Raw genomic sequence first — 56,721 nt, forward strand, 5'->3', positions numbered from 1 at the left:
GCAATGCCGATGCCTTTGTGGCCTATACCGGCCTGGATCCCCGGCCAATGGATTCCGGCCAGAAATCCGGCCGCCGGCGCCTGTCCAAACGTGGCCCCGCAGAATTGCGCCGGCTGCTCTACAACGCCGCCATGTCCGCCGCAAAAACCAAAACCTGGAGGCCTTTCTACCAGCGCCAGCGCGCAAAAGGCCTCTCCACAACCGCCGCCCTGGTCATCCTGGCTCGCAAGATCGCCCGCATCGCCTGGTCCATCCACCGACACCACACTTCCTTCAATCCTCAGGTGCTCTTGGCAGTTTGACCAAAACCATAGAATCTCAGGATGACAGAACGGACATTACGCGCCGGTTGTCACGAGCGCGGCCGCATGCCGCGCCGCCCGCCGCCCCGAATAAATGCAATCCGCATACGACAATCCACTGACGTAGATATTGGAGCAGATACCCACCGCATTACGCCCTGCGGCATACAAACCGGGAATGGCCTTGCCGCCGGCATCCAGCACCATCCCGCCCCCCTCATCCACTTTCAATCCGCCGACGGTCATCGTCGCCATCGGCAACAAGCGGCTGTCGATGGACGCATCGATGGCGTAGTACGGGCCCTCGCCGATCTGCGCCATTTCATCGGGGCGCTTCTCCAGCGGATCGGGCTGCTCACCGCGGGCATAGGTGTTGTAGCTGTCGACCGTGCGGCGCAGGGTGTCACGGTCGAAGCCGATCTTGCCGGCCAGCGCATCCAGCGTCGGCGCCTTGCGGCAATTGAACATCAGGTTGAGCATGGCCACGTCGCGCTGGAACGGCACGATCTTCGGATCCTTGGCCTGTTCGAAGGCCTGCTTGCGCAGGCGCGCGTCGAGCACGATCCAGGCCTTGCCGTTCTGCTTTTCGACGATGGCGTCGCCGAGCGAGGCGCCGTAGAGGGTTTCGTTGACGAAGCGCTCACCGCGCTGGTTGAGCATCATGCCCTGGGCCCAGGCCTTGGGCGGGTTGATGAAGCGCCAGGCGCTGATGCGGTTCATCAGGTCGAGCTTGCCGCCGGCGGAGGCGCCGAGCACCAGGCCGCTGCCGTTGTCGCCGAGGGTGCCGTTGGGCAGGCCGCTGGAATACGGCTCGGCGTAGTGCCTGACCATGGCGGGATTCATGATGAAGCCGCCGGCGGACAGCACCACGCCGCGCGCGGCACGGAACCAGCGCGGCTGCCGATGCGCCGCCTCGATGGCCTGGGCGCGCCGCAGGTACCAGCTGCCGATGGCGTAGGTGAACCAGGCCAGGGGGAAGCTCGGCGGCAGGGCCGCGATCCATTTGGCCGCCTGGGCGATATAGCGGCCGAAGCGCTGCGCTTCCGGGCTGCCGGCGGGAATCTGCAAGGCCTTGACGCCGACCACGCGGCCGGAGGCATCCAGCGCCAGTTGCCGCACCTCGGCGTACTTGTGGAAGCTCAGGCCGCGCTTGAGTGCGGCGTCGCGCAATGGTTCATAGATGCCGAAACCCAGGCCCCAGGCCTTCTTGCCGTTGCTGACGAACACGCGGTGACCGCGCGCGGCCGGCTTGGCACGCCGCGCGTAGGGCGCGGCCAAGGAACTGTCCGGGTGGTAGAGGAAATAATCGAGCGGCGGGTAGGAGGTCTTCTCCTTCCACACCTTGGCGTTGAGCTTGACGCCATGGCCGAGCATCCAGTCCACCGTCGCCACGCTTTCCTCGCAGAAGTTGCGCAGGGTCTGGTCTGCGACCACGCCGCCGACCTCGATGTGCAGGTACTTGTACATCTCCTCCACCGAGTCCTGCTCGCCCGCCTCGCGCTGGATGGCGGTGCCGCCGCCGGCGTAGTAGATGCCGCCGTTGGCGGCGCTGGAACCGCCGCCGTCGTAACGGTCGAGGGCGATCACCTTGAGCCCCCTCTCCACGCCTTCCAGGGCCGCGGCCACGCCGGCGCCGCCCAGGCCGACCACCACGAGGTCGGCGCTCTCGTCCCAGGAGTGGCGATCCGGGTCGGCCAGGCGCAGCGGCGCTTCGATCTGCAGCCCCCATTCGGCGCCATGCGGGGCGTCGGTGCTCATCGTCTTCTTCCTCTGCATGCGGTGCGAAGCTTGCACCATCGCACCGTCAACGGAGAACGCGCGTCGTCCTGACGGACGACGCCGCTCCAGCCGTGTTGGCGGAAGGAGGCTGATCAGGGCTGGCGCCGCCGCGGGATTCCGACCCATTCCCCGGATTGCTTTTTTCAGGCAGTCGTTTTAATATTTCACTAATGGATTATTTTTATATGGGATATTGATAGCCGTATGAAATTTCGCCACGCCATCACCGCCGCACTGAGCTTCGCGCTGGCCGCGTGCGCCGATTTCTCGGGCATCGCACCGCAATCACGGCAGCTGGATCCGCAGGCACTCGATCCCGGCGCGGTGCTGAAGGCACGCGCCGATGCGGCGTGGCCGGCCGAGGCCTGGTGGCAGGCCTACGGCGATCCACAACTGAACCAGCTGGTCGCCCAGGCCATCGCCGGCAACCCCGGCCTGCGCAGCGCCCGCGCCCGCGTCGGGCAGGCCACCGGGCTCGCCGCAATCGCCCGCGCCGGCACCCTGCCGCGCGTCGATGGCGCGGTGGAGCTGGACCGCACTTACCAGACCCACGGCGCCTTCCCCGTCGACATCCCCGAGGCCTATACCTACTGGGAGAACAGCGCGCTGCTGAAGATCTCCTACGACCTCGATCTGTGGGGCAAGGACCGCGCTGCGATGGAAGGCGCGCTGGACAGCCTGCACGCCGCCGAAGTGGAGGCGCGCGCCGCGCAGCTCTCCCTGGCCAGCGCGGTGACGCAAGCTTATGTGCAGCTCGCCGCGCAATACATGCTGCGCGACGTGGCCACGGCCAACCTGCAGCGTCAGCAGAAGGTGCTGGACATCGCCAAACGCCGCTACAAGGCCGGCATCGGCACGCAGCTGGAGATCAGCCAGGCGACGACGGTGCTGCCGGAGTCGCAGGCGCAGATCGAGCGCATCGACGAGTCCACCGACCTGCTGCGCAACCAGCTGGCGGCGCTGCAGGGCAAGGGCCCCGGCGACGGCGAGCGTATCGCCCGTCCCGTGCTCAAGCTGGAGCACGGCGCCGGGCTGCCGGCAAACCTGCCGGCCGGCTTGCTGGGCCATCGCCCGGACATCGTGGCGCAGCGCTGGCGCGTGGAAGCGGCCGGCAAGGACATTGCGGTGGCAAAGGCACGCTTCTATCCGGACGTGAACCTCGTCGCCGCCGGCGGCGTGGCCAGCTTCGGCTTCACCCGCATGTTCACCGGCGAGAACGCCACCGGCGAGTTCGGCCCGGCGATCAGCCTGCCGATCTTCGAGGGCGGCCGGCTGCGCGGCAACCTGCGCGCGCAGAGCGCCGCCTATGACGTGGCCGTGGAGTCCTACAACAGCGCGGTGCTCAACGCCGTGCACGAGGTGGCGGACCAGGTGACCAGCCTGCGCTCGCTGGACCGGCAACTAGAACGGACCGACGCCGCCCTGGCCTCGGCCACGATCGCCGACCAGCAGGCGCAACAGGGCTTCCGCGCCGGCCTCACCGACTACCTCAGCGTGCTCAACACCCAGGCCGAACTTCTGGTGCAGCAGCGCAACCGCGCGCAGCTGGTGGCGCGCCAGCTGGAAACCTACGCGGCGCTGATGAAGGCACTGGGCGGCGGCTTCAAGGAAACGGTGCCGGCTCCAAATCAGACCGCGCAGACACAGCAGGTGAACCCATGAACGGCGACGACGATCCGGGCCGGCATTCCGGCGCCCGGGAAGACAGCTTCAGCGACGTCGAGCATCGCATCGAGATCACGCGGCAGCGCCTGCCCGGCTATCCGCTGGAACACGCCCGGCTGGCGCGCCTCATCACCCACATGCAGAAATTGCAGACCGATATCTGCAACGCGGTGCTGAAACCGTACGAACTCAACTACGTCACCTATACCGCATTGATGATGATGTATGGCTCGGAGGAACAGACGCTGACGCCGTCCGAACTGAGCAACGCCACCGGCGAGAAGCCGACCAACGTCACCCGCATCTGCGACGAGCTGTTGCGCATGGGCCTGATCGAGCGCTACCCCAGCGTCGAGGACCGGCGCCGCGTGGTGTTGCGCCTGACTCCGAAGGGCGAGCGATTGGTTGAGCAGTTCCAGCCGAAGATCTGGCAGGCGCTGGACAAGGTCTACGGCCAGCTGAGCCAGGCCGAGTTGCGGCAGGTCACCGGCCTGTTGCGGCGGCCGCTGTCCAGGCTGGACGAGTAGGACATGTCGGCCACTCCCTCCGTCGCGGGCTGGTCCGGCGCGGCCTGGCGCGATGCCTGGCGCGTCTGGGTCGGCAGCGAAGTGCCCGGCTGGATCTTCGTCGCCAAGACCACTTTCGCCGCGCTGCTGGCGCTGTGGATCGCCTTCCGCCTCGGCTTCGATTCACCGCGCAGCTCCATGTTGACGGTATTCATCGTGGCCCAGCCGCAGACCGGCCTGGTGCTGGCGAAGAGCTTCTACCGCGCGCTCGGCACCATCGCCGGCAGTCTCGCCACCCTGCTGCTGGTGGGCCTGTTCGCGCAGCAGCGCGAGCTGTTCCTCGCCGCGCTGTCCTTGTGGGTGGGCCTGTGCACCGCCGGCGCGGCGCTGTATCGCAACTTCCGCGCCTACGCCTTCGTCCTCGCCGGCTACACCGCCTGCCTGATCGGCTTCCCTTCCGCGCTGCACCCGGAGACGGTCTTCAACACCGCCGTGTTCCGCGTCTCCGAAGTGATGCTTGGCATCCTCTGCGCCGGTGTGGTCACCGACCTGGTGCTGCCGCAGGCGCTCGGCGCCGGACTGGTAACGATGATCCGCGGCAGCTACCGCGAATTCCTCGGTTTCGTCACCGGCGCGCTGCGCGGCCGGCTCGACCACGGCAGCATGGAGCGCTCGCACGACCATTTCGTCGCCAACGTCATCGCCCTGGAGGCGCAGCGCGATGCCGCCTATTTCGAAAGTCCGGACGCGCGGGTGCGCAGCGATCGCCTGCGCCTGCTCAATGCCGGCTATATGTCCAGCACCACCAGCATCCACATGCTGCACCAGACGATGCAGCGCCTGCGGCGGCGCGAGTGCCATCACGCACTGCAAAGATTGGCAGCGTTGTATGAAGCGCTGGCCATCGAGCTGATGCCGGAGGAAGGCGTGATGCCGGCGACCGCCGCCGAAGCGGCGCCGCTGGTGCAGCGCATCGCGGCCTTCCGCGACGATCTGCCGCGGCGGATCGCCGCAGCGCGCGCTGCGCTGGAACACACGGCCGATGCAACGGAGCTGCTCGACTTCGACAGTGCCGCCGAGCTGCTGCAGCGCTTCACCGAGGAAATGCACGAGTACACGGTGAGCTACGTCGCGCTGGCGCGCCCGGGCACGCGCGCGCACAAGCCGGCGCCGCCGTACGTGGCGCATGCCGACTGGATCACCGCCGCGCTCAGCGGCGCGCGCGCCGTGGTGGCGCTGCTGTCGCTGAGCGCCTTCTGGATCGCCACGGCCTGGCCCAGCGGCGCCGGCGCCGCCACCATCGCCTGCGTCTTCTGCTGCCTGTTCGCCTCCGCACCGGCGCCGGTGCTGGCGCTGCGCGGCCTCAGCATCGGCTTCGTCTGGGGCCTGCTCGCCGCCTTCATCTGCGGCCTGCTGGTGCTGCCGCAACTCGACGGCTTTCTGCTCCTGGCCGCCGGCATGACGCCTTTCATCATGGTCGGCATCAAGCTGGTCACCAATCCGAAAACCGCCGGCATCGGAGTCGGCTACAGCATCATGTTCGGCAACATCATCGGCGTGGAAAACGTGACGCGCTTCGACCCGTTGCCGATACTCAATGACGGCTTCGCCTCGCTGCTCGGCGCCAGCGTCGCCGCCCTGGTATTCGCCCTGCTGGTGCCGGTCGACAGCCGCCGCCTGCGCCGGCACCTGGTGCGCAGCCTGCGCCGGCAGGTGCTGATGGCATGTTTCGGCGGGCTGGGCGGCCTGCGCCACCGCTTCGAGAACAGCACGCGCGACCTGCTCGGCCAGTTGCTGGCCGGCGCCGACCGCGTCGGCGGCGAGGACCGGCAACTGCTCGGCCGCACCCTCTCGGTGCTGGAAACCGGCCACGCCATCATCGACCTGCGCGAGGCCGCGGCCATCGGCACGCTCTCGGTGGGCAGCCGTGCCGCGTTGAATGCCTGCATACGCGGCCTGGCGCGGCTGTTCGAAAAGCCGTCGGAGCAGCTGCGGCGACAGGCGCTGGAAGGCGTGACCCGCGCCACCGACCGGATTGAAACGGCAATGCAGGCCGAGGGCATCGACACGGCCGAGCGCACTGGCCTCAGGCGCGGGCGCGTCGGCCTGCACCTGCTTCGCACCCTGCTGCTCGACGACGAAACCTTCCGCGCGCTATCGGCGGTCGAGAACCCAGCCATTGCCGCACCCGGAGCTTCCCATGCCGCGTGAGATCGAACTGTTCGGCTTCTTCATGCCGACCCTGCTGCCGATGTTCCTGCTGGCCTTCGGCCTGCAATGGCTGCTCGACTCGGTGCTGGGGCGGCTCGGCTTCTATGCCCACGTGTGGCACCCGTCCCTGTTCCGCTTCAGCCTGTTCGTCTGCCTGTTCGGCGCGATGGGCCTGTTCCTCTATTAACCGCACTCCCAAGCTGTCATTCCGAGACTTCCGATGAACGCGAAATCCCTGCTGCGCTACGTACTGACCGCCGCCATCTTCACCATCGCCGCACTGGTGGCGATCGCGCTGTGGCGGCACTACATGTACTCGCCCTGGACGCGCGACGGCCGCATCCGCGCCGACGTGATCAGCGTGGCGCCGGACGTCTCCGGCATCGTGGTGGACGTGCCGGTGCTGGAGAACCAGCTGGTGCACAAGGGCGATGTGCTGTTCCACATCGACGCCGAGCGCTACCGCATCGCCCTGGTCCAGGCCAACGCCGCGGTGGACGCACGCAAGGCCGACTACGACCTGAAGCGCCGCGAAGCGGCGCGGCGCGCCACCCTCTCCGGCGTGGTGGTGTCGAGCGAAAGCCAGGAATCCTCCGCTTCCTCGGCCAGTGCCGCGGCGGCGCTGTACCAGGAAGCGCAGGCGGCGCGCGACACGGCGGCGCTGAACCTGCAGCGGACCGAGGTGCTGGCGCCGGTGGACGGCTACGTCACCAACCTCGACGTGCATCCCGGCGACTACGCCACCGCCGGCCGGGCGCTGCTGGCGGTGATCGACAGCCACTCGTTCCGCATCAACGGCTACTTCGAGGAGACCAAGCTGCCGCGCCTGCATGTGGGCGATGCGGTGAGCATCCACCTGATGAGCGGCGGCCCGATCCTGCGCGGCCACGTCGAGAGCCTGGCGCGCGGCATCACCGACCGCGACAACCCCAGCGGGCCGCGCCTGCTGGCCGACGTCAACCCGACCTTCAACTGGGTGCGGCTGGCGCAGCGCGTACCGGTACGTATCGCCTTCGACCAGATTCCCGACGGCGTGGTGCTGGCCTCGGGCATGACCTGCACGGTGATCGTCAAGCCGCACGACTGAGCGGAGACGGCCGGCGCTCAGGGCACCGGCCGGCCCGCATCGATCAGCCGCGCTCCCGCTGGATCAGGGTGGCGATGGCCTGGTCGATGCCGATGGCGCCCTTGCGGGCGTGCGCGCCGCGATCCTTGAAGTCGATCCAGCCGGCGCTGAAGCCGTCGATCATCTGCATGCGCGGCGCTGGGTTCCGCATGCCCTGGCCGCGGAAGATGGATTCCCACTGCTCGCGCGGCACGGCTTCCGCCCGCACCGGGTGGCCGAGCGCCTTGGCGAACGCCGCCGCGAGGAGGTTCGGCGAGACGCGCTGCGCGGCTTCCAGCTCGACTACGCGGCGGCCTTCCCAACGGTCCTGCAGCAGCGTGGCGGCGGTGCGGCCGACGTCATCCGTCGAGATCATCGGGATGGGACGGTCGAGTGGCTGCAGGTAGCTCTGGATCACGCCGCTCCTGGCCGAGGCGATATCCCAGGCGGCGTTTTCCATGAACCAGGCCGCGCGCAGGAAGGTGACCGGCTGCGGCAGATCGGAAAGCGCCCGCTCCAGCAGGCCCAGCGCATTGAGCAGGTTCGGTTGCGGCGCGTCGGCGCCGACGGTCGACAGGACCACGATCTTCCTGGGTTTGGCGCGGACCAGCGCCGCGTGCAGGGCCTCGATGAAACGCACCGCTTCGGGAAATCCCGGCGCCGGATCGAACACCGGCGGCAGCATGGCGAAGACGCCTTCCGCTCCCTCGAAGGCCGCGGTGAGGGCGTCCACATCGGTGAGATCGGCGACGGCGAGGTCGCAGCCGAGCTGCGCCCAGGCCGCGCCTTTGGCGCGGTCGCGCACCACGGCGCGGACCGGCTGGTGGGCTGAAAGCAGGCCGCGGGCGACCGCGGCCCCGACTTGTCCGGTGATTCCAGTGATTACGTACATGGGCATTGCTCTCTTGGTGTTCGTGGCGATCCGCCCGGCGGCGAAGTGGGTGGCAATATCCCATCCGGTCATTCATGCTTCAATAGCGCTTATGTATATGCAGTAATGATTTAAACTCAGTAATGGTCCGGAGGGGACATGGCTTTCGACGGCAAGCTGTTGTCCGGGGTGACGGTGCTGATGGCCGTGGTCGAGGCGGGCACCATCGCGCGGGCGGCCGAGGCGCTGGGGCTGTCGCCGTCCGGCGTGAGCCGCGCGCTGGCGCGCCTGGAGCAACGCGTGGGCGCCAGGCTGCTGGCGCGAACCACGCGCTCGCTGTCGCTGACCGACGAGGGGCGGCGTTTCTACGAGCAGGTGGGGCCGCATCTCGCCGGCATCGAGGAGGCGGCCATCGAGGCCTCCGGTTCCACCAGCACGGTGCGGGGACGGCTGCGGGTCAACATCGATCCGTTCTTCTCGCGCATCATCCTGTCGGGTCACCTCGCGGCGTTCCTGGCCCGCTACCCGGAGGTTTCGCTCGAGCTGATCATGCGCGACTCGGTGGGCGATCTGGTCGCCGACGGCTTCGACCTGGCCCTGCGTTTCGGCGAACCGCCGGTGGGCTCGTTCGTCGCCCGCAAACTGGTGGAGACGCGGGTGATCACGGTGGCTTCTCCCGGCTACATCAAGGCCCATGGACGGCCACGGCATCCCAGGGACATTGAAACACACGCATGCATCGACTTCTACGATGCGGCCCATGCAAGGCCGTATGACTGGGAAGTACAGCGCAAGAAAGAGGTGCTGCCGCTGCGGGTCAAGGGGCGCCTGCTGGTCTCGGATTCGGGCACGCTGCTCGGCGCCTGCGAAGCCGGTGCGGGCATCGCACAGATCCTGGAGCTGGGCTGCGAGCATCTGCTCGAAAGCGGTCGCCTGGTCGAGCTGTTTCCGGAATGGGCGGACGAGCGCTTTCCGCTGTATGCGATCTACCCCTCGCGGCTGCATCGCGCGGCGAAGGTGCGGACCTTCGTCGAGTTCTGCCTGGAAATCATGATGCGGGAGCGGCGTGGAATCTCCAGCTAGGGTGCGCTCACCCGCCGCATCGCAGGCAAAAAAACGCCCGCGCGGGGCGGGCGTTCAATCGCTGCGTTGAAGCGGCTCAGTTCAGGCGCGTGATGCGGTTCGGCGCGGCCGGGGTCAGCGGCGAGTTGGCCTTGATATAGGCGACGAAGGCATCGACGTCGACCGGACCGGTGTAGAGGTTCTTGCCCTGGGTCATGATGGTGAAGCCGTCGCCGCCGCCGGCGATGAAGTTGTTGGCTTCGACGCGGTAGGTCTTGGTCTTGTCGATGGCCACGCCGTTGAGCTTGACGCTGCCGTCCACCACCTTGTTGGTGCCGTCGGCCTTGCTGTTGTCCCAGGTGTAGGTGAAGCCCTTCGACACTTCCAGGATCTTCGGCGAGGTCTGGCCCACCCACTGCTGACCGAGCAGGGTGTAGATCTGGTCGCCGGTGAGGTCGAGGTCGGTGAGGATGTCGCCGAACGGCTGCACGTTGTAGGTCTCGCCGTAGGTGATCTGCCCGTTCTGGATGCCGGCGCTGGCGGGAATGCCGGCGCTGGCCGGGTTGAAGAACAGGCTGTTGCGGATGCCGCCCGGGTTCATGAAGGCGATCACCGCCGGGCTCGGATCGGCCTGCGAAGCCGCCAGCTGCGAGTCGGCGATGATGTCGCCCAGCGGCGATTCGCCGGCCTTGCCGGAGGAGACGCTTTCACCCGTGGTGGTGAAGTCGGCGGTGACGGTGCCGACCACCTTGTTCACCAGTGCGGCGGAGGCGGTGTCGTACTGGTTGACCAGCGCGGCGATGGCCGCGTCCGGCGTCAGCGTCGGATACGCCGTCGGCGCCGGGTTGGTGGCGCTGTCGTTGACCACCAGCTTGTTGTCGGCGGCGATGCCGGTGACCTTGCCGCTGGCGGTGTCGAGCGTCAGGTCCAGGGCGGTGATGTATGAGCCGTACTTGCCGGCGCTGGTGTAGAACACCTTGGAAGTGGCGGCGCCCTGTCCCAGCGGGCAGATGTAGGACCAGTGCGTGTGGCCGCTGATCACCAGCGGGATCGACGGGTCGAGCTTGTCGAGGATCGACAGCAGATCGCCATTGGCGCCGGCGCAGCTCTTGTCGTCGAAGCCGACGCTGGTGAACAGGCCCTGGTGGATCAGCACCACGATGGCGTTGACGCCCTGCTTCTGGATTTCCGGAATCAGGGCGTTGGCCGCCGCCGCTTCATCGGTGAAGGTGAGGTTGGCCACACCGGACGCGGTGACCAGGGCCGGCGTTTCCTTCAGCACCAGGCCGATGAAGGCGATGCCGACCTTCTTGCCGCCGCCGACGTCGAACTGCTTGATAGCATAGGGCGGAAACAGGGTCTTGCCGGTGGTGTTGTCGATGACGTTGGCGGCGAGGTACTTCCAGCTCGCGCCGGAGAAGGAGCCATTGATCAGACAGGTGTCGCCACCCACGGTGCCGCCCTTGTAGCAGCCGCCGTTCTGCTTGCGCAGCAACTCGGCCTGGCCCCGGTCGAACTCGTGGTTGCCGACCGAGGTGAATTCCAGGCCGATCTGGCTCAGCGCCTGGATCGTGGGCTCGTCGTGGAACAGGGCCGAATCGAGCGGGCTGGCACCGACCATGTCGCCGGCGCCGACCACGATGTTGAGCGGGTTCTGCGCCTTGAGCTGCTGCACCAGGGTGGCGAAGTAGGGAGCGCCGCCCAGGGGCTCCTTGATGGTCTTGGCGGAGTTGGTCGGATCGGTCACCGACACCAGGCCAGGCGAATCGATATAGCCGTGGAAGTCGTTGAAGGCGATGACGCGGACCGTGGCCGAAGCGGCGGCGCCGCTGGAGCTGCCGGAACTGCTACCGGAGCCCGAGCTGCTGGAACCGCCTGAGCTGGAACTGCTTGAACTGGAACCACTGGAGCTGCTGGAACTTGAGCTGCTCGAGCTCGAACCGCCGTTATCATCGTTGTTGCAGCCGGCGAGCAGGCCGCTGGCGGCACAGGCGCTGAAAAGTGTAATGACCAGGTGTTTAAATCGCATGGTTTCCCCTTCCCGATGGACTCATGGATATGAGCGGATTCCTTCCTGGGCCTCACCTTAGTTGCGACAGGTTGCGCCGGCGTTTCAGATTGTTGACAGCTCCGGGGCGGGTGATCCTGGCCACGCTGCTGCTGGGCGGCAGCGCCTGCTCCCGGCCACAGCCGGAGCAGCTGGCGGCGCTACGCGCCGGCCGCGATGCGGCGACGCCCTGCCAGGAACGCTTCCACGAGGAATCGCAAACGTATGCGGATTGCGTGCGCTATGTCGCCCAGTCCAAGGCATTCAACGCATCCGCCGGCATTGCGCAGCGCGACTGGTTTCGCCTGGGCGCGCTTTATACCGGCTGGGTACATGCCGACATGGTGGGGCAGCAGGGCGACGCGCCGGCCGACCTGGCCGCGCACACGCTTCTGGGAGAGGCGCTGCAGTTGCAACAGCAACTGCACGTCACGGACGCGCAACTTTGCGAACTGGTCGGCGTGCCCTGCGCGAACCTGGGCAACCGCAGGCATGAGCTGCTGGGCGCAGCGCCGGCCAAGCCCGGCTGAGTCATTCCCTGCGCGCCGACTCACCACCCGACGGCGACACCCAGATAAATAAAAAAGCCGCAGTCGCGTGGCGACTGCGGCCGCTACATTGCCGCCCGGGCGATCAGCGCCCGGCGGGCGTGGTGGATGTCGTGGTGGTGGCGGTGGTGCCGTTGTCGCTGGAAGAGCTGACCACCACGCCGATGATGGCGGCGATCGCAGCGGCGCTGCCCGCGGCGACCAGCACGCTGCCGCCGGCCGCAGCCGAAGCGGCGGTGGCGCCGCCCGCGGCCACGCCGGTTCCGCCCGCCGCGGCGCTGCTATTGAGGAAGGCCGGTATGCCATTGAGCAGGTACTGGGTGCCGTCGGCCAGGGTGATGGCGTACTGGCCGGGCCCCAGGGTGATCGAGTTGCCGGTGAAGGAGGTGACCACGATCTGGCCTTCGTTGACGCCGCTGACCACGGAGCCGGCCACGGTCTTGTTCGGCGGGATCGAGTTCAGCACCGTCGGATCGGTGAGGCAGGCGTCCTCGCACATGGCGATTTCGTAATCGGTTCCGCGGATGCCCATGGTCGCCACCGGCGTGCTCATCAGGTAGTGGCTGTAGTCCGCGTGGGCTACCAGGCCGCTGACCGCGCGGAGGCCGCCCTTGAGCAGGCGGAAGAAGCTGGAATCCGGCTGCGTGGCGGCCGTGGCGGCCTGCAACGGCGCCACCGGCGCGGGAGCGCCGGGCGCAGCCGCTGCGGTCGGGGCAGATGAAGTTGCCGCACCATATTGGTACTTCTCCACCTGGAACTTGCTGTTCGGCCGCAGCAACACCGAGCCCTGGTCGGTGAAACGGATCATGGTGTAGCTGCTGGCACGGGTCTCGACGATGTCGCCGCCGTAGACCGGATCACCCTTGGCCAGGGCATGCGCCGGCGTATTCAGCCCGGTGGCCTGGGCCTGGCCGTTGAGCAGTCCGACGGTGCCGGCAGGCACGGCGGCCTGCGCAAAAGCCGAAACCGGTGCGAGCGCCGCCAGGGCGAACGCCAAAGCAAACACTGGAAAACGCATGATAGCCCCCACCCCAATTGATATTTGTGCAACCCCTGACTCGAATCATCCCAGCATCACCCGGATCAGGCAACTTTGGCTGCGCACCGGGTCACAATAGCCGGCCCGGATTGCATCCTTTACATTGTCCGACTACCTGAAAAATCCGCCTCCATGAAAATCGCCACCTGGAATGTGAACTCGCTCAAGGTCCGTCTGCCGCAACTGCTCGACTGGCTGCGCGACAACCCGGTGGACGTCATCGGCATCCAGGAAACCAAGCTCACCAACGAAGCCTTCCCGGCCGCGGAAATCGAGGCGGCAGGCTGGTACTGCGCCCATAACGGCCAGAAGACCTACAACGGCGTGGCCCTGCTGGCCCGTGAGCCGCTGGCCGAGGTCAGCCGCGACCTGCCGGGCTTCGACGACGAACAGAAGCGCGTCATCGCCGCCACCGTGAACGGGGTGCGCGTGGTCAACCTCTACGTCCCCAACGGCCAGGCCGTGGGCTCCGACAAATATGCCTACAAGCTGCGCTGGCTCGAAGCCCTGCACGGTTATCTGCGCGCCGAGCTGGCGGCCCATCCGCGCCTGGCGGTGACCGGCGACTACAACATCGCCCCCGCCGACGAGGATGTGCATGATCCCGCCGCCTGGGCCGGCCAGGTGCTGTGCAGCGAACCGGAGCGCGCCGCCTTCCAGGGCTTGCTGGGGCTGGGGCTGAAGGACAGTTTCAGGCTGTTCCCGCAGGAACCGCAGAGCTTTTCCTGGTGGGACTACCGCCAGGCGGGTTTCCGTCGCAACCTGGGCCTGCGCATCGATCACGTGCTGGCCTCGACGGCTCTGGCGCAGGATTGCCGCAATTGTGTGATCGATGTCACCCCACGGCGTAATGACCGCCCATCGGACCATACGCCCGTTACGGCGGAGTTCACCCCTAAAACGTGATGTGGCTCACAGTAGCCGCCTTGCACCACCGGTGCGCAGCTCTAATATGTGGGGCATGCGTCACAGTACTTTCATCTCGCCAGGCATGCCTGTCCCCCATCGCCGTAATCACTACGATGTGACCGACCGCGTCTGTATTTCCCACCCGGCGGAGGTCTGCGCCGCGGTGGGCGCGATTTTGCAGGCGCGCTACCCGGGCATCGATCTCAAGCCGCTGGATCACGCCTTCACCACCTTCGGCGAGCTCTATGCCGGCTGGCTCCCGGGCTATTTCGGCTGCGACACCTGGTACCACGATGCGCAGCACAGCCTGGATTGCGCCCTGGCCATGGCGCGCCTGCTCGACGGCCATGACCGCAGCGTCGCGGCGGGCAGTCGGCTGGGCCCGCGCCGCGCGGTGCTGGGGGTGGTCATCGCCCTGTTCCATGACGCCGGCTACATCCGCCACGCCGGCGACGCGGCCAGCAACGGCGCCGAGTTCACCCTGACCCACGTCAAGCGCAGCGCCGAATTCCTCATGCACTACCTGCCGCAGATCGGCTATGCCGCGGAAGCCGACCTCGCCAGCCGGGTAGTGCACTTCACCGGCTACGAGATCGCGCTCGACCGCATCGATGTGCCGCATCCGCACGATCGCATGCTGGGCTTCCTGCTCGGGACCGCCGACGTGCTGGCCCAGACGGCGGATCGCTGTTACCTGGAGAAGTGCCGCGATTACCTGTACCGCGAATTCGAGTTCTGCGGACTGGCCGGAATACGCAAGGAAGGCGGCCCGACACCGATCTACAGCTCGGTCACCGAACTGCTGGAACGTACTCCGGACTACAACCACAAGCTTTGGCAAGAGCGCCTCGACGGGTACTTCGGCGGCGCTTACCGCTACCTGGAAGCACACTTCGGCGGCCGTAACCCGTACCGCGAAAACGTGCAGGCCAACCTGGCGCGCATCGGCGCCATGATCGAGAACGGTTCCTTCGAGGGCTTGCGGCTGCGGCCGCACGTAGTGGGGGCAGCGGAGTTGCGCGCCATTCTCGGCCGCGCGCAACAGGCGCGGCCGAGACAGCCCTCGTCGCGAGCCCGGGCGGCCTGAAACGGGGCTGGCGCGCCGCTCCTCCAGGCCATTACCTGGCGTTCTTCAGCACCACCCGCGCGGTGCCCACGCCGCGCGGATCCGCCGCGGCCTGCAAGGTGCCCTGCGCCGGCCGCCACAGCACTGCCTGCATGTTGCCGAAGCTGCTGCTCAGGGCATCCAGCTTGTAGCCCATCCCGGCCAGCGCGGCCTGCGCTTGCTCGTCGAAGGCGCCCTTCTCGAACTGCACCTGGTCCGGCAGATACTGCATGTGATAACGCGGATCGGAGACGATGGCCTGGGCATCGGCGCCGCGGAAGAAATCGAGCATGCCGAGCAGGACCATGGTCAGGATGCGGCTGCCGCCCGGGGTACCGACCACCAACACGCCCTTGGGACCTTCGACGAAGCTCGGCGTCATGGTCGACAGCGGCCGCTTGCCCGGGGCGACGGCATTGGCCGATGAGCCGATCAGGCCGAAGGCGTTGGAGTCGGTGGTGCTGGCGGCGAAATCATCCATCTCGTCGTTGATGAATACGCCGGTGCCCGGCGCCAGGAAAGCCGAGCCGAAGATCAGGTTGACGGTGACGGTGGCGGCGACGCGGTTGCCCTCGCCGTCGATGATCGAATAATGCGTGGTGTCGACGCCCTCCTTGGCGGCCCGCTTCGGCTGCCCCGGCGCCGGCAGGTCGACGCTCGGCGTGGCGTGATCGTGCTGGATCGATTTCGCCAGGGCGCGGCCGTACTCGGGGGAGACCAGGCGCTGCAGGGGCATCTCGATGTAGTCGGGATCGCCGAGGTAGGTGGCGCGATCTCGGTAGGCACGGCGCATCGCTTCGATCACCAGTTGCTGCGAATGCACGCCGTTGTTGCCGGTCCAGCCCAGCACCGACAACTGGTTGAACATCTCGGCGAGGCCGACGCCGCCCGCCGACGGCGGCGGGGCGGTGACGATGCGGTAATCCTTGAAGCGCACCACTACCGGCTTGCGCTCCGGCGCCGTGTAGCCCGCCAGGTCCTGCAGGGTCCAGATGCCGCCGCCGGCGCGGACGCCGTCCACCAGTTGCTGCGCGGTCGCGCCCTTATAGAAGCCGTCGCGGCCCTGGTCGGCCAGGCGTTGCAGCGTGTCCGCCAGATCCGGCTGGCGCAGCAGCGCGCCTTCCGCCAAGGCCTTGCCGTCCGGCAGCAGCAGGGCCCGCGCCGCGGGCGACAGGCGCTTTGATTCCATCACGATGAACTTGGCGAAGCGCGCATCCAGCGGAAAGCCCTCGCGGGCCAGCCGGATCGCCGGCGCCAGGTCGCGCGCCAGCCCGAGCTTGCCGTAGCGCGCGGCGATGTGATCCAGCGCCGCCGGCGTACCCGGAATGCCGCCGGCGATCGGCCCGTTGCGCGACAGGTCGGCGATGGCATGCCCCTGCGCGTCCTGGTACATCTCGCGGCTCGCCGCCTGCGGCGCCATCTCACGGCCGTCGACCATGGTCTCGAAACGGTCCCGCTCCCGGTGCAGCAGCCAGAAGCCGCCGCCGCCGATGCCGGAGCTGTACGGCTCCACCACGCCCAGCGCCGCGCTGACCGCCACCGCCGCGTCGAAGGCGTTCCCGCCCTGTTGCAGGATTTCGATGCCGGCGTCGGTCGCCAGGGGATGCGCGCTGGCCACCGCGAAGCCGGGCGGCTTGCCCGCTGCCTGCGCGGAAAACGCCAGGACCATGAAGAGGCCGGCGGCCAGCGTGCGGCCGTACGATGCGTTGCGGGATTCCAGCGGTGCATCCATGCGAATCGTTTTCCTTGGCAAGGCCGGCTCAGGAGCTGATAGCGCCAATTTGATCGCTGCGATCAAATTGGCGCTATCAGGCCCTTATTCAACGTGCCAGGCACGCGAAACGGCAATACGGGTTCAGCGCGTCAGCGTCGTCAGGCGGCGGTATTTCTGCAGCAACTGTTCCTGCGTCTCCGGATGCTCCGGATCGAGCGGGATGCAATCCACCGGGCAGACCGCGACACATTGCGGCTTGTCGAAGTGGCCGACGCATTCGGTACACAGGTTTGGATCGATCTGGTAAATCTCAATGCCCTGGAAGATGGCTTCGTTCGGGCATTCCGGCTCGCAGACGTCGCAGTTGATGCACTCGTGGGTGATCTTCAGAGCCATGGTCGTTATTTTGCCACCGATGGCTGGATTACGGGGCTCGCCTGGGTGCCGGGGTGGAGCTATGCGCCTGAATTTGGCGCTCTTTCGGCCTTTCGTTCCTCCGCAATGCGCTACGTTTTCGCTTTGAAACTGCGGCGTACGCGGAAGTTTCGGGGTTTGTTTGAATCCAGCGGAAATACGTAGTCCGCCAAAACTGGCTTCCCGCCTGCTCGGAAATGACGATGGGGGCGAAGCAGGGCGTGTTCGATCAGGCGAAAAGCACTCCTCACCCCGCCATGTTCATGGGGAAGGGGAACAGCGAAAAGCTCAGCGCAATTCGCGCCGCAGTATCTTGCCCACCGGCGACTTCGGCAAACCGTCCCGGAACTCGATCAGCTTCGGCACCTTGTACCCGGTGAGATTATGCTTGCAATGCTCCCGCAGGATCTCGACGGTGAGATTCGGATCCTTCTTGACCACGAACACCTTCACCGCCTCGCCGGTCTTGGCATCGGGCACGCCGATGCACGCCACTTCCATCACGCCGGGATGCAGCGCCACCACGTTCTCGATCTCGTTCGGATAGACGTTGAAGCCGGACACCAGGATCATGTCCTTCTTGCGGTCGACGATCTTGAAGTAGCCCTTCTCGTCCATCACGGCGATGTCGCCGGTGCGCAGGTAGCCGTCCGCGGTGAAGCTCTTGGCGTTCTCCTCCGGCTTGTTCCAGTAGCCGCGCATCACCTGCGGACCCTTCACGCAGAGTTCGCCGGGCTTGCCGATCTCCACCACCTTGTCGTCGTCATCGCGCAGCGAGACATACGTCGAAGGCAGCGGAATGCCGATGCTGCCGTTCCACTCGGGCTTGTCCAGCGGCGAGAAGCACACGCCGGGCGAGGTCTCGCTGAGGCCGTAGCCTTCGGTAAGGGCGACGCCGGTGACTTTCTGCCACTTCTCCGCCACCGCCTGCTGCACGGCGGCGCCGCCGCCGACGGTGAATTTGAGCGCCTTGAAGTCCACCTCGGCGAAGCCGGGTGTGTTGAGCAGGCCGTTGAACAGGGTGTTGACGCCGGTGAAGGCGGTGAGCTTCGACGCGGCCAGTTCCTTGACGAAGCCGGGCATGTCGCGCGGATTGGCGATGAGGATGTTCTTGCCGCCGACGCGCAGGAACAGCAGGCAATTCACCGTCAGCGCGAAGATGTGGTACAGCGGCAGGGCGGTGACGACGATGTCCTTGCCCTCGTTCAGCATCGGCCCGATCCAGGCGTGCATCTGCACCAGGTTGGAGACCATGTTGCCGTGGGTCAGGGTGGCGCCCTTGGACAGGCCGGTGGTGCCGCCGGTGTACTGCAGGAAGGCCACGTCCTCGTGCGTCAGGGTGACGCGGTGATAAGGCTGCGCCTTGCCGCGCGCCAGGGCGGTGCGGAACGGCACGGTACCCGGAATGTTCCAGGCCGGCACCATCTTCTTCACCCGCTTCACGGCGAAGTTGGTGATGAGGCCCTTGGGGAAGCCGAACAGATCCCCCACCTGGGTGGTGATGACGGCTTCCAGCGGCACCTTGTCGATCACTTCCTGCAGGGTGATGGCGACGTTTTCGATGATGACGATGGCGCGCGCCGCCGAGTCCTTCAGCTGGTGCTCCAGCTCGCGCGGGGTGTAGAGCGGATTGACGTTGACCACCACCATGCCGGCGCGCAGTACGCCGAACACCGCGACGGGGTATTGCAGCAGGTTGGGCATCATCAGGGCGACGCGGTCGCCCTTGTTCAGGCCCAGCACGTTCTGCAGGTAGGAAGCGAAGTCCTGCGACAGGCGGTCGATGTCGTCGTAGCTGAGGCACACGCCCATGTTTTCAAAGGCGGGCAGCTCGCGGAACTTGTCGCAGCTGGCTTCCAGCACCTGGGCCAGCGAAGCATAGGCGCTGGAATCGATGTCCGAGGGTACGCCCTTCATGTACCCGCCCAGCCAGATGCGCTCACCTTCGGCTTGATTCACCTTGCTCTCCCCACCATCGGCTGGATTTGTTGGATTCGGCATGCCCCGCGCAGCGCCGTTGGTGCGCGGTTGTGGCTGGTTTTTGAATGTCTCGGATTATAGGGAAAAAGCGCCGGGGCACTAGTCCCCATTCACGTCGACAACGAAGCAGCCCGGCAAGCACGCAGTGCCGGCCGGGCTCCTTTCCTGCTAGGAGCTTCCCTGGCCGCCGTCCCGCAACAGCCAGTCGCGCAGGCTGGGTGCCGGCACGCTGCCGGCCCGGTTCTCCAGCTCGCGGACATAGGCCAGCACCTGCCGGTCCTGCGGGCCGTGGGCGAGCGACTCCGGCGCATCGCCGCGCGACCACAGCCACAGCTGGGTCACGCTGTAGGACGCCAGGTCCCGGGCCGGCAGCAGCTTGCGGCCCGGCTGCACCTCGGCCAGCACGTCCCGCAGCAGCAGGCCCTTGACGGTGCGCTCCAGATGTTCGCCCGGCACCGCCAGCTGGCGCCGCAGCTCCTCGAAACCCAGCGGCGCCTCCCCCGCCAGGAAGCGCCGGCCGACCTGGGCCATCAGGCGCAGAGCCAGGAACTCCGACTCCCGGCTCGACGGCGGCGCCGGCTCGGCGGTGCCGGGCAGGAAGCTGGGATATTGCACATAGAAGGCCAGGCGACAGCCCATCAGGATGATCAGCCAGCCGACGTAGATCCACAACAGCAGCACGATGATGATGGCGAAGCCGGAATAGATCGCCTTGTAGTTGGCATTGGCGACGAAGGTGGCGAAGGCGACGCTGGCGCTCTGCCAGACCAGGCCGCCGAACAGGCCGCCGATGGCCGCCGCCCTCATCTGCACCCGGGTGTTGGGGATGTAGGCGTAGACGAAGCCGAGCACGCCAATGATCAGCAGATAGGGCACCATCTTGGTCAGGAACAGGATGACGGCGCCGAAGGGCTCGATCGCCATCACGTCCATCACCATGTGGTTGCTGCGCGCCGAGGCGGTCAGGCCGATGGCGGCAAACACCACCATGGGGCCGATCAGCAACACCACGAGGTATTCACTGAAGCGCTTGCTGAAGCCGCGGCTGCCGCCGATCTTCCAGATGAAATTGAAACTGCCCTCGACCTTGGTGATCATCGACACGGCGGTGTAGATCAGCATGACCACACCGAGGAAGCCCAGCACGCCGACCTGCATGTTGTCGACAAAGCCGATCAGGTGCTGCGAGATCACCGCCGCCTGGTCGCCCAACGGGCGCAGCAGCTGCTCCAGCACCGGCTCCATGCTGTCATGCACCCCCAGGGCTTTGAGCACGGAGAAAGCCAGGGCCAGCAGGGGGGCCAGAGACAGCAGGGTGGTATAGACCAGGCTCATCGCGCGCAGCGAGATCTCGCCCTCCGCCATGTCCCGCGCCAGGGCCATGGCGTAGCGCGACACGTGCAGGGCGTAGCGGCCGAGGCGCGAGCCCGGCTCGGTGGTCCACACCCACTGGTGCAGGCGCTGGTAATACGCGTTGGAAATCAAGGCGTCGCTCCTGGCGTGCCCCGATTGTCGCGGCGCGGGCCGGCGCTGTCCATGCGGCGGCCGCGGCGTGCCGAAACCCATGGCGGCGGTCGTCGGCGCAGCCGGGGGAAGAGTTGCTCTTGCGCGACCAAGCAGTAGTACCAAATGGTACGAAAAATGTACCGATTCGCCTGAAACACACCCGGTCCGTACTTCAGGGCGGGGATTACCGCCACTCAAACACCCTTATGCCATCTATTAATTGCATAAGTGATTAAATTTTCATTACTTTTCGACATTTACACCACGCACTGTCTTGGTGCCGTTCGTCGGCCGACCTTTCCCCTGCCTTGACATGAATCCCCCGGCAGCTATGATGCATTGCACCATTTGTTGCGTTGCAGCAAACGGTGTCGCCCGCCAAGTTCAACCGCCATTTGTGGAGTAGATAAAAATGAGTCTTCAGACTGTTGTCGATGATGTGAAGGGTCGCGTCGAGACGCTGACCACCCAGGGGCAGAAGGTCGCGCAGATCTCGCTGGACACCCTGAAGCAGAGCGGCGAAATCGTCGCCGACAAATTCCAGACCCTGGTCAAGACCGAATCCGCCGCCGCCAAGGAACTGTACACCGTCACCAAGCTGAGCTTCGACAAGGCCATCGCCGACGGCTTCAAGGCCTTCACCGCCGCGCCGATCAGCTACCTGCCGCCGAAGGACAAGTTCATCACCGTGTACACCGACACCGTGACTCTGGTCAGCGCCACCGGCGACGAGCTGTACAAGACCTTCAAGACCGGCTTCAGCAGCATCCAGGCCGAGCTGAAGGGCGAAGCCGCCCCGGTGAAGAAGGTCAAGGCCGCCGCCAAGAAGGCGACCGGCGCCGCGAAGAAGGCCGCCAAGGCCGTCTAACGACGCATTGCCGGCGCAAGCCGAAGATGACCGGGGGCTGCGGCGCAACAGCGTCGTGGCCCCTTTTACGTAGGGCCGGATTGCCGCTTGATCGAAGCACCCGGCCGAGGATCACAGGATCCGAAGACATGAAACTATCCGCCAAGCTGCCCCTCGGGAGAGTACACGTGGAACATCTGCTGGAGCGCGCCATCGACAGCGTCGGCCAGATCGCGATGCACGAGGCCGGCGCGCTGGACAATCACCTGCTCGCCCTGCGCGAGCGCTGGGCCGTGGCGCGCAAGGCGCGCGGCGTCGGCGAGCTGTTGCGCGACCAGATCGACCTGCTGCCGGCGACCCGCCTGCGCCTGGCCGAAGACCATGAGCTGCGCCTGAAGCTGTGGCGCGGCCTGGCGCGCCGCTTCAACAACGCGGCCTAGTCGTTCGTTTCATCCGCGGCCGGCAGCGCCGTCGGCTCCCCCACCTGCTGCTTCCTTCCCTTCGCCGCCGCGCGCGACCTCGACTTGGCCGCGGCGCCGCGCGCCCTGGCGCGCTTCTTCGGGGCGGCCGCCTCCGCTTCCTCCGGCTCCGGCGACATGCCGGGCGCGCGCGCCTTGGCCGCCGCCACGAACTTCTTCCAGGCGCCGCTGTTGCGGATGGTCTGCAGGTTGTCCTTGACGAAACTGGCCGGGTCGAAGCTTTCGCTTGCCGCACCCAGCTTCTCACGCAGGAACTGCAGTATGTCCTCCTGCAGTCCGGCCACATCCGGCAACCCGAGGAAGCGGCGCAGCTCTTCGGGCTTCACGTCGATTTCGATCTTGATCTGCATGGCAAGCTCCCGTTCCCGGTTGGGGAATTGATTCAAGCGGCGAGGAAGAACAGCCAGAAGGTGCACACCATGCCGCCGATCCAGGCCACGGAGCGCAGGTGCGCCGCGTCGGCCAGGTACAGGATCAGATAGACCACGCGGAAGCCGATGAAGCTCAGCGCCAGGGTATCGATCCGCCCCTGCGGCGCATGCGCCAGCTGGGCGATGATCACCGCCGCGGCAAAAATGGGGAATACTTCGAAGCCGTTGAGCTGGGCCCAGTGGGCACGCTTGGCCCAACCCTGCTGCTTCTCCAGCCATTCACGCGGAGCGTGGTTGGCCTTTGGCGGCATGCGCCCGCCCATCTTGGCCAGGCCGGTGGCGAGGTAGATCAGGGCGGCAGCCGCGGCCACGCACCAGAAGGCGATTGTCATTTTTTATTTCCTCCGAACCGACAATAGGGCCTGCTAGAGGCCATTTGATCGCTGCGACGGGCGTAATTTTTGTGCAGTGCTAGGAACGACGAGCGATGTGTACTTACCGTACATGAGCGAGGAGAGACGACGCAATGCATGAAAATTACGCCCCTCCCGAAGGGTTGCCCCCAAAATCGCGTCATGCCGCGTTTCGGCCTTGCCCATAGAGTCTATGGGCAAGCGGCCTTCGCCTTGCCTGACGCGATTTTGGGGGCAACGCAGCGACCAAATGGCCTCTAGCAGGCCCTGTCAGGTCTTGGGAGGATAGCAGCGGCTCGAAAACCGTGTAACTGGCCCGGAAGCCGGCGGATAGCGGCTCCGGGCGGCAGTATCAGTCGCCCGTGAGCAGCCGCTGCGCCTCGCGATACTTGTCCGCCGTGCGCAGCACCACCTCGTCCGGCAGCGTCGGCCCGGGGGCGGTCTTGTTCCAGTCCAGGGTTTCCAGGTAGTCGCGCACGTACTGCTTGTCGAAGCTCGGCGGGCTGATGCCGGGGCGGTAGCCGGCGGCGGGCCAGAAGCGCGAGGAGTCCGGCGTCAGCACCTCGTCGATCAGGTACAAGATGCCTTTCTCGTCGATGCCGAACTCGAACTTGGTGTCGGCGATGATGATGCCGCGGGTGGCGGCGTACTCCGAGGCTTCGCGGTACAGCGCCAGGGTGATGTCGCGCACCTGCGCCGCCAGCTGCGGCCCGATCAGGCGCTCGGTCTCGGCAAAGGAGATGTTGGCATCGTGCTCGCCCTTGGGCGCCTTGAAGGCGGGGGTGAAGATCGGCTGCGGCAGCTTGTCGGCCAGCTGCAGGCCCGGGGGCAGGGCCACGCCGCAGATTTCGCCGCTGGCCTGGTAGTCCTTCCAGCCCGAGCCGATCAGATAACCGCGGGCCACCGCTTCCACCGGCAGGGCGCGCAGCTTGCGCACCACCACGGCGCGGCCGAGGCACTGTTCTAGTTCGTCCGGCCGCAGGTGGCGGGCCAGGTCCACTTCCGAGGCAGCGAAGTGGTTGGGGATGCGGCTTTCGAAGCGACGCATCCAGAAGGCGGTGAGCTCGGTCAGCACCTTGCCCTTGCCCGGAATGGCCCGCGGCAGCACCACGTCGAACGCGGACAGGCGGTCGGTGGTGATGATCAGCAGGTGCTCCTGCCCCAGCGCGTAGAGGTCGCGCACCTTGCCGCGGTGGATCAGCGGCAGACTTTCGATATGCGACTCGAACAGACCTTCTTGCATGGCCGTAGCGTTCCCGAAAATTAAGCGGACTAGTTCAGCAGGTACCTGCCGGCGGTGGCGATCAGCACCACCGTGATGCCCAGGCTCAGGTTCACCGCCACCAGCTTGCGGATGGTGCCGACCTGGGCGGCCGCCAGCGCCGTGTCTCCGGCGGCGACGGCGCGCTGCAGGCGGCGGAACGGGGCGAAATAGACATGCAGGAACAGCAGCATCATGACGACGCCGATGCCCAGCATGATGTGCACCCGTACCGGCACCACCGGTAGCTCGTTCATCATCATCCACAGGCCGCTGGCCAGGATCACCGGCAGGGCGATCAACACCCAGCGGAAGAAATTGCCCAGTACGCGCGCCCACAGGGCGGTGCGGTCGCCTGGGGGCATTTCCGCCACGGCCGGGCGCAGGCACTGATAGGCGAAGAACATGCCGCCAACCCAGAACATGGCGAACAGGACATGGAGTCCCAGGGCGACACCCATCGAAGCGAGCATAGGAAAAAACACCGGAAAGAGGCCGCCACTTTATGCAAATGAGGGCCTCCGCGCAAAAATGGCGCCAGTGGCCGGTGACTAGTGATTAGTGGCTAGTAAGATCAAAAGCGGGGAATGCCTTTTACCGGCCACTGACCACTAATCACTAGCCACTATCTTCTGCGATAATCCGCAGCCATGAGCCGCCTGCCCGCCGTCATCGCCCCCAGCATCCTTTCCGCCGACTTCGCGCGGCTGGGCGCGGAAGTGGACCGCGTCCTCGCCGACGGCGCCGACTGGGTGCATTTCGACGTGATGGACAACCATTACGTGCCCAACCTGACCATCGGCCCGATGGTGTGCGAGGCGCTGCGCAAGCACGGCGTGAAGGCCCCGATCGACGTGCATCTGATGGTCACGCCGGTGGACGAACTGGCCCAGGCCTTCGCCAAGGCCGGCGCCACCAATATCAGCTTCCACCCGGAGGCGACACAGCACATCGACCGCAGCCTGCAGGCGATCCGCGACGCCGGCTGCACCGCCGGCCTGGTGTTCAACCCGGCGACGCCGCTGGACCACCTGCGCTACGTCATGGACAAGGTCGACATGGTGCTGCTGATGTCGGTCAACCCGGGTTTCGGCGGGCAGAGCTTCATCCCCGCCGCGCTGGACAAGCTGCGCGAGGCGCGGACGCTGATCGACGCCTACGTGGCCAAGCATCCGGGCCGCGAAATCCGCCTGGAAGTGGATGGCGGCGTAAAGACCGACAATATCGGCGCCATCGCCGCCGCCGGAGCCGACACCTTTGTCGCCGGCTCGGCCATTTTCGGCGCGAAGGATTATGCGGCTACAATCCGCGCCATGCGTGAAGCGATCGCCAAGGCCTGAGCCCGATGTCCTATGCACCGGAATGGCTTTGCGCGCGCCTCAACCTCGGTTGGCGATGGTGACGTCCAGGCCCCTGTAGCCCTGACCGAACGTCCCTGCCCGCCTTTGCGGGCGCTGCACCCGAGCAAAAGATGAAATCCCAGACCACTAGCGGGACCGCGAATTACACCCACGTCGCGCTGACGCGCGAACTGCCCGGCGACCTGGATACGCCGGTCGGCGCCTACCTCAAGCTGGCCAACCGCCCCTACAGCTTCCTGCTGGAGTCGGTGCAGGGCGGCGAGCGCTGGAGCCGCTACTCCTTCATCGGGCTACCCTGCCGCGAACTGCTCACGGTGCGCGACCGTGAGGTGCGGCTGCTGCGCGACGGCGCGGTGGTCGAGCAGGTCACCGCGGCCAACCCCATCGCCTGGCTAAGGGCCTATGCGGCGCGCACCCGTGTACGGCCGGAGCCCGGCCTGCCCCGCTTCTCCGGCGGCCTGGTGGGCTACTTCGGCTACGACTGCGTGCGCTACTTCGAGCCCAAGCTGGCCAGCGACAAGGCCGATCCGCTGGGCGTGCCCGACATCCTGCTGATGCGCGCCGAGGAACTGGCGATCTTCGACACCCTGCGCGCCACCCTGACCCTGGTGGTGCATGCGCGCATCGACGACGCCTCCGACCAAGCCCGCGCCCGCGCGCGGCTGGACGCGATCGAGGCCGAGCTGAACGAGCCATTGCCGCACACGCGCGCAGCCGCCGTGGCGCCCGCCGCGCCGCAGTTCAGCTCCGGCTTCAGCCAGCCCGGTTACTACGCCGCGGTGGAGCGGATCAAGCAGTACATCGCCGCCGGCGACGTGATGCAGGTGGTGCCATCGCAGCGCCTGTCGGCGCCGTTCCACGCCGAGCCGGTGGCGCTGTACCGCGCCATCCGCCGCCTCAATCCCTCGCCCTACCTGTATTGCATGCATCTGGGGGATCATCACGTGGTCGGCTCCTCGCCGGAAGTGCTGGTGCGGGTGGAGGACGGCGAAATGACGGTGCGGCCCATCGCCGGTACGCGCAAACGCGGCGCCACGCCGGAGGAAGACGAGGCACTGGCGCAGGAGCTGCTGGCCGATCCGAAGGAGATCGCCGAGCACCTGATGCTGATCGACCTGGGCCGCAACGACGTCGGCCGGGTGGCGCAGACCGGCCAGGTGCGGCTGACCGAGCGCATGGTGATCGAGCGCTACTCGCACGTCATGCACATCGTCTCCAACGTCACCGGCAAGCTCAAACCCGGCCTCGATGCGCTGCATGCGCTGGCCGCCGCCTTCCCCGCCGGCACCCTGTCCGGCGCTCCCAAGGTGCGGGCCATGCAGATCATCGACGAGGTGGAACCGGTGAAGCGCGGCATCTACGGCGGCGCCGTCGGCTACCTCGGCTGGGACGGCAACATGGATACCGCCATCGGTATCCGCACCGCGGTGATCAAGGACGGCGTATTGCATGTGCAGGCCGGCGGCGGCGTCGTCGCCGACTCGGTGCCGGAGCTGGAATGGGAAGAAACCATGAACAAGGCGCGCGCCATGATGAAGGCGGCGGCACTGGCCGCGGGCGCGCAATCATGATCGTGATGATCGATTTCGATCATTGCAGGCCAGCGCGTTCCGAGGCATTCCAATAAACACTTAAAATGTTGATGTCTTTGGCCGCGGCTACAGACTTCGGGCTGGCTCTACGATCCCACGCGCTGACGTCACCGTTCGGCCGCTTCATATAGCCATTGAAATGAATTTGCTGCCGGTCGAATGCTTTGGACGACAGGTTTCAAACGCCGGCCGTCCACAGCTGGCCCGCTGCAACGGAAACCGGATAGCCTGGTAAGCGGTCGGTGGCCCGCAATGACACTTCCTGGCGCAATTTGTCATTCGCAGCCGCCGGTCCGGTGCCGAAGCTGTCGCTGACGCCCCCATCCGAGAAATCCGCTCTACCGCACAGCCAGGCCGACAGGCAGTCGATGCAAGCCGTGGACAGCACTCAGGCCTTTTTTAGGAAGCTCTGTTTGAGCATGAAGCTGCCGCCGTCAATGCGGCAATCGACTGCATGGTCGCCGGAAGTAAGGCGGATGCTCTTGACTTTAGTGCCCTGCTTGAGTGTGATCGAAGAGCCCTTGACTTTCAGATCCTTGATCAGGATCACCGTATCGCCGTCCCGCAGTACGGTGCCATTGGCGTCCTTGATGACTTCCTCGGTCTCTTCCGCTTCAGCGATGGCAATTATCGGCCACTCGTGCGCGCAGTCAGCGCAGATGTAGTTGTCGCCGTCCTGATAGGTGTTTTCCATCTTGCACAGGGGGCATGGCGGGATCTCAGTGGTCACGGATTCTCAGCTTTAAGTAGTATCGAGATACGGCGTGCCTTCATTGTACCCGCCGAGGTGAATGTGTAGGGGAACGGACCTCCGTTCGTGACATCAGTCATTCTGGCGCCTTAGCTGAGCCGCGAACTGCCGCCAACCGTCTACGTCGAGATGTGCGGCTGACCTGCCGAGGCTCATGCTTATATCCATTGGCAGCAGTATCGGGTCCCGAAGCTGGACCCAGTATGGTGGCCGCAGTGCAGCGACCATCAGGATCGGAAAATCCGGGCCGCCGCGCGGCGCGCCAGCAGCCCGGCGTTTTACGAGAGCCGTAACATGGGAGTATCCAAGGGGCCGCCCGGTCGTGTAGTTGATCAGTTCGTTAAACCGCATCACCCCCTTGGCCTCAGTCGAAAGCGGCTCGTCTGTAGTACACACCAAAGCGTAGTGGGGGCGGAGAGGAGCGGTCGAATCGGCAGGCGCCCGGCTGGTAACGACCACGTGATCGGGCAGCGGCAGGACGTTGCCCTTGCGGTCCAAGCAGGCGCGCCACAGCAGTAACGCACCCGGTTCTCGGCCCTGATTTGACGGTGCTGTGCGCATTTGGCTAAACACTACCGCAGGATATCGGCCGTCGATCGCAAGCTCCGTCACAGCCGGGCCTACGGAATTACCTACCCCCCAGTAAAACGTGCCTTGACCCGCCAGCCGCTCCAGCTCCTTGCGGCAAATGATAGCCGCCAGGCCTTCGCCCGACTCGGCACCAACTTTCGCCCAGCAAAAGAACTCCGGTATCTCGATGGCCATGCCCGCGTCGTCAATTAGTTAATTACGGTTGGGTCGCATATTTGGTATTTCCGATTCTAGGCCGCACCGGATTCTGCCCGCATGGCTTTGCCAAACGCAGCAATCGACTCATCATTCTGGAAGAATCTCTTTGGCACGAACATCATCAAGTCATCAGGGAGGTACAACAGGAATATCCGCTGGTCTTCACGCCATTTCACGAAACTCGACCACGGAATGCTTTGCCTGCCATTTTCAGAATGAATAACGATCTCTTCCGTGTTCCAACTCATTTCGAAATATCTATCTGGAGATGCCTGCTTCTTGACAAAGTGGCTCAGATGCACGGGCAAAAACACAAAACGCATGAAGGCCCAGGCAAGCCAACCCAGGATGATCGCAATTGCCAAACTAATGCCGGCCAATTGATAAGACAATGAGACACCCTGAAATACTAACGATTCGATGGCCACAGGCAGGGCACCTGCACTAAGAGCAATGCAGGCAGTCCATTGGACCCACGTGAGCTTCATGGACAATCGCTGCGCGTTCATATAATCGATTTCTTCGAGCTGACCTTTGATCATGCTGGCATTGTCCTGCTTGGACGTAATTGCCATCGCTTGGCAATCGAACTTCAAGCGCCAACGATTAAGATGTATTGCCCGTACGCGGCCGCATGACCATAAAAGCGCTGAAGCACTGTGAAGTCTGAAAGCGCAGCGTCGACTGGGAGCGCATCAGTCACTCCACGTGAAGTGTCTTTTGCAAGATATTGCCCGCTATTCAGCGCGGCCCGCAGATCTTTGCTCAAAGTGTTTCGCAGGATCACAGAGATTTCTTGTACGGCTACTGGGGAAAGGACGCAGGCACTGCCGTATCCGAAGTCAATTGCAGCAACCAGCTCCGCGTCCGCGCCCCTGTCTCTAAGAGCATTAACCAGAGGGTCAATGCATTGCATCTCTGGGGGGTGTGGCTCTGGATGAAGTTGGTGACCAACCTGGCGCGCCCCGCTTTGATCTGCCACCGCAGCTCCCGCCGGGGGACGATCGGCCTCCAGCGTGCTTTGGACCGACGGGGTTCTACGATTCTGGACAGGATGATTTCCTGCGGACAGTATCAAGGTCAGCAAAGCGAGGCTTTGGCCGACGCTGATCAACTCCACTTGGCCAACCGCATGCATTCCCGGCAGCTGCCACAAATATTCAGGGCGCTGCCGTAGGGCTAGAATACCGGCGACATTCAGGCGCGCATGATAAAGCTTCATTGCAAAGCTCCCGTGCTTCCGCTAGCGGTCCAGACACGGGCGCAACGGCGTTGACGTCTGGGGTTCAAGAGCGATGGAGTACGTCGAGCCATTGTCGGAATCCAAGCTCATTCGGCGACGAAAGAACGCAGGTGATTGGCGCGGCTCGGATGTCGTAGCTTGCGCAATGCCTTGGCTTCAATCTGGCGAATGCGCTCGCGTGTCACATTGAATTGCTTGCCGACCTCTTCCAGCGTGTGATCGGTATTCATGTCGATGCCGAAGCGCATGCGCAGCACAGTGGCCTCGCGGGCGGACAGGCTTTGAAGAATCTGGTGGGTTGCCTCGGCCAAGCCCTGCGAGGTTGCGGACTCCAATGGCGAAACCGCACCAACATCGGGGATGAAGTCGCCGAGAAATGCATCGCCGTCAGTTCCGATTGGTGACTCCATCGAAATCGGTTCCCTGACGATGTTGAGCGCCTTCTGCACTTTGTCCTCAGTCATCTCCATTTTCACTGCCAGCTCTTCCAGAGTGGGCTCCCGGCCCATCTCCTGCAACATCTGGCGGCTGGTGCGGAGGACTTTGTTGCTGCTTTCGATCATGTGCACCGGGATGCGGATGGTTCGCGCATGATCGGCGATCGAGCGGCTGATGGCTTGGCGAATCCACCATGTCGCGTAGGTAGAAAACTTGAAGCCGCGACGATATTCGAATTTGTCCACCGCCTTCATCAGGCCGACATTGCCTTCCTGGATCAGATCCAGAAACTGCAAGCCGCGGTTGTTATATTTTTTGGCGATGGAGATGACCAAGCGCAGGTTGGCCTCGACCATCTCCTTCTTGGCGCGGCGCGCCTTGGCCTCGCCGACCGTCATGCGGCGGTTGATATCCTTGATCTGGTCGATGGTCAGCCGTTTGTTGTCCTCGATCTGCTGCAACTGAGCTATCAGTTGCTCCACATCTGCCTTTCTGGTGGCCAGTGTCGCGGAATATTTGCGTTTGGCGCGGATTGCCTTGTCGATCCAGGCGGCGCTGGTCAGACCATCCTCTCGAATCTTGACCCGAAAATCCTCGCGGCTCATCCCGGCCTCCGTCACCACTTGCAGGATCGCGCGTTCCAGCGAGCGGATTTTTTCGAGCTTGTTATGCAAATTCAGAGTGATTGCCGACACCAGCTTCGGGGAGAGCCGAAAGATCATGATGTGATCCGCTACGGCTTCACGGAGTTGCCGGGTCTTCTGATTGGAAGCCCCGAAGTCCGACAGCGCCAGTTGGGCCTCATCGTGGAGCTTGCGCAACTGGCCGAAGGCCGCAGCGGCTTGCTCAGGGTCCGGCCCGGTCGGGGCGACTTCCTCGTCTTCGCCGTCTTCCGCTTCTCCAAGGTCTACATCGGCGAGTTCGACATCGACCTCCAGCGGCACTACTTCGGCGCCAGGTAGTTCGGCATCGGGATCGAAGAAGCCGACCACCACCTCGGACAGGCTCTTATTGCCCTCCTTGATCCTATCGTATGCATCCAACAGGATGGCCGCGGATTCCGGGTAGATCGCAAGTGCGTAGAGGGCTTCGTTGAGGCCCTCCTCGATGCGTTTGGCGATGCGGATTTCGCCCTCTCGGTCGAGCAACTCGACGCTGCCCATCTCGCGCATGTACATGCGCACGGGGTCGGTGGTGCGGCCGAAGCCTAAATCGGAGGCGGCCAATGCGGCGGCAGCTTCCTCGGCGGCCTCTTCGTCGTCCTCAGCGGCGGCGGTGGGTTCGGCGAACAGCCGTGTCTCGTCATCCGGCATCTCGTCATGCACCGGAATGCCCATGCTTCGGATAGTGCTGATGACGTCATCGACCTGATCCGAATCGACGATCTCGGTCAGGTGGTCGGATACCTCGGCATGGGTAAGGAATCCCTTCTCCTTGCCCAGGGCAATGAGATTCCTGATCTGGGACTTCTGGTCGGATTTACGCATCTACGAAATCTCCTGCATCGAGACCACGGCGGAATAGCCGGCTCGAAGCTATACATGTTGTTCTAATGCCGGCACTGGCACTGGCACTGGCGGAGACAAACCTGACGCCAAAGCGCATTAGCCGCGCACGAAGCTGCCTTTACAGTTCCGAACCCAACGCCAACTCACGCTCCTGCAAGCAGCGTCCAGCCCACACCTGGCAGGGGCGTTCGAAAGTTTTACCTTGGCTTATCTTGATACGCCTCACCATTGACAATCCCAGTGTTGCTGCTGACTGCTCTCAGCCCGGTAAAAGCAGGTGCGAAAACAATGCGATATCGTCACGCTCAAACCATCCGAGTTTCTTCCAAAAGTACTGCGCTCGCAGATTGCGATAGACCACGTTGGCATGCACTTTCCAAATGCCTTGGCGGGTCATCTCTCGTTCGACGCTCGCAACCAGGGTTTTACCGATGCCCTGGCGCCGGCAGTCGGCGGCGACTGCCAGGTGATACACGTAACCACGCCGTCCGTCGTGTCCAGCCAATACTGCTCCGATGAGCCTGCCGGCCCGACGGGCACCAAAACTCATCCCTGGATTGCGAGAAAGGAACCTCACAAATACGTGCGGGTGACGTTCGTCGGATTGCAGTACGACACCTTCAGAAGACTCCCACAGCGCGTAGGCGTCGCCGAAGTCTTCTTGCGTAAGGGGCGAAACATCAAAGTCCATGTCATCGGCTCCATTCATTTAGAAAGGAGATATGTTCCTTGGTCGCTACGGTAGACTGTGCATCGGCTTCCAGCCTTGCGGAACGCGCAACTCCGGCATCTGAAGTTTGAGCTTGATACCCGCGTTAGGCGCAGGCCGCAGTGCCGCGCATAAATCCAGCGCAGGGACGTCGCGATGCGCATAAAGCCCGGCGGGCTCAAATGCGACGCCAGCCACAAACACCTGTGCCAACATCTGGTGGAATTGCCGTACACCAGAGTGCTCCCGGCTGTCGCTGGCGACTGCCGTGACGTCCTGACGATCCTGCAAAATGTCATTGACGAAGGACGTCAGCATGCTGGCCGGGCCGACTTCGATGAATACACGGTAGCCATCGGAGTACAGCCGGCCAATGGTTTCGGAGAACCGCACCGGGTATTCCCACTGCGCGGCGGCCACTTCGCCAATAGCCTCTTTCCTGTTCGGAAAAGGAGCAGCAGTGCAGGCGCTGTAAAGCTCCGTTTGCCCAGGTCCGAGTTCACAATCACCGAAATAACTGCGGAAGGCGTTCGCCAGTGGCGCGCATAGTGCCGTATGGTAGGTGCGCCCGGTCGAGAGATAGGTACAGATGGATCCTTCTCCCAGTAGCCATGACTTTAATGCGCGCGTGTCCTCCGGCGGCCCGAATAAAACAACCTGGTTGGCACAGTTATCCGCCACCAGCTTCAATGGGTTATTTTCGCCGTCGAGGCGCGACAAGAGTTCCTCACGGGTTTCCGGCCACATCGCATCGACCGTGAGGAGCGAGCCTTCTTCCGTGCCGGCGTCCACTTCGACCTTGTGCATCATGGCAGTCAACTCGCGCACCGACAGGATTTGCTCATCGCGGCTGCCAAATCGCCTTACGCCACTGGCAGCGATCGCAGAAAATTCACCCGCGCTATAGCCGAGCATCGCATCCGCTTTCAGATCAAGATCGTCGAGTAGCCGTTGAATTGCCATGCTCGCGATGAAGACGCTTTCTGTGCCGGCATCCGCGTCGTACAGCTTGGCTCCCGCAGTTCTGCGCTGGGGTTCGTCCAGTCCGGTCGGCACCGGAAACAAAAACGGTGCGCGCTCTGTTAATCCGCTGTCCAGAGCAGTGCGCTCCATCAGATCGAACCATTCGCGCACTTGCGGAAAATGCACGCAAAGGTCCGCGAGCATGTTTGTGTACTGCGTGCCTTCCCCGGGGAAGAGAAAGCAAACTTTGCCGGGCGCGGGGCCGATGCCGTAGTAAATACAGGAGCGGATGCTGAACGGCTCTGCATTTCCACCCCCCAAAATCTCGATGGCTTGAAATAGCTTCTTCGCCAGGTCCGCCGGCCCCTCTGCGAGGATGGCTAAGCGATGCTCGCCCTGGCTATAAGCACTGCCGGCTTTGGCGATTTCCGCCACGCTGGCAGATGCGGGGCTGCGCAATATGGCCAGTGCCGATTCGGCGAGCCGCGCCAGTGCTGTTGGGGACTCCGCTGCCAGGGTGATCAGTTCTGAAGGTTGCGGCGCGTGCAGCGTTGCTGGTCGCGCGCCGCTTGGCCCGGTGTATTCCTCCAGGATGACGTGGGCGTTTGCCCCGCCGAACCCGAAGGCATTGACGCCGGCGCGCCGGGGATGCACCTGGCCGTGAATCCAGGGGCGCGTCTGATTGTTGACGTAGAGCGGTTTGGCGGGATCGGCCGCCTCGGCGGTCGGCTCGTCGCACAGGGTGGGCGGCAATACCTTGTGATAAAGCGCCAGCGCTGTCTTGATCAGCGAGGCTGAGCCGGCGGCGGGCAGGCAGTGTCCAATCATCGATTTGACCGTGCCCACTGCGATCTGTGGTCCGGCACCGCGGGCGCCGAAGACAGCGTTCAGCAACTCGATCTCGGTGCGGTCCCCAACTTCGGTGCCGGTGCCGTGCGCTTCTATCAAGTCGACGGTCAGTGGGTCAACTCCGCTGCTATCGTAAGCGTGCCGCAGCGCCAGCATCTGACCCTCCAGTCGCGGCGCCAGCAATCCCTTCCCCTTTCCATCCGACGACAGGCCAATTCCCTTGATGACCGCATAAATTCGATTTCCCGCAGCTTCCGCATCGGCCAGGCGCTTCAGCACCAGCATGCCTACGCCCTCGCCGAGCAGGATGCCGTTGGCCCCTTTCTGGAATGGGCGGATTTTGTCGTGCGACAACGCCTGGATCTGGCTGAACTGGATATAGAGCTGCGGCGGCGTATGCGACTGCACGCCGCCGGCAAGCATCAGGTCGCAACGTCCCGTGACCAGCTCGCGCACCGCGGCGTCGAGTGCGAACAAGGTCGAGGCGCAGGCGGCGTCGACAATGTAATTAGGCCCCATCAGGTTGAGACGGTTGGCGATCAGGCCGGCAATGACGTTGGGCGTGGTCGGGCCGACCATGTCGGCGTTGTAAGGGGGCAGTTGGCCGCGGAAGTGCTGGCGCAGTTCGGCCAGATCCGCCGCCGACAGGTCCGGCCGCAACGACCGCGCTAGTTCCATTGCCTGGTCGAGAAACAGGCCGCGGCTCAATACGCAGGCCATCGCGCGGTTGCCGTAGGTGCCCCGGCCGATAACAACGCCGGCGCGCTCCGGGTCGAATGTCTGTTTGCCGACCAGATAGCCGGCGTCGATCAGCGCGTCGCGAGCGTACTTCAGCGCCATCAGGTGGTCCGGGTCGCCACCTTCGGCGATGCTGGGGAGGACGCCGAACTCCAACGGATTGACTTCGGCTAACCCGCGCAGGAAGCCGCCCTTGGTGGTGTAGGTACGGTCGTTGGCGGTGGTGTTGGGTTCGAAGTAGGGGCCGGCCCATTCCGGGCCCGCGTCGGCCACCGCATCAACCTTATTGAGCATGTTTTGCCAGAAGGCGCGCGCATCGCGCGCGCCTGCATAGCAGCCGGCTAGACCGACGATGGCGATGTCCAAGGGCTGCGTCATGCGGATTGTGGACAGGCCGACCGCTTACGATCGAGACTCAGTGATGCCGGGGGCCGCCAGTGCGACCGCCGCGAGCGTCGCGCGGTTGCTCCATATTCACGCGCAAGAAATTTCCGCGCAGTTCGCGGCCGTTGAGCGCGGCGATCGCAGCTCGCGCTTCGTGGCCTTCCATTTCTATGAAACCGAAGCCACGGCATTTTCCGGAAAAAACATCGTGGGCCAGCTTGATCGAGCGCACCCGGCCGTGGGTGCAGAATAATTCGGTCAACTCCTTCTCAGTCGTGTCGGACGGAAGGTTGCCGGCGTAGATTTTCAACATATTGCTGCTCCTAGTGAATTCTTGCGGGCACTGTATGTGCTTCGGCCGCCCGTGGTTGCGGCGTCATTCTCGCGCCATGGGTTTTGATCCCGTGTCGGCGACTTTCCGAGGGCTGCCACAAACCCGAATCGAGCAGTCGGCAATCGCGCAACTCTCAGCGCCCGGCTACCCGCTTGAGCGGCTTATCTTTCGGCGGTGCTTCCAGGTGCGTGCCCCGCAGCGTCTCTTCCACCGTGTCGCCTGGTTTCCAAGCATGGCCCAGCGTCTCTTCGATGTACTCGCGAATCATGCGGCGCACGACCTGCGACGGCGTTGAATCTTCGCGTGCGCACAGGTATTCGAACACAGCCTTCTTTCTCGGATCGATCAGAAGCGTCAGCCGCCCGGTGCGTTCTTCTATGGTCATTTGGCAATTACTCGTTTCTGGTCAATGACACGGTTATGCTAATTACATTAACATATATTAGTATATAGATGTAAACTTGGTGCTCAGACCATGATGATGCCTGGGATCGCTTTTGAATCTTCGAATGCCAATGCGAACGGGCAGGTGCCGTGTTTGAGTCGGTCAATCTCCTAACAGGCGCGCTCGCGGTCGCCCATGGCTGGATTGCCGTCGGCGTATTCGGACTGCTGCGTCCCAATAGTGTTCGCTTTGTCGGCAGATTCCTGTTTCCCCTGGGAGCATTGGGTGGAATCGTTCTGGCGGTGATTGCCTTGCTGGCGATCCAGGGGCCAATAGAGAGTGTGGTGCTGCCGCTGGGTCTTCCCGACCTGCCGCTCCACGCGCGGCTGGACCCGCTCTCAGCCTTTTTTCTGTTTCTGCTCGGTTCCGCGTCTGCCGGCATCTCGATTTTCGGTGCGGGTTATTTCCGGGAAGGTGAGGGCACCGCACCGGGCCTGTTATGCCTGCAATTCCACGTATTCCTGGGCAGCATGGCCCTGGTGTTGATGGCCGATGACGCCTATGGCTTCATGGTGTCCTGGGAAACGATGGCACTGTCGTCCTACTTCCTGGTCACCACCCAGCACCGGATTCCCGAGATCCGTCGCGCCGGATTCCTCTATCTACTGCTGGCCCACCTCGGCGCGATTTCCATTCTCCTGTGTTTCGGCGTTTTGCAGGGGGGGAGTTGGCAGTTCACCTTCGACGCGATGCGACAGGCGCAGTTGTCCCCGGCCTGGGCCAGCGTCGCCTTCGGATTGGCGGTTGTGGGTTTCGGTGCCAAGGCGGGTTTGGTGCCCTTGCATGTCTGGCTTCCGGAAGCGCATCCGGCAGCACCATCCCCGGTGTCGGCGCTGATGTCCGGGGTGATGCTGAAGACGGCGATCTACGGCGTGCTGCGCGTCAGCCTCGATCTGCTGCACCAGCCCTTGTGGTGGTGGGGCGCGGCCGTGCTGGCGTTGGGTTTGTTCACCGCCCTGTACGGCGTGGTGTTCGCCGCGGTACAGACCGACATGAAGCGGTTGCTGGCCTATTCCTCTATCGAAAACATCGGCATCATTTTCGCCGGTATTGGCCTGACCCTGCTGTTCCACGCCTTCGACATGCAGGCATTGGCAGGGCTGTCCTTGGCCGCCACGCTGTATCACTGCCTCAACCACGCCTTTTTCAAGAGCCTGCTGTTCCTCGCCACCGGGTCGGTGTTGCACGCTACCCATGAGCGCAGCCTCGGTAAGCTGGGCGGTCTGATGCATCGCATGCCCTGGGTCGCCTGGCTGGCGCTGATCGGCACGCTGGCCATCGCCGGCCTGCCGCCGCTCAATGGTTTCGTCTCCGAGTGGCTGTTGTTGCAATCCTTCCTGTTCACGCCCGAAATCCCGCAACCCTTCGCCAACATGCTGGTGCCGCTCGGTGCTGCGGCGCTGGCCTTGACGGCGGCGCTGGCCGCCTACGTCATGGTCAAGTTCTACGGCGTGATCTTCCTCGGCCGGATGCGCGAACCGCAGCTCGCCCAGGCACAGGACTGCGGCTGGCTGGAGCGCCTGGGCCTGCTGTGGCTGGCCGCGGGTTGCATCGTATTGGGACTGGTGCCGAGCTTCGTTTTGCGCCAACTGGGCCACGTCGATGCGTTCCTGCTCGGCGCCGCCGGGGAGGCGCATGCCGATGGCATCTGGCTGCTGGCTCCGATCTCGTCGCACCGGGCGTCTTATGTGCCCATCGTATTCCTGCTTGGTGCGTCGGTGGTGGTGACACTTTCTGTCTGGATCACCAAGGGCATCTATCACGGCCACATCCGTCGCAGCGCGGCTTGGGACTGCGGCTATCCTTTGCAGACACCGCGCATGCAGGATACGGCCGAGGGTTTCGGCTACCCGGTACGGCACATCTTCGAGCCGTTCTTCCGCATGCAGCGCAAACTGCCGTCGCCGTTCGACACCGCTCCGCGCTACCGGGTGATTGTCGAGGACTGGACCTGGTTCGGGCTGTACCTGCCGGTTGCGCGAACTGTGCTGAAAACCGCCAACCTGATCGGCCGCTTGCAGCAGGGGCGTATCTCTGTCTACCTGCTCTACAGTTTCCTGACCCTGGTCACGCTACTGGTGATCGTGCTGTGAGCCTGACCGGCATCCTCACCCAGTTGCTGGGAGTGGCCGTGGCGGTAGTGCTGGCGCCGCTGTTCCTGGGCTGGGTCAACCAGTGCCGGGCCTGGCTTTCTAACCGCTCCGCCCCGCCGCTGACGCAGCCCTACCGTTTGATCCGCAAGCTGCTGCATAAGGACGCGGTCATCGCGGATAGCGCTTCGCCGCTGTTTCGGGTGGTGCCGTACATCCTGTTCGGTGCGATGGTCACCGCAGCGGCAATCATCCCATCGCTCGGTACCAACCTGCCGTTCGCAGTCGCTGCCGACGCCATTGCCCTGGTCGGGCTGTTCGCGACAGCGCGCGTCTTCATCTCGCTCGCGGCCATGGACATCGGTACCGCCTTCGGCAGTATGGGTGCGCGGCGCGAGATGATGGTCGGCTTCCTCGCCGAGCCGGCGTTGCTGATGGTGGTGTTCACCGCCTCTCTGATCTGCGGTAGCACCGCTCTCCCCACCATTGCCGACACGCTCGCCGGCCGCTCGCTTGCAATCTACCCTAGCCTGGCCTTCGCTGGCGTCGCATTCCTGATGGTGCTGCTGGCGGAAAATGCTCGCATCCCGATCGACAACCCGTCGACCCACCTCGAACTCACCATGATCCACGAGGCCATGGTGTTGGAATATTCGGCGCGCCACCTGGCGCTGATCGAATGGACATCCGCCCTCAAGTTGTTCAACTACGTCTGCATCGGCTTCGCCCTGTTCCTGCCGTGGGGTCTGGCGCGTGGCGAGGAGAATCCACTCGCCCTTCTGTGGGCACTGCCGCTGCTGGTGCTCAAGCTGCTGCTTGCCGGTGCCGGGCTGGCATTGATCGAAACGGTCAGCGCCAAGCTGCGGATCTTCCGCGCACCGGAGTTTCTCGCCATGGCCTTCATGTTGGCCGTGCTGGGGCTGCTGGTCCGTTTGCTGCTGGGGAGCTAGGAACATGCCAACGGACTCCGGCGTGGTAAACCTGCCGCTATCGGCCCAGCTGATCCACCTGGCCGCAGCCGTACTGCTGCTGCTGTCCTTCGCCATGCTGTCGCAGCGGCGGCTCCTGTCCCTCGTCAACCTGTTCGCCGGCCAGGGTGCGGCCCTGGTCGGTTCGACCGTGGTGGTGGCCTACAGCACCGGACAGCACCACCTGTATTACTCGGCGGCGCTGACGTTGGTGCTCAAAATGCTGGTGTTGCCCTACGTCTTGCACCGTCTGATCCGCCGGCTGAACCTGCAATCGGACACGGAAACCCTGGTCAACATCCCCACCACCATGCTGATCGGACTGGTCGTGGTGATCTTCGCCTTCGGACTGGCGCAGCCGCTATCCGAGCTGTCGAGCACGGTCACGCGCAGCACGTTGGGCATTGCCATAGCGGTGGTGATGCTGTCCTTCCTGATGATGATCACCCGGCACAAAGCCATCTCCCAGGTGATCGGCTTCCTGGCGATGGAGAATGGCCTGTTCTTCGCCGCTACCAGCGCAACCTATGGCATGCCGATGGTGGTGGAGCTGGGCATCGCTCTGGACGTGCTGGTAGGCGTGTTCATCTTCGGCATTTTCTTCTTCCATATCCGGGATCAGTTCGAGAGCCTCGACCTGCATCTGATGGAATCACTCAAGGAGGAATGAATTGGAGCTGCTGATTCTCCTCGGACTACCATTGTTCGGCGCCGCGCTGATGGCGCTGGTGGGCGAGCGCCGCTGGGCACCCGAAGTCAATGTCCTGGTCAGCCTTGCGACCTTCGTTGCCGGCTGCGCGCTCACCGCCCGGGTCATCGCAGACGGACCGATGCTGGTGTGGAACGAGCAGTTCTTCGTCGACCCCTTCAACGTCTTCCTGGTGGCGCTCACGGCTTTCATCAGCCTCACCACTTCGCTGTTCTCGCGCACTTACATGCGTATCGAGGAACACCACGGCAAGCTCAGCCAGCGCCGTTTGCGGCTCTACCACAGCATGTTCCAGTTGTTCATGTTCACTATGTTGCTGGCGCTGCTCACCAACAACATGGGCATCCTGTGGGTGGCGATGGAGGCGGCAACGCTGTCGACGGTACTGCTGGTGTCGCTGTACCGCACCAAGGCCAGCCTGGAGGCGGCCTGGAAGTATTTCATCCTGTGCGGCGTAGGCATCGCACAGGCGCTGTTCGGCACCATCCTGCTGTACTTCGCCGCCGAGAAGGTGCTTGGTGGTGACGGCATGAGTGCGCTCCTGTGGACTCACCTGAACGCCGTCAAGGGCCAGCTCGAAGTATCGGTGCTGTCGATTTCCTTCGTCTTCCTGCTGGTCGGCTACGGCACCAAGGTCGGATTGGCGCCACTGCACAACTGGCTACCCGACGCCCATGCGGAAGGCCCCACGCCGGTGTCGGCGGTGCTGTCCGGCCTGCTGCTCAACGTCGCCCTGTATGCCGTGATCCGCTGCAAGATCCTGGTGGAGGGTTCGATCCGTTCCAAGCTGCCGGGCCACATGCTGATGGCTTTCGGCCTAACTTCGGTTGTTGTCGCCGCGTTCCTGCTGTGGCGGCAGAAGGACGTCAAACGCCTGTTCGCCTACTCTTCGATTGAGCACATGGGCATCATCACCTTCGCCTTCGGCATGGGTGGTCCGGTTGCGAATTTTGCAGCACTGCTGCACATGACGGTGCACTCGCTGACCAAGAGCGCCATCTTCTTCGCTGTCGGCCACGCTTCGCAGAAGACCGGCACCCAGCTCATCGAAAGGATTCGCGGCCTGCTGGTCCTGTCGCCTACCGTCGGCTGGGGACTGATGCTCGGTGCGCTCGCCATTCTCGGCATGCCGCCATTCGGCGTGTTCGCCAGTGAGTTCCTGATCCTGACTACGGCGATGCGGGACCATCCCTGGGCAACGCCAGTTCTGCTGCTGGCGCTGGGTGTCGCCTTCGGCGCGATCTTCAGCCGGGTGCAGCCCATGGTCTTTGGCGAGCCCAGCGGCCAGCCGTTGCCGCATTCGCCGTCGCTGGTCCCGGTGTTCGCCCACCTCGCATTGGTGTTGATGCTGGGTCTGTGGATACCGCCATTCCTGGCGCAGTGGTACCGCCTCGCCGCGGCACTGATCGGATAGTCCGCCATGCGCCCGCAACTACAACAACTGCAGCCGAAACTGATTCCTGGTGCTTTTCCGGCGCGATGGCTAACAGTGCCTGTGGAGCAATGGGTGCATACCGCCGAGTCGCTACGCGAGGCGGATGGGCATTTGCTGGCATTGTGGGGCGCGGACGAACGCGATCGCGGCACCGATTTCGCGATCTATGCCGCCGTGCTGAAACCCTCCCGCCTTCTGGTGCTGGAACTTAGGGTTCCGGCGCTCGCGCCTGTCTTCCCCAGCTTGACCCCGGTGTTTCCTTCGGCGGGCCGGATGGAACGTGCCGTGTACGACCTGCTGGGTGTCCGCGCGGAGGGTGGCGATACGCGTCACTGGTTGCGTCACGCTGCCTGGCCACAGGAAGAATTTCCCCTGCGCCGCGACTTCGCGGCGGGTCGCCAGTTTCCGGCGATGCAGGAAGCCTACCCGTTCGTGCGGGTGGAAGGCGACGGCGTGCACGAGATCGCGGTTGGTCCGGTGCACGCCGGCATCATCGAGCCGGGACACTTCCGTTTCTCCGTTGTCGGCGAGAAGTTGCTGCGCCTGGAAGAGCGCCTGGGGTATGCCCACAAGGGCATCGAGAAGCGTTTCGAACAGATGTCGTTGATCGACGGTCAGCGTCTGGCGGCGCGGGTATCGGGAGACTCCGCCGTAGCCTACTCCTGGGCCTATTGCATGGCGCTCGAAGGGCTCTGCGGGTTCACGCCGTCTCCGCGCGCGCTGTACCTGCGTGGGTTGTTGCTGGAGCGTGAGCGTCTTGCCAATCATCTTGGCGATCTGGGCGCGCTGGGCAACGATACCGGTCTTGCGTTCGGTCTGTCCCAGTTCTCGCGGCTCAAGGAAGATCTGCTGCGCCTGAATGCAGTGGCGTTCAGTGCGCGCTATCCCATGGATTTCGTTGTGCCTGGCGGCGTCGCCGGAAACGTCTCAGTCGATTCGCAGCGGCGGCTGCTGGAACAGTGCACCGCGCTGGAACGCGAGATCGGCGACCTCCGCGATATTTACGACGAGCATGCTGGCATGCAGGACCGTTTTACCGGCTGCGGCCGTGTAGAGCCCCTGCTGGCCCGGAAACTCGGGCTGATGGGACTCGCCGCGCGGGCTAGCGGACAGGCGCGGGATTTGCGTAATGACGTCGCCATCCCGCCGTACGATCGCCTGTCGGTGAAAACTGCGGTGCGTGTCGAAGGCGACGTCGCGGCGAGGGTTGCTGTGCGTTTCGACGAGGCGCTCGAATCGCTGCGCCTGTGCCGGAAGATTCTCCAGGAATTGCCGGAAGGCCCAACGCACACGCCGCTTCCAGACACTCGGGCGGAAGCTTTCGGCGTTGGACTGGTGGAAGGCTGGCGGGGACCGGTGTTCGTGGCGCTGGAAGCGGGTCCGGATGGCACGGTCCGCCGCTGCCACCCGCACGATTGCTCTTGGCAGAACTGGCCGGTGCTGGAGCACGCAGTGATCGGCAACATCGTTCCCGATTTCCCGCTGATCAACAAGTCGTTCAACTTGTCCTACAGCGGGCAGGACCTGTGAGGCTGCCATGCTGAAGCTATTGAGCAAAATTGCCGGAATAGGCGTCATCACGGAGCCGCTGCCGGAGCCCGCAGACGAACTATGCCTGCGTCAGTCCATGCAAGCTGACATCCTCGCCGTGATGGGACGAGCGTTGTGTATCCGCCAGGTGGACGCCGGGTCCTGTAACGGCTGCGAGTTGGAAATCCACGCACTCAACAATCCCTACTACAACATCGAGGGCAGCGGCATCAAATTCGTCGCCAGCCCGCGCCATGCCGATCTTCTGTTGGTTACCGGACCTGTTTCCAAGCACATGGAAATCGCTCTGAAGCGTACCTACGACGCCACCCCGGACCCTAAGCTGGTCGTGGCTGTCGGTGACTGCGGCTGTGGCGGCGGTGTCTTCGGAGAGAGCTACGCCAGCTGCGGCCGCGTCTCCAACGTGATTCCGGTGAATGTTGCCGTTCCCGGCTGTCCGCCATCCCCGACTCGCATCCTGCAAGGCATCCTCACCGCCATAAAGACGCGCACGGCATGAATCCCATCTTTCCCGAAAGGAGCTGAACGTTGTGAATATGCGTCAACCCGCTGTCCATATCGATCTCAATGTTACCCATCTCGTCGAGCAAGCCTTGCTCCGCGGAGAAGGCGTGCTCTCAGATACCGGTGCGCTGGTGGTGACCACAGGTGCGCGCACCGGGCGCTCGCCCAAAGATCGATTCATCGTACGCGACGATATTACCGATACGACGGTGGACTGGGGTAGCGTCAATCAGCCGTTCGAGCCTGAGCGCTTCGAAGCGCTGTGGAGGCGCGCCCGCGCCTATCTCGACCGCAAGGAGCGATATTTGGCGAAGCTGCATGTGGGGGCGCACGAAGAGCACCACGTTCCGGCGATGGTGATCACGGAAACGGCCTGGCACGCGCTGTTTGCGCGGAATATGTTCATCCTTCCGGATGTCTACAACCCCAATGGCAAGGCCGAATGGATCGTGCTCAACGTTCCGGGCTTTGCTTGCGACCCCGGCCGCGACGGCACCAATTCCGACGCAGCGGTGATCCTCGACTTCGCGCAGCGCCGGGTATTGCTGGCGGGGATGCGCTACGCCGGCGAGATGAAGAAGGCGCTGTTTTCGGTACAGAACTTCCTGCTCCCCGAAGCTGGCGTACTGCCAATGCACTGCTCGGCCAACGTCGGCGAGGGCGGCGACACCTGCCTGTTTTTTGGTCTCTCCGGCACCGGCAAGACTACCCTGTCCGCCGACCTGGCGCGCTATCTCATTGGTGACGACGAGCATGCATGGACGGTCGGCTCCGTGTTCAATATCGAGGGCGGCTGTTATGCCAAGACCATCGATCTCTCGCGGCAGAACGAGCCTGTCATCTGGGATGCGATCCGCTTCGGTGCCATCATCGAAAATGTGGTCGTGCAATCCGGGAGTCGGCAGGCGGACTATGCCGATACTCGCCTGTCGGAGAACGGGCGTTGCTCCTATCCGCTGGAGCACGTCGACAAGCGCGTGCTTAGAAACTCCGCGGTGGAGCCGAAAACCGTCATCTTTCTGACCTGCGATGTCTCCGGCGTGTTGCCGCCCGTCTCGATTCTGTCCAAGGAGGCGGCGGCATTCCATTTCCTGAGCGGCTACACCGCCCGCGTAGGTTCGACTGAAGTCGGCGCCGCACCCGGCATACAGCCGACTTTCTCGACTTGCTTCGGCGCGCCGTTCATGCCTCGTCCCGCCGCCGAGTACGCCGAACTGCTGATGAAGCGGGTCGAGGGCTTTGGTTCGCGCGTGTACCTCGTCAACACCGGCTGGACCGGCGGCGCGGGAGGCCCTGGGGGAGGGGGCAAGCGATTCCCGATTCCGGTGACGCGCGCCATCGTCGCTGCCTGCCAGAGCGGCGCTCTTCTGAATGCCCCTACCGAGCATCTGGATATCCTGAACCTGGACATTCCCACCGAGGTGCCCGGCGTCGACCCGAGTTTCCTGAATCCACGCAAGGCATGGCCGAGCGCGGCAGCCTACGACGAGGCAGCCACCAAGCTGGCAAAGCTGTTTCAGAACAACATTGGCAAGTTCAAGGCTGCTGCCAGCGTTGTCAGTGCGGGCCCGCAGGGCTGACCGAACACGCACAGCCCAGCGCAATGGTAGTCGCCAAGCTGATATAAGGAGCACGGCCGTTTCCAATCGAAAAGCAGCACAAGCCCAGACCATCTCGCCGAAGGGCGTGGAGTGGACGATACGCCCGATGGTACGGGCGGACGTGGTCGCTTGTCTGGACCTTTGGAAAGAGACCGAGGCGCTGGTCATGCGCATCGCGGCCGACAATCAAGTCTCCGTCGCCGGCTTTCTCCATCGCAATGAGGGCTTTAGCTTCGTTGCCGAAGCGGAAGGCGAACTCATCGGTAACATCCTGTGTGGTCACGACGGGCGTTGCGGCTACGTCTATCACCTGGCGGTGTCGCAGCACTCCCGTCGTGAAGGCCTGGCCTCCGCAATGCTGGCCTCCTCGATTGAGGCTCTCCGGCAACATGGCATCGCGCAGTGCCATACTTTCGTGGCTTTTCGCAATCTCACGGCGCTGAAGTTCTGGAGAAGCGTGGGCGGCAATCTGCGGCCCGATTTGCGTGTCGTGACGATCGATGTCGAAGAGCGGTTGCCGCCTGCCGGAAAAGGCAGGAGCCATGGGCCGATGCTGGACACCGGAACATCGCTCCCATGACCCGGCAACGCGATGTCAACAGGTCCAGCGTGCCGCTATCGCTGGCCTTTGAACAAGCATCGATGCTCGCGACCTTGTTCCGGATCACGGTCAAGTCGCTGGGGCCCACTGCCTGCCGCAGCCAGAATCCCGAGAGATTTGCACCTATGCGGGTCGTAGTCCCGGCGCCTTCGGAGAAACTGGTGACCTGCTACGCCGAATGGAGCGGCGCCGGAGATCGATATCGGGGAGTGCTTCCGCCCCACATGTTCTCCAAATGGGCACTTCCCGTTGCCACCCGGGTCATCGAGCAGACGCGCTACAAGCTCGCCGATATCGTCAACTATGGCGTCACCATGGAGGTCAATGGAGAGCTTCCGCGCGGCGTGCCGCTGCGTCTGGCGGTCCGCATCAAATCGCTCAAGGAGTCTAAAGCGTCGGCTCGCCTAGAGCTGGAAGCGGTCAGCGGCACCGGCCGCCAGCCCGATACGGTGGTTGCTACGCTTCACATCTTGTTCATCCTATCCGACAAGAGAAGAGACAGGGTTCGTTCGGTCAGGTTGCAACCGCAGTGGAGCACTGCCGGGCGGTGGTCCGCTGCGAGCGATGACGGCTTCCGGTATGCGCTGTTGACTGGTGATTTCAACCCGATCCACTGGATTGGCCTGGCCGGAAGGCTGTCGCCCTTCGGCCGGACCGTGTTGCAGGGCATAGGCCAACTGGCGCGCAGTTACGAGTGCCTGGTGGATGCAGGGCCCATTAAAGAGATCGACGTGCGTTTTCTAAAACCGGTCCCGTTGCCGTCGGCCGAGTTGTTTGTCCAGCACACGGCACAGGACTCGGAGGGATGGCGAGCACTTCGTCTCGCCGGCGAGGGCAACGACGTCCATATGTCCGGGCGCTATCGGTGACATGACGGCCAGGAGTCAATATTTGCCGCAAGCCCCGACCACATCGTCGAACGGAGACGTGGTTTGGTGCAGGATACCCGGAGCCCTGATATCAGAAAAAGGTGTCGTCTGGCTCCGGGAGTCGGCCCATGCTGACCGGCAGGATCTGGTCAAGCGCATTCTGAGCGGAGAGTATTCGAAGCCCTTCGTAATCGACGATGGCGAGACCAGGCGATTGCACTTCAGCCTCAAGCATGCCCAAAGCGAAATGCGGCTCGACGAGCCGTATGCGCTGGTTTATCCGCACACGCAGAAGATGATGACTTTTCTGTTGTTCCTGCCCGAACCGCAGCATGTCGTCATTGTCGGGCTGGGCGGTGGCTCATTGACCAAGTTCTGCTGGCGGCAGCTGACACGCACCTGTGTCACGACCGTCGAAGTCGATCAGAACGTCATCGATTTCGGCGGGCTTTTCGACCTGCCACCCTCGGACGCACGGATGCGTATCGTCCACGCGGATGCTCGCGACTACTTCGCCCAAGCGAACGCCCCCGCCGACGTGATCCTGCTCGATGGCTGCGACAAACTGGGTACTGCACCGGAATTCTGTGACGAACTCTTTTATCAGAATCTGCGTGCGAGCCTGCGGCCGCAGGGCATCCTGGTAACAAACATGGCGGGTCCACGAAGCAGTCAGCATGCCCACCGGCGGCTTATTGCCGATACGTTCGAGGACCGGGTGATCTTGGTCGATGTCCGGTCTTGCTCCAATCGCCTGGCATTCGCCTTCAACGACACCCGAGACTTCCCGAACTGGTGGTGGGCAATACACCGCGCGGACATGCTCGCACAGCAGCACGGCCTCGATTTTCAAACGTTTGCGGAGCTATTGCAGCGCGGGTATCGGAGAAGAAAGTTCCAGCCCAGTAATGGGACGAAGCGGACCGCTCAATGATTCCGCTGTTTTGGAGTGCCGATGGTCTGATCCGATGCGGCCTATGCGCTGTGCAACAGCGCTGCAGGACGGGTGACTGCTTGGAGTGCGTCCACGTTGCCGAGCGCGGGGCGCTATCCGAAGTGCGAAGGATAACTGCCGTATGACTGCTGTGACGCATCGCTTGCCGCAAGTCCCGGAAGCCGATTCGGGCGAAGGTGCCGGTTGGTGCATGATTCCCGGCGTCCTCATAGCAGAACGCGGTGTGGTTTTGCTCAGGGAGCCGCCCCATGCCGACCGAACTGAACTGGTCAAGCGGATCCGCAGCGGCAAATATGCAAAGCCCTTCGTAATCGACGATGGCTTTATGAGGCGCCTGCAATTCAATCTCGAGTTCTTGCAAAGCGAAATGAGTCTTGGCGATCCGTACACGCTGACCTTTCGCTACACCCGGAAGATGATGGCGTTTCTGTTGTTTTTGCCCAATCCCCGTCACATCGTTATTGTGGGATTGGGTGGGGGGTCTCTAACGAAATTCTGTTGCCGGCAATTGCCGCGTACACGCGTTACCACCGTGGAAATCGACGAGGATGTCATCGCGTTTGGAGAGTGGTTCGACTTGCCGCCTCAGAGTGCGCGCATGCGTCTGGTTCATGCGGATGCGCGCGACTATTTTGCCCAAGCCAACGCTGACGCTCCGGCAGATGTGATCCTGATGGACGGTTGTGACGAGCGCGGCACTGCTCCGGAGTTTCGTAGCGCTCTCTTTTATGAAAATCTCCGGTTGCGGTTGCGTCCACGGGGCATTCTGGTCGTTAACATGGCCGGTTCGGTCGAACGGCAACGATCGCATCGGCGACTCATCGAACAAGCTTTCGCGGGCCGCGTGATTGTGGTCGACGTGAATGACTGCGGCAATCGTCTGGCATTTGCCTTTAACGACACATCCGATTTCCCTGATTTGCGGTTGGTGGCAGATCGCGCCGACCGTCTTGAGCATCAGCATGGACTCGACTTCCATGAGTTTGCGCGACTGCTGCTCCGTGGATACCGCAAGAAAAAATTCCAATCCGGTGATGTGACACGCCAAACCGATTGTTGATCCTACTGATTTGGAGCATCTATGGCTGAAGCTTATATAGTCGATGCACTGCGTAGCCCTACCGGCAAGCGGCGGGGTCGTTTGGCCAGTGTCCATGGCGCCGACCTCAGGGCCCATGTGTTGAAGGCGCTGGTGCGACGCAACACGATTCCGGCCGAGGACTACGACGATGTGATGTGGGGCTGTCTGGATACCATCGGGCCACTTGCCGGCGATATCGCCCGGACCTGCTGGCTGGCAGCGGGTCTGTCCCAGCATGTGCCCGGGGTCACCATCGACCGCCAATGTGGCTCGTCCCAGCAGGCCGTGCACTTTGCGGCGCAAGCGGTGATGTCCGGGACCGTCGATGTGGTTGCCGTGGGCGGCGTCCAGACGATGAGCCAGATTCCCATTTCCTCCTCCATGACTTGCGCCAAGGAACTCGGGTTCAGCGATCCGTTCTCTGGTTCAAAAGGCTGGACTGCGCGTTACGGAAACGCCCCGGTGTCGCAGTTCCACGCCGCGGAATTGATTGCAAAAAAGTGGGAGCTTAGCCGCAAGGACATGGAGGCGTTCGCGCTGGAGAGCCATCGGCGCGCCCTGCACGCCATCGACAATGGCTACTTCTCGCGCGAAGTGGTGCCATTTGAAGGGCTGGATATGGACGAAACTCCACGCCGCGACACCAGCCTGGAGAAAATGGCCAAGCTGGAGCCCCTACAACCCGATGGGCGTATTACTGCCGGCATTTCCAGCCAGACCTGCGACGCAGCGTCCGCCATGCTGATCGTCTCCGAGGCGGCTGTGAAGCACTACGGACTGACGCCGCGGGCGCGCATTCATCATATTTCGGTCTATGCCGACGATCCGATATGGATGCTCACCGCGCCGATTCCTGCGACTGCCCGGGCGCTGAAGAAAGCGGGGATGACGTGGGAGGATATTGATTTGGTCGAAATCAACGAGGCATTTGCCTGCGTCGCCATGGCATGGCTGAAGGAGACCGGCTATCCCCACGAAAAGACCAACGTTAATGGCGGGGCCATTGCGCTCGGGCACCCATTGGGTGCGACCGGCACAAAGCTCATGACCACGCTGCTGCACGAGCTGGAGCGTCGTAATGGCCGTTTTGGATTGCAAACCATGTGCGAGGGTGGTGGACAAGCCAACGTGACTATTATCGAGCGTTTGTGGAGATGGTCTGAGTGATTTGCGCTGACTTCGAATTGATACGGGCCAATGAACCGACGGAGGCTCATGAACGACAAGCAAGATAGCAATGCCCCTGGATTGCGGCAGATGATCGGCAGTGTCTTGGCGGCTGCTTTCGGCGTGCAGAGCGGCAAGAACCGCGAGCGCGATTTTAAGCACGGCAAGGCGATTCATTTCATTATTGCTGGGATCGCGTTTGTGATTCTGTTTATCCTGGTGATTGTTGGCGTGGTGAAACTGGTGTTGCGAAATGCAGGGATGTGATCAAAGCCACAAGTCTGGCCGCAACATTGTGGGAATCCTCCATTGAGCAGCGACAACGATAAGGGCATCGCAGCAGGTCATTCCATGGGCGGAAGGAAACCCCATCGCACAAGCCATCCTCCGCGCACATTTCGAGATCAACTTCAGCCGTGGTTGGTGAAGGCCGATTTTCAGAAGCCATTCCTGATGGACGATGGCGTCATCAGAGCTCTGCATTTCAGTCCTCACTTTGTGCAGAGTGAGATGAACATCGAGAATCCGTATGAACTGACCCTTTTCTATACACGGAAGATGATGGCGTTTCTGTTGTTTTGTCCCCGACCGAAGGATATTGTCATTGTGGGTCTCGGGGGAGGGTCGTTGACGAAGTTCTGCTCCCGGCAACTTCCCGGCACGCGCATCACGACGGTGGAAATTGACGAATATGTGATCGCGTTAGGCAGCTATTTCCACATCCCCGAGCAAGATGAACGCATGCGCATCGTTCATGCCGACGCTGCCGACTACTTCGCAACTAATGAGGAGCGCGTCGATGTCATTCTGGTGGATGGTTGCGATGAGCGCGGCATCGCGCCGGCATTCTGCAATCTGGGCTTTTATCAGTGCCTGCGCACTCGGCTGCGCCCCGGTGGCGTGCTGGTGGTCAACCTTGTTGGGGCGATGGACATTGTTTTGGCCAACCAGGGTTTTATTGCGGCAGCTTTCTCGAATCAACTGATCGTCCAGAACGTGAGTTTTGAAGGCAATCGTGTGGCATTTGCCTTCAACGATCCATGGAGCGCGCCGGATTGGACGGCCATCGAGTGCGAGGCGGTGAAACTCCATGAACAACATGGCCTAGAGTTTCCTGCTTTTGTACGAAAGCTGCAGCATAGCTACGAGCACCATGGTGCTCGTAGCTGCAGCCTTCACCGCATTACGGACATGATCACGTAACGCATCACTTCGCGAGAGTCGCTTACTCACCCGGCATCTTGTCGAAGCAGCCGGTGCCACTGCTGCGAATTGAACCGCCTTCGCGGCCGACAAGAAGTACATTCAACCCCTGTTGCCTGGCCAAGGCCAGGCCGTCAGTAAGCCCGAGCACCATAAGAGCCGTGGCGTATGCGTCAGCATCGGTACAAGTGGGTGCCACCACAGTGGCCGAGGCGATGCCGTTGAGCAACGGCGTGCCGCTACGCGGGTCCATCGTGTGCGAAATGCGTTCGCCGTTGACGTCTCTCCAATGCCGGTAGTCGCCTGAGGTCGCGATTGCACCGTCACCGAGTTCGATGACGCTCATTGCTTCTCGGCACTCGAAGGATGGCGCCTCGATCGCGATGGCCCACGCGGCGCCGTCGGGCTTGCGACCCCTAGCCCTCATTTCTCCGTCAATGCCGACAAGCCACGACCCGATCCCATGCCGATCGAGAACTCGGGCAAGCTCGTCAACACCGAAGCCTTTGGCAATGCCGCACAGATCTAGCGACACCGCGACGTGCCGGCGCGCGCGGCAGTTCCGCGCATCGACTTCGAGGACCGCATCAATGGGCAGGCACGGACGCGAGGTCGTCTCAGCCGGTGGGTCCTGTTCGCCGCCGGCTGGCCCGAAGCCCCATGCGCAGACGAGCGCTCCCACTCCGATGTTGAAGGCGTTGTGGGTCTCCCGACCAATTGCAATGGCGCGCGTCAAAACGGCCGCCAGATTGGCCGACACGGACACCCATTGACCCGGCTCGGCGTGGTTGAGGCGCGAGATGTCGGAGTCCGTGCGCCAGTTCGACATTTCAGCATCGACCGCACCGACTGCAGCGCCCAGTTGATCTACGACGGCCGCCAAGTGGCGAGTGGGCGGTACATGGAACTGCGCAGACCAGCGCGTTCCCATAGTCGCTCCGCTCGCTCGGCAGCGCTGCAAGCTACTATCGGGCAGCCACTCAATAGACGTCTTCGACATAGCGCCCCTGCATCTTGAGTTGCGTGACAGAGAACCCGGAGCCGGCAAGGATGCCCTCCCAGGCCTGGGCGACGCTGTCGGCCATCGCGCGCCCCCCGCACACCATGACTTGCGCGCCATGTGCCACCAGTTCGCGCAGGCGTTGCCCATCAGCGACGAGGCGATCCTGGACGTAGACGCGTGGCGACATGCGCGAAAACGCCGTCGATAGCGTGCAGAGCCGGCCTGCGGCGACCAGTTGTTTCAATTCGTCGCCGTAAAGGAAGCCGTCTTCGGCATTGCGTGCGCCAAAGTACAGGTGCATTGGACGAGCCGCGGCATTGTGCCGAATGAAGCCGATCAGGGGGCCGATTCCCGTGCCCGCACCGACCAGGATCACGGCTGCGGCACCGGCGATGGGTCGGAAGTTCTTGTGCGGACGGATGAAAGCCTTGATTGTGGCTCCCGGGGCGAGATCGGCAAGCCAGGGCGAGCAGACCCCTTCGGGTTGGCGGCGCACGCAGATTTCCACCACACCGTCCGACGCGGCACTCGCCAGCGAGTAGTAGCGCGGCGCGGCGCCGCCCGGAGGCAACACGCCCAGCAGATCGCCGGTTTCAAAACGTGGCAGCCTCGAGAGGAAGACATGCATCATTCGTCCTAGGCCTTGCCCGGCGCGCGTCGCCGGCACGAAGCGCAGCACGGCGGTGCGGGTCTGCTGGTCTTGCCCGTAATCGGTGCGCGAGACGAGTTCGAGTTCAGTCGTGGCAGGCAGCATGGGCTTATAGCGGATGTCGAGTGCCAGATGAAGCGTGCCCGCCAGCCACTCAGCCCACTGCCGGAATTCGGGCTCGGACTGCCGGTCGACGGTGCCCGTCTCGCCGAGCGCTTTCAAACCCTGAGCGATCAGTGCTTCATGTACCTTTCGCGCATAGCCGCAGAAGTGCGAAAACTGTCGGTCGCCGAAGCCGAGCACCGCGAAGGCAACCCCGGGGGCCGGAGCTGAACGCGCCAGTCGCGATAGGAACCGGCCTGCGCTCTCCGGCGCAGAGCCATCGCCGTAGGTTGCGGTCAATACCAACAAGCGCCGGATGCCCGGATGCAACGCCGGCAAGTCATTCATTGCCGCCGCATGCGTCCGCAAGCCTGCCCGGGCCAGAGCCGCATGCAGGGCGACTGCAAAGCCCCAGGTCATGTTGCTCTCGCTGCCAACGAGCAGAAGTGTGTCGGCATCGCGTACCGGCACATTATCGGCCACGCGGGGTTGAGTGCGCCGACGCCGCAGCCAGATCATGAAGCCGCTTGCGGCCAGCAGGGGGACGGTGAGGGACGTGGCACCCAATAGCAGGCCCAGCCACCATAGCCCCTCGCCGGTGTGCAGCATCTTGACTGTGTCGTGCAGGCGTTGCCATCCGTCGAACGGCTGCCAGGCGAGCCAGGTTCCGGTTGACGGATCGACGACGCCGGTGCCGTCGTTTGCTTCCACCTCGATCATATCGGATGGATCGCTCTTGTTCGCGAGCTTGACCTGCCGCAGCCGCGACACATCGATTGACCGAAGGGCCGCCATGCGCTCGAGTGCCATTGGAGCGGAGCCGGCGGACTGGACGTCGAAGTAGGGTTGAGCGCCTCCCCCCTCGGGCAGGAGCCCGAACGTCGCGAGCGACATGGCGATGCCCGTCGCAGCCGACAGCACAAGGAACGGGAGCACCGTACGGGCGATCTCATTGTGAAGTCTCTGCAGCGAGGGTCCGCGCACCGGACCGATGAGGCGCAGCCATCCGCCCATGCGATGCGCGAGCAGGGTGAGTCCCGAGAGCGCAATGAACAGCAAGAGTGCTGCCGCAACGCCGACCGTAATACGCCCTCCATCGCCCGACAGCAGCAATTTGCGGTGTAGGTTGCGCAGCCAACGTTGCGTGGCGGAAGGCTGATATGGAGCCAGCACCTCGCCGGTGGCCGGGTCAATGATGGACGCGCGCTGTTCTTCATTAACCAGGTAGTAGGCGACGATCATGCCCGATGGGCGCCGCACAATCGTCTCCACTCCCGGTACTCGCGCAGTGACGTGACCCACAAGCGTCGCCACGTCGAGTGCCTCGGCTGCGGTCTCCATGCGCTCCGCCGCGGGGAACACCGACAGTGCCGCGCCGGCGAGCGCCACCACGAGAAGCAGCAACGTCGCGATCAGCCCCGGAACCGCGTGCAGCGTGCGCAGCATTGCCTGATGCCGTCGATCAGAGCTTGTAGGAAAAAGACTTGACGTAGCCCTTGCCGGCTACCGTCTTGCCTGATCCGGCGGAGGTCAATGGCACCGCAACCTCGGACGGGTTTTCCTTCATATCCTCGACGGCAGTGTCGACGTGAATCTCGAACCCGGCGTCCAGAAGGGCATCGGCCACATCCACCGTAGCTCGCAAGGTACGGCCTGAACCGACGCTTGCGCCGCTAATCCCGTCCACCTTGGCACGTCCGCCGCTGGTTCGATACCAGTCGCGCAGGTGCCGCCAATACTTGGCATTTGGCGCGGCGAGATACAGTGTGCTTTGGTAGGTGCCCTTGGCATCGGTAACGTAGATGGCAACGTAGGCGCCTTCGCCGCCGTAGCTCGTGAGCTGGGCTTCTAGCACGACCGGGCGCGCAGAGGCGATCGGCGGGACTGCGAGTGCGCCGGCGACGATAACTACTGACAAAGCGCGGTTCATCGGTCTTCTCCTGGAGTGGGTGGATTCTGGCTTTGGGCACCGGGGCCCGGAGTCTGATGCTGGTGGTCGCGTCGCCGCTCGCGCTCGCGCTTAATCTTCACGACCTCCAGGGTTGCGGGATTGAGCGTAGCCTTAAAACGGAAGCCGTCCGCGTCCCGGCCCCTGAGTTCATAGCAGCCGTCGTCGATCTTCAGGCGCTCGATCTGCCAGCTGTTTCGCTGTGCCAAGGCATCCACCGCGCCGCGCGGCTGCCAGCTCGCTGGTGGCGCGTCGCAGTCGTCGTCCGCATGGGCCGACACAGCGAGCAGCGTGAGCACCGCGAACAGGGCACTGCGCCCGGTAGACAGGCCGTTCACAACCCCACCTTGTATCAGTCGAAGTGAATGAGAGTGTCGTTGCTTTTTCCGAGCGTCGCGTTGATCTAGGTCAACCGCGAACGCGCTCATTGGCCACTGCGTGGCTGCGGTGGAATCGTCCTACACTCCAACAATTCAAACAAACCCGAGCCTCAAATCTTCACTAAACCTCGTTCAGCCGTGAATCATTCGATCTGGAAACGGCAGTACATGAATTGCTGGCTGGCTCCCGGGGGGGCGGTGCTCTTCGGTGCCGCTTTCGATCAACCGAAAGCGAGGCTCCAGGGCTCGTCGGCACAAGCGCGTAGCATGCGGCCCGCATGGGAACGGATTCTATGGAGCAACTTTCGAAAGATCGATATGCGCCTTGATGACATCGAGATAGTTCGCCGGCTTGACGAGCAGAATGTCCGCGCCGACCTCTTGTGCCACTGTCTCCGCCGTACTGCCCAGCAAGAGCCGGTCCCAACCCCCGCGATAGATCGACCCGAGCACCAGCACATCGATGCGGTTGTCTTTTACGAAGCCTGCTAGTTCCGACGTAGCCTGACCGGCCGGACGATGTCGGCGATCTTCAGGGATACTGTGAGCCGCTGCAAAACTACTGAAGGCCTTGTAGTGGGCGTCGTTGGCTTCTGCGTAGATCGCTTTGGAGCTCGGCCAGGTACTATGACTGTACGATGGAAAGTACGGAAACACCGACACCAAGTCCAAACGGGCATCCAAGTATTCAGCCAAGAGCAACGCGGCATTGATGATGCGCTTGTTGAGGCCGTCCGCATCGACCGGCTCACCCCATACATCGATCGCCGCGGCGACGCGTTTCGGTTTCGGATGCGGGCCCGGGCCAACCAACATCAACTCGCAGGGCAACAGCCGAATCAGCCTCCAGTCCAGCGGCGTGAAAATCGCGCGCCGCAGCGCGGACTCGTGGTGCGCATCCTTCACCACCAGCTGCGCATTGATATGGAGCGTCTTGGCCAGAACCGCTTCAGCCTCATCCGGAGACCACACGACGTCACATTCGATCGCGCTTTCCTTGCCGGCCAGGCTCACGGCCAGGCGTTCCAGCCTTTCCACGCTGTCCCGCATGATGTCGTGGCGCACGTGCGCAGCCACGTCTGCCCCGACCCGCGCTGCCGCCAGAGCGACGGAGGAGTCGTACTCGAAGACACACAGGTGCAAGGTGGCACCGCTTGCCCGAGCCAGTTCCACGGCTCGTTTGAGAGCGGGCGTCACCTCCGCTTTCGAAGGGACAATCACCAAAATCGTTTCGTACCGATTCATCGCGCTACCTCTGCTTATAGCGCCCTCTTACTGGACAATCTTCCAGCTCCCATCCGCCTGGCGGCATGCTGTGCCGTACATCTGCTGCGGCTGGTTTCCCACGTTAGCGTTCATTGTGAATTCGCGGCACGGCCCTTGAGCCGTATCGTAGGTGCGCGTCGGGGTCACGGCGTAGGAGGTGCGGGTGTCCGGGTTAACCCAGGTCGAGGTATTGCCGGTGGGCATATTCTCCATGGCCATCGCGGTGTTGATGCGGTCCTGCTCATCCATGTGCTGGCCAATGCTGGCGCCGATGGCCGTGCCGGCGATTGCACCGAGAATGATGGCAGCAGTCCTGCCACCACCCTTGCCGATGGCGGAGCCGACCGCGGCACCGCTTGCGCCGCCGATCAGGGCGCCGGTCTGCTGGTGGGTGGCACAAC

55 protein-coding genes (1 of these 55 only partly in view) are annotated in these 56,721 nt (G+C 63.6%); 28 read left to right on the forward strand and 27 right to left on the reverse strand.

What is annotated here, in order from left to right; all coding sequences use genetic code 11:
• On the forward strand, window positions 1-302 hold a 302-nt coding region (locus tag BP26_RS0115790), incomplete at its 5' end, for an IS110 family transposase (RefSeq protein WP_029921539.1).
• A 36-nt stretch (window positions 303-338) separates the two neighbouring features.
• Here the strand turns inward: BP26_RS0115790 and BP26_RS0115795 are convergent.
• Window positions 339-2,060, reverse strand: a complete 1,722-nt coding sequence (locus BP26_RS0115795) for an FAD-binding protein (RefSeq protein ID WP_029921540.1) — start codon at window positions 2,058-2,060, stop codon at window positions 339-341.
• A gap of 225 nt (window positions 2,061-2,285) precedes the next feature.
• On the opposite strand from BP26_RS0115795, the gene BP26_RS0115800 reads away from it, so the two are divergent.
• From BP26_RS0115800 to BP26_RS0115820, 5 genes are read left to right on the forward strand one after another with little or no spacing between them, the layout of a single operon-like run.
• Window positions 2,286-3,743: an efflux transporter outer membrane subunit gene (locus tag BP26_RS0115800; RefSeq protein WP_051749043.1), complete on the forward strand. Its 1,458-nt coding sequence runs from the start codon at window positions 2,286-2,288 to the stop codon at window positions 3,741-3,743.
• Window positions 3,740-4,273 carry a MarR family transcriptional regulator gene (locus BP26_RS0115805; protein ID WP_084183140.1) on the forward strand — a complete coding sequence of 178 codons (534 nt, stop codon included), beginning with the start codon at window positions 3,740-3,742 and terminating at the stop codon, window positions 4,271-4,273. The genes BP26_RS0115800 and BP26_RS0115805 overlap by 4 nt, the downstream gene beginning before the upstream one ends.
• Window positions 4,274-4,276: 3 nt before the next feature.
• Window positions 4,277-6,463 (forward strand): FUSC family protein, encoded by a 2,187-nt coding sequence (locus BP26_RS0115810; RefSeq protein WP_029921543.1) that lies wholly within the window; start codon window positions 4,277-4,279, stop codon window positions 6,461-6,463.
• Window positions 6,453-6,650, forward strand: a complete 198-nt coding sequence (locus tag BP26_RS0115815; protein ID WP_029921544.1) for a DUF1656 domain-containing protein — start codon at window positions 6,453-6,455, stop codon at window positions 6,648-6,650. The genes BP26_RS0115810 and BP26_RS0115815 overlap by 11 nt, the downstream gene beginning before the upstream one ends.
• A gap of 33 nt (window positions 6,651-6,683) precedes the next feature.
• Entirely contained in the window at window positions 6,684-7,550 is an 867-nt protein-coding gene (locus BP26_RS0115820; RefSeq protein ID WP_029921545.1) for an efflux RND transporter periplasmic adaptor subunit, read from the forward strand.
• A gap of 43 nt (window positions 7,551-7,593) precedes the next feature.
• Here the strand turns inward: BP26_RS0115820 and BP26_RS0115825 are convergent, their stop codons facing one another.
• Window positions 7,594-8,460 carry an NmrA family NAD(P)-binding protein gene (locus BP26_RS0115825; protein ID WP_029921546.1) on the reverse strand — a complete coding sequence of 289 codons (867 nt, stop codon included), beginning with the start codon at window positions 8,458-8,460 and terminating at the stop codon, window positions 7,594-7,596.
• A 138-nt stretch (window positions 8,461-8,598) separates the two neighbouring features.
• On the opposite strand from BP26_RS0115825, the gene BP26_RS0115835 reads away from it, so the two are divergent.
• Window positions 8,599-9,522 carry a LysR family transcriptional regulator gene (locus BP26_RS0115835; protein ID WP_029921547.1) on the forward strand — a complete coding sequence of 308 codons (924 nt, stop codon included), beginning with the start codon at window positions 8,599-8,601 and terminating at the stop codon, window positions 9,520-9,522.
• A gap of 76 nt (window positions 9,523-9,598) precedes the next feature.
• Here the strand turns inward: BP26_RS0115835 and BP26_RS0115840 are convergent, their stop codons facing one another.
• Complete coding sequence (locus BP26_RS0115840) at window positions 9,599-11,530, reverse strand: bifunctional metallophosphatase/5'-nucleotidase (protein WP_051749044.1); 1,932 nt, start codon at window positions 11,528-11,530, stop codon at window positions 9,599-9,601.
• 89 nt (window positions 11,531-11,619) lie between these two features.
• On the opposite strand from BP26_RS0115840, the gene BP26_RS0115845 reads away from it, so the two are divergent.
• Window positions 11,620-12,078, forward strand: coding sequence for a hypothetical protein (locus BP26_RS0115845; protein ID WP_157572557.1), 459 nt, complete (start codon window positions 11,620-11,622; stop codon window positions 12,076-12,078).
• 103 nt (window positions 12,079-12,181) lie between these two features.
• Here the strand turns inward: BP26_RS0115845 and BP26_RS0115850 are convergent, their stop codons facing one another.
• Window positions 12,182-13,114 (reverse strand): FecR family protein, encoded by a 933-nt coding sequence (locus BP26_RS0115850; protein WP_157572558.1) that lies wholly within the window; start codon window positions 13,112-13,114, stop codon window positions 12,182-12,184.
• Window positions 13,115-13,267: 153 nt separating this feature from the next.
• On the opposite strand from BP26_RS0115850, the gene xth reads away from it, so the two are divergent.
• Together xth and BP26_RS0115860 are read left to right on the forward strand one after the other, a co-directional pair.
• Window positions 13,268-14,041 (forward strand): exodeoxyribonuclease III, encoded by a 774-nt coding sequence (gene xth / locus BP26_RS0115855; RefSeq protein ID WP_029921551.1) that lies wholly within the window; start codon window positions 13,268-13,270, stop codon window positions 14,039-14,041.
• Between the two features lie 85 nt (window positions 14,042-14,126).
• A complete protein-coding gene (locus tag BP26_RS0115860) occupies window positions 14,127-15,131 on the forward strand; it encodes a hypothetical protein (RefSeq protein WP_211254941.1) in 1,005 nt (334 codons plus the stop codon).
• 31 nt (window positions 15,132-15,162) lie between these two features.
• Here the strand turns inward: BP26_RS0115860 and ggt are convergent, their stop codons facing one another.
• From ggt to BP26_RS0115880, 4 genes are all read right to left on the reverse strand, one after another.
• Window positions 15,163-16,881 carry a gamma-glutamyltransferase gene (ggt, locus tag BP26_RS0115865; RefSeq protein ID WP_051749045.1) on the reverse strand — a complete coding sequence of 573 codons (1,719 nt, stop codon included), beginning with the start codon at window positions 16,879-16,881 and terminating at the stop codon, window positions 15,163-15,165.
• Window positions 16,882-17,004: 123 nt separating this feature from the next.
• Window positions 17,005-17,259, reverse strand: coding sequence for a YfhL family 4Fe-4S dicluster ferredoxin (locus tag BP26_RS0115870; protein WP_029921554.1), 255 nt, complete (start codon window positions 17,257-17,259; stop codon window positions 17,005-17,007).
• Window positions 17,260-17,565: 306 nt separating this feature from the next.
• Entirely contained in the window at window positions 17,566-19,194 is a 1,629-nt protein-coding gene (locus BP26_RS0115875) for an AMP-binding protein (protein WP_029921555.1), read from the reverse strand.
• A 231-nt stretch (window positions 19,195-19,425) separates the two neighbouring features.
• Window positions 19,426-20,742, reverse strand: a complete 1,317-nt coding sequence (locus BP26_RS0115880; RefSeq protein ID WP_051749047.1) for a YihY/virulence factor BrkB family protein — start codon at window positions 20,740-20,742, stop codon at window positions 19,426-19,428.
• 433 nt (window positions 20,743-21,175) lie between these two features.
• On the opposite strand from BP26_RS0115880, the gene BP26_RS0115890 reads away from it, so the two are divergent.
• Entirely contained in the window at window positions 21,176-21,631 is a 456-nt protein-coding gene (locus tag BP26_RS0115890) for a hypothetical protein (RefSeq protein ID WP_029921557.1), read from the forward strand.
• Window positions 21,632-21,759: 128 nt separating this feature from the next.
• Window positions 21,760-22,050, forward strand: coding sequence for a hypothetical protein (locus BP26_RS0115895; protein ID WP_157572559.1), 291 nt, complete (start codon window positions 21,760-21,762; stop codon window positions 22,048-22,050).
• Here BP26_RS0115895 and BP26_RS26785 read toward each other — a convergent pair.
• The 4 genes from BP26_RS26785 to BP26_RS0115915 all read right to left on the reverse strand — a co-directional run bounded on the left by BP26_RS26785 (window position 22,047) and on the right by BP26_RS0115915 (window position 24,607).
• Window positions 22,047-22,439: a hypothetical protein gene (locus BP26_RS26785; protein ID WP_036517113.1), complete on the reverse strand. Its 393-nt coding sequence runs from the start codon at window positions 22,437-22,439 to the stop codon at window positions 22,047-22,049. The genes BP26_RS0115895 and BP26_RS26785 overlap by 4 nt on opposite strands.
• A 32-nt stretch (window positions 22,440-22,471) precedes the next feature.
• The gene (locus BP26_RS0115905) at window positions 22,472-22,852 is read right to left on the reverse strand and encodes an MAPEG family protein (protein WP_029921559.1); all 381 of its coding nucleotides are present in this window, start codon (window positions 22,850-22,852) and stop codon (window positions 22,472-22,474) included.
• Window positions 22,853-23,225: 373 nt separating this feature from the next.
• Window positions 23,226-24,116, reverse strand: coding sequence for a phosphoribosylaminoimidazolesuccinocarboxamide synthase (locus BP26_RS0115910; RefSeq protein ID WP_029921560.1), 891 nt, complete (start codon window positions 24,114-24,116; stop codon window positions 23,226-23,228).
• Window positions 24,117-24,145: 29 nt separating this feature from the next.
• Complete coding sequence (locus BP26_RS0115915; protein WP_211254942.1) at window positions 24,146-24,607, reverse strand: CopD family protein; 462 nt, start codon at window positions 24,605-24,607, stop codon at window positions 24,146-24,148.
• Window positions 24,608-24,784: 177 nt separating this feature from the next.
• Here BP26_RS0115915 and rpe point away from each other — a divergent pair, with 177 nt between their 5' ends.
• On the forward strand, window positions 24,785-25,474 hold the full coding sequence (gene rpe / locus BP26_RS0115920; RefSeq protein WP_029921562.1) for a ribulose-phosphate 3-epimerase: 690 nt from the start codon (window positions 24,785-24,787) through the stop codon (window positions 25,472-25,474).
• Between the two features lie 131 nt (window positions 25,475-25,605).
• Window positions 25,606-27,066: an anthranilate synthase component I gene (gene trpE, locus BP26_RS0115925; protein ID WP_029921563.1), complete on the forward strand. Its 1,461-nt coding sequence runs from the start codon at window positions 25,606-25,608 to the stop codon at window positions 27,064-27,066.
• 409 nt (window positions 27,067-27,475) lie between these two features.
• Here the strand turns inward: trpE and BP26_RS0115930 are convergent, their stop codons facing one another.
• From BP26_RS0115930 to BP26_RS27720, 9 genes are all read right to left on the reverse strand, one after another.
• Complete coding sequence (locus BP26_RS0115930; RefSeq protein WP_281172768.1) at window positions 27,476-27,817, reverse strand: zinc ribbon domain-containing protein YjdM; 342 nt, start codon at window positions 27,815-27,817, stop codon at window positions 27,476-27,478.
• A gap of 93 nt (window positions 27,818-27,910) precedes the next feature.
• Window positions 27,911-28,603 (reverse strand): hypothetical protein, encoded by a 693-nt coding sequence (locus BP26_RS0115935; RefSeq protein ID WP_051749049.1) that lies wholly within the window; start codon window positions 28,601-28,603, stop codon window positions 27,911-27,913.
• A 56-nt stretch (window positions 28,604-28,659) separates the two neighbouring features.
• Window positions 28,660-29,169, reverse strand: coding sequence for a YcxB family protein (locus BP26_RS0115940; RefSeq protein WP_169740723.1), 510 nt, complete (start codon window positions 29,167-29,169; stop codon window positions 28,660-28,662).
• A gap of 50 nt (window positions 29,170-29,219) precedes the next feature.
• Window positions 29,220-29,849, reverse strand: a complete 630-nt coding sequence (locus tag BP26_RS29565; protein ID WP_157572560.1) for a hypothetical protein — start codon at window positions 29,847-29,849, stop codon at window positions 29,220-29,222.
• 107 nt (window positions 29,850-29,956) lie between these two features.
• A complete protein-coding gene (rpoD, locus tag BP26_RS0115950; protein ID WP_029921568.1) occupies window positions 29,957-31,795 on the reverse strand; it encodes an RNA polymerase sigma factor RpoD in 1,839 nt (612 codons plus the stop codon).
• A 280-nt stretch (window positions 31,796-32,075) separates the two neighbouring features.
• Complete coding sequence (locus tag BP26_RS0115955) at window positions 32,076-32,507, reverse strand: GNAT family N-acetyltransferase (protein ID WP_029921569.1); 432 nt, start codon at window positions 32,505-32,507, stop codon at window positions 32,076-32,078.
• Between the two features lie 45 nt (window positions 32,508-32,552).
• Window positions 32,553-35,441, reverse strand: coding sequence for a type I polyketide synthase (locus BP26_RS0115960; protein ID WP_245611822.1), 2,889 nt, complete (start codon window positions 35,439-35,441; stop codon window positions 32,553-32,555).
• 49 nt (window positions 35,442-35,490) lie between these two features.
• Window positions 35,491-35,772: an RNA recognition motif domain-containing protein gene (locus tag BP26_RS0115965; protein WP_029921571.1), complete on the reverse strand. Its 282-nt coding sequence runs from the start codon at window positions 35,770-35,772 to the stop codon at window positions 35,491-35,493.
• 154 nt (window positions 35,773-35,926) lie between these two features.
• Window positions 35,927-36,178: a hypothetical protein gene (locus tag BP26_RS27720; protein ID WP_211254943.1), complete on the reverse strand. Its 252-nt coding sequence runs from the start codon at window positions 36,176-36,178 to the stop codon at window positions 35,927-35,929.
• Window positions 36,179-36,327: 149 nt separating this feature from the next.
• On the opposite strand from BP26_RS27720, the gene hyfB reads away from it, so the two are divergent.
• The 14 genes from hyfB (at window position 36,328) to BP26_RS26790 (ending at window position 50,972) form a co-directional block, all read left to right on the forward strand.
• Window positions 36,328-38,331, forward strand: coding sequence for a hydrogenase 4 subunit B (gene hyfB / locus BP26_RS0115975; protein WP_029921573.1), 2,004 nt, complete (start codon window positions 36,328-36,330; stop codon window positions 38,329-38,331).
• Window positions 38,328-39,278, forward strand: coding sequence for a respiratory chain complex I subunit 1 family protein (locus tag BP26_RS0115980; protein ID WP_029921574.1), 951 nt, complete (start codon window positions 38,328-38,330; stop codon window positions 39,276-39,278). Before hyfB ends, BP26_RS0115980 begins: the two co-directional genes overlap by 4 nt.
• A 4-nt stretch (window positions 39,279-39,282) precedes the next feature.
• Window positions 39,283-39,966 (forward strand): formate hydrogenlyase, encoded by a 684-nt coding sequence (locus BP26_RS0115985; protein WP_029921575.1) that lies wholly within the window; start codon window positions 39,283-39,285, stop codon window positions 39,964-39,966.
• Between the two features lies 1 nt (window position 39,967).
• On the forward strand, window positions 39,968-41,419 hold the full coding sequence (locus BP26_RS0115990) for a hydrogenase 4 subunit F (protein WP_029921576.1): 1,452 nt from the start codon (window positions 39,968-39,970) through the stop codon (window positions 41,417-41,419).
• Between the two features lie 6 nt (window positions 41,420-41,425).
• Entirely contained in the window at window positions 41,426-42,970 is a 1,545-nt protein-coding gene (locus BP26_RS0115995) for a hydrogenase large subunit (protein ID WP_029921577.1), read from the forward strand.
• A 7-nt stretch (window positions 42,971-42,977) separates the two neighbouring features.
• Window positions 42,978-43,490: an NADH-quinone oxidoreductase subunit B family protein gene (locus tag BP26_RS0116000; protein ID WP_029921578.1), complete on the forward strand. Its 513-nt coding sequence runs from the start codon at window positions 42,978-42,980 to the stop codon at window positions 43,488-43,490.
• Between the two features lie 37 nt (window positions 43,491-43,527).
• Complete coding sequence (locus tag BP26_RS0116005) at window positions 43,528-45,075, forward strand: phosphoenolpyruvate carboxykinase (RefSeq protein ID WP_029921579.1); 1,548 nt, start codon at window positions 43,528-43,530, stop codon at window positions 45,073-45,075.
• Window positions 45,076-45,262: 187 nt separating this feature from the next.
• Window positions 45,263-45,676 carry a GNAT family N-acetyltransferase gene (locus tag BP26_RS0116010; protein WP_169740724.1) on the forward strand — a complete coding sequence of 138 codons (414 nt, stop codon included), beginning with the start codon at window positions 45,263-45,265 and terminating at the stop codon, window positions 45,674-45,676.
• Window positions 45,673-46,566: a MaoC/PaaZ C-terminal domain-containing protein gene (locus tag BP26_RS0116015; protein WP_029921581.1), complete on the forward strand. Its 894-nt coding sequence runs from the start codon at window positions 45,673-45,675 to the stop codon at window positions 46,564-46,566. The genes BP26_RS0116010 and BP26_RS0116015 overlap by 4 nt, the downstream gene beginning before the upstream one ends.
• A gap of 22 nt (window positions 46,567-46,588) precedes the next feature.
• A complete protein-coding gene (locus tag BP26_RS0116020) occupies window positions 46,589-47,500 on the forward strand; it encodes a spermine/spermidine synthase domain-containing protein (protein WP_169740725.1) in 912 nt (303 codons plus the stop codon).
• A gap of 142 nt (window positions 47,501-47,642) precedes the next feature.
• Window positions 47,643-48,581 carry a spermine/spermidine synthase domain-containing protein gene (locus tag BP26_RS0116025; protein WP_051749053.1) on the forward strand — a complete coding sequence of 313 codons (939 nt, stop codon included), beginning with the start codon at window positions 47,643-47,645 and terminating at the stop codon, window positions 48,579-48,581.
• Between the two features lie 21 nt (window positions 48,582-48,602).
• On the forward strand, window positions 48,603-49,769 hold the full coding sequence (locus BP26_RS0116030) for an acetyl-CoA C-acetyltransferase (RefSeq protein WP_029921584.1): 1,167 nt from the start codon (window positions 48,603-48,605) through the stop codon (window positions 49,767-49,769).
• A gap of 48 nt (window positions 49,770-49,817) precedes the next feature.
• Complete coding sequence (locus tag BP26_RS0116035) at window positions 49,818-50,036, forward strand: DUF2970 domain-containing protein (RefSeq protein ID WP_029921585.1); 219 nt, start codon at window positions 49,818-49,820, stop codon at window positions 50,034-50,036.
• 42 nt (window positions 50,037-50,078) lie between these two features.
• Complete coding sequence (locus BP26_RS26790) at window positions 50,079-50,972, forward strand: spermine/spermidine synthase domain-containing protein (RefSeq protein WP_084183142.1); 894 nt, start codon at window positions 50,079-50,081, stop codon at window positions 50,970-50,972.
• Between the two features lie 22 nt (window positions 50,973-50,994).
• Here BP26_RS26790 and BP26_RS0116045 read toward each other — a convergent pair whose 3' ends face one another.
• The 6 genes from BP26_RS0116045 to BP26_RS0116070 form a co-directional block, all read right to left on the reverse strand.
• Entirely contained in the window at window positions 50,995-51,972 is a 978-nt protein-coding gene (locus BP26_RS0116045) for an FAD:protein FMN transferase (protein WP_029921587.1), read from the reverse strand.
• A complete protein-coding gene (locus BP26_RS0116050) occupies window positions 51,953-54,172 on the reverse strand; it encodes a PepSY domain-containing protein (RefSeq protein ID WP_029921588.1) in 2,220 nt (739 codons plus the stop codon). The genes BP26_RS0116045 and BP26_RS0116050 overlap by 20 nt, the downstream gene beginning before the upstream one ends.
• Before the next feature lie 16 nt (window positions 54,173-54,188).
• Window positions 54,189-54,656: a DUF2271 domain-containing protein gene (locus tag BP26_RS0116055; protein ID WP_029921589.1), complete on the reverse strand. Its 468-nt coding sequence runs from the start codon at window positions 54,654-54,656 to the stop codon at window positions 54,189-54,191.
• Window positions 54,653-55,102, reverse strand: coding sequence for a PepSY domain-containing protein (locus BP26_RS28710; RefSeq protein WP_084183143.1), 450 nt, complete (start codon window positions 55,100-55,102; stop codon window positions 54,653-54,655). The genes BP26_RS0116055 and BP26_RS28710 overlap by 4 nt, the downstream gene beginning before the upstream one ends.
• Window positions 55,103-55,345: 243 nt before the next feature.
• Window positions 55,346-56,299, reverse strand: coding sequence for a universal stress protein (locus tag BP26_RS0116065; RefSeq protein ID WP_029921591.1), 954 nt, complete (start codon window positions 56,297-56,299; stop codon window positions 55,346-55,348).
• Window positions 56,300-56,326: 27 nt separating this feature from the next.
• On the reverse strand, window positions 56,327-56,721 hold the 3' portion of the coding sequence (locus BP26_RS0116070; RefSeq protein WP_051749055.1) for an RT0821/Lpp0805 family surface protein. It continues 58 nt past the right edge of the window; the window shows 395 of its 453 coding nt (coding positions 59-453); the start codon falls outside the window, past its right edge; the stop codon is at window positions 56,327-56,329.

Origin of the sequence: Nevskia soli DSM 19509 (assembly GCF_000711955.1) — a bacterium.
Classification (GTDB): domain Bacteria; phylum Pseudomonadota; class Gammaproteobacteria; order Nevskiales; family Nevskiaceae; genus Nevskia; species Nevskia soli.

Excerpts from the sequence above, each read along its gene's own strand:
- BP26_RS0116015 (WP_029921581.1), top strand. The coding sequence starts at position 45,673 with ATGACCCGGCAACGCGATGTCAACAGGTCCAGCGTGCCGCTATCGCTG.
- rpoD (WP_029921568.1), bottom strand. The coding sequence starts at position 31,795 with ATGCGTAAATCCGACCAGAAGTCCCAGATCAGGAATCTCATTGCCCTG.
- BP26_RS0116035 (WP_029921585.1), top strand. The coding sequence starts at position 49,818 with ATGAACGACAAGCAAGATAGCAATGCCCCTGGATTGCGGCAGATGATC.
- xth (WP_029921551.1), top strand. The coding sequence starts at position 13,268 with ATGAAAATCGCCACCTGGAATGTGAACTCGCTCAAGGTCCGTCTGCCG.
- BP26_RS0115965 (WP_029921571.1), bottom strand. The coding sequence starts at position 35,772 with ATGTTGAAAATCTACGCCGGCAACCTTCCGTCCGACACGACTGAGAAG.
- BP26_RS0115850 (WP_157572558.1), bottom strand. The coding sequence starts at position 13,114 with ATGCGTTTTCCAGTGTTTGCTTTGGCGTTCGCCCTGGCGGCGCTCGCA.
- BP26_RS0115890 (WP_029921557.1), top strand. The coding sequence starts at position 21,176 with ATGAGTCTTCAGACTGTTGTCGATGATGTGAAGGGTCGCGTCGAGACG.
- BP26_RS0115825 (WP_029921546.1), bottom strand. The coding sequence starts at position 8,460 with ATGTACGTAATCACTGGAATCACCGGACAAGTCGGGGCCGCGGTCGCC.
- rpe (WP_029921562.1), top strand. The coding sequence starts at position 24,785 with ATGAGCCGCCTGCCCGCCGTCATCGCCCCCAGCATCCTTTCCGCCGAC.
- BP26_RS0115795 (WP_029921540.1), bottom strand. The coding sequence starts at position 2,060 with ATGAGCACCGACGCCCCGCATGGCGCCGAATGGGGGCTGCAGATCGAA.
- BP26_RS28710 (WP_084183143.1), bottom strand. The coding sequence starts at position 55,102 with ATGAGCGCGTTCGCGGTTGACCTAGATCAACGCGACGCTCGGAAAAAG.
- BP26_RS0115815 (WP_029921544.1), top strand. The coding sequence starts at position 6,453 with ATGCCGCGTGAGATCGAACTGTTCGGCTTCTTCATGCCGACCCTGCTG.
- ggt (WP_051749045.1), bottom strand. The coding sequence starts at position 16,881 with ATGGATGCACCGCTGGAATCCCGCAACGCATCGTACGGCCGCACGCTG.
- BP26_RS0116030 (WP_029921584.1), top strand. The coding sequence starts at position 48,603 with ATGGCTGAAGCTTATATAGTCGATGCACTGCGTAGCCCTACCGGCAAG.
- BP26_RS26785 (WP_036517113.1), bottom strand. The coding sequence starts at position 22,439 with ATGCAGATCAAGATCGAAATCGACGTGAAGCCCGAAGAGCTGCGCCGC.
- BP26_RS0115915 (WP_211254942.1), bottom strand. The coding sequence starts at position 24,607 with ATGCTCGCTTCGATGGGTGTCGCCCTGGGACTCCATGTCCTGTTCGCC.
- BP26_RS0115955 (WP_029921569.1), bottom strand. The coding sequence starts at position 32,507 with ATGGACTTTGATGTTTCGCCCCTTACGCAAGAAGACTTCGGCGACGCC.
- BP26_RS0115895 (WP_157572559.1), top strand. The coding sequence starts at position 21,760 with ATGAAACTATCCGCCAAGCTGCCCCTCGGGAGAGTACACGTGGAACAT.
- BP26_RS0115810 (WP_029921543.1), top strand. The coding sequence starts at position 4,277 with ATGTCGGCCACTCCCTCCGTCGCGGGCTGGTCCGGCGCGGCCTGGCGC.
- BP26_RS0115875 (WP_029921555.1), bottom strand. The coding sequence starts at position 19,194 with ATGAAGGGCGTACCCTCGGACATCGATTCCAGCGCCTATGCTTCGCTG.
- BP26_RS0116010 (WP_169740724.1), top strand. The coding sequence starts at position 45,263 with ATGCGCATCGCGGCCGACAATCAAGTCTCCGTCGCCGGCTTTCTCCAT.
- BP26_RS0115935 (WP_051749049.1), bottom strand. The coding sequence starts at position 28,603 with ATGGCCATCGAGATACCGGAGTTCTTTTGCTGGGCGAAAGTTGGTGCC.
- BP26_RS27720 (WP_211254943.1), bottom strand. The coding sequence starts at position 36,178 with ATGACCATAGAAGAACGCACCGGGCGGCTGACGCTTCTGATCGATCCG.
- BP26_RS0115940 (WP_169740723.1), bottom strand. The coding sequence starts at position 29,169 with ATGATCAAAGGTCAGCTCGAAGAAATCGATTATATGAACGCGCAGCGA.
- BP26_RS0115800 (WP_051749043.1), top strand. The coding sequence starts at position 2,286 with ATGAAATTTCGCCACGCCATCACCGCCGCACTGAGCTTCGCGCTGGCC.
- BP26_RS0115835 (WP_029921547.1), top strand. The coding sequence starts at position 8,599 with ATGGCTTTCGACGGCAAGCTGTTGTCCGGGGTGACGGTGCTGATGGCC.
- BP26_RS0116055 (WP_029921589.1), bottom strand. The coding sequence starts at position 54,656 with ATGAACCGCGCTTTGTCAGTAGTTATCGTCGCCGGCGCACTCGCAGTC.
- BP26_RS0115860 (WP_211254941.1), top strand. The coding sequence starts at position 14,127 with ATGCCTGTCCCCCATCGCCGTAATCACTACGATGTGACCGACCGCGTC.
- BP26_RS0115985 (WP_029921575.1), top strand. The coding sequence starts at position 39,283 with ATGCCAACGGACTCCGGCGTGGTAAACCTGCCGCTATCGGCCCAGCTG.
- trpE (WP_029921563.1), top strand. The coding sequence starts at position 25,606 with ATGAAATCCCAGACCACTAGCGGGACCGCGAATTACACCCACGTCGCG.
- BP26_RS29565 (WP_157572560.1), bottom strand. The coding sequence starts at position 29,849 with ATGAAGCTTTATCATGCGCGCCTGAATGTCGCCGGTATTCTAGCCCTA.
- BP26_RS0115805 (WP_084183140.1), top strand. The coding sequence starts at position 3,740 with ATGAACGGCGACGACGATCCGGGCCGGCATTCCGGCGCCCGGGAAGAC.
- BP26_RS0115910 (WP_029921560.1), bottom strand. The coding sequence starts at position 24,116 with ATGCAAGAAGGTCTGTTCGAGTCGCATATCGAAAGTCTGCCGCTGATC.
- BP26_RS0116050 (WP_029921588.1), bottom strand. The coding sequence starts at position 54,172 with ATGCTGCGCACGCTGCACGCGGTTCCGGGGCTGATCGCGACGTTGCTG.
- BP26_RS0115905 (WP_029921559.1), bottom strand. The coding sequence starts at position 22,852 with ATGACAATCGCCTTCTGGTGCGTGGCCGCGGCTGCCGCCCTGATCTAC.
- BP26_RS0115840 (WP_051749044.1), bottom strand. The coding sequence starts at position 11,530 with ATGCGATTTAAACACCTGGTCATTACACTTTTCAGCGCCTGTGCCGCC.
- BP26_RS0116025 (WP_051749053.1), top strand. The coding sequence starts at position 47,643 with ATGACTGCTGTGACGCATCGCTTGCCGCAAGTCCCGGAAGCCGATTCG.
- BP26_RS0116000 (WP_029921578.1), top strand. The coding sequence starts at position 42,978 with ATGCTGAAGCTATTGAGCAAAATTGCCGGAATAGGCGTCATCACGGAG.
- BP26_RS0116005 (WP_029921579.1), top strand. The coding sequence starts at position 43,528 with ATGCGTCAACCCGCTGTCCATATCGATCTCAATGTTACCCATCTCGTC.
- BP26_RS0115995 (WP_029921577.1), top strand. The coding sequence starts at position 41,426 with ATGCGCCCGCAACTACAACAACTGCAGCCGAAACTGATTCCTGGTGCT.
- BP26_RS0116065 (WP_029921591.1), bottom strand. The coding sequence starts at position 56,299 with ATGAATCGGTACGAAACGATTTTGGTGATTGTCCCTTCGAAAGCGGAG.
- BP26_RS0115820 (WP_029921545.1), top strand. The coding sequence starts at position 6,684 with ATGAACGCGAAATCCCTGCTGCGCTACGTACTGACCGCCGCCATCTTC.
- BP26_RS0116045 (WP_029921587.1), bottom strand. The coding sequence starts at position 51,972 with ATGTCGAAGACGTCTATTGAGTGGCTGCCCGATAGTAGCTTGCAGCGC.
- BP26_RS0115870 (WP_029921554.1), bottom strand. The coding sequence starts at position 17,259 with ATGGCTCTGAAGATCACCCACGAGTGCATCAACTGCGACGTCTGCGAG.